Genomic DNA, 56922 nt, shown 5'->3' on the forward strand with positions numbered 1-56922 from the left:
GGTAACAGACGGGCATTGAGAACACTGGCGTGGAACGGTATCTTTCTGGCTCTTTTCACCGGGCTCCTTCTCACCGCGCTCACGATGTTTTCCGATGGTTTGCTGAACATCTTTCCGAATCTGGAAGATGAAATAAGAGACGCAGCAAAAGAGTATTTGAAGATCATCCTCTCTGGTTCAATGGGATTTTCCATCATGGCGGTGTTTTCGGCCATGTTGAGAGGTCTGAGTGACACGAGAACCCCCATGATCGTCACGGGTGTTACGAACCTTCTGAACATCTTTCTGGATTACGCTATGATCTTCGGTAAATTTGGTTTTCCTATGTGGGGTGTTCGCGGGGCTGCGATCGCGACTGTTCTTTCGAGATTCGTGGGAAGTGCCATTCTCACGTTCGTGATTTTCAAAAAAGAGGAGTTCCAGCTCAAAAGAGGCTATGTTTTTCCCACCTGGAGCGTTCAAAAGGAAATTCTCCGTGTTGGTTTCCCTACCGCCATCGAAAATTTCGTTTTTTCCACAGGTGTTCTTCTCTTTGCAAACGTTCTCTTGATGGCAGGAGCAGAGGCCTACGCAGGACACAGAATAGGTATAAACGTGGAGTCGCTTTCCTTCATGCCCGCTTTTGGTATCTCAGTTGCCATCACCACCCTGGCTGGAAGATACAACGGGATGGGAAACCGGGATCATGTTCTTGGAGTCATCCGCCAGGGATGGATTCTGAGTCTTCTCTTTCAGGTGACTGTGGGTGTTATCATATTTCTTTTTCCGGAACCGCTGATACGGATCTTCACCAGCGATCCTCAAATAGTAGAGATCGCAAAGCTTCCGGTGAAGATAATAGGACTCTTCCAGTTTTTTCTGGCGACGGAATTCACCATGAACGGAGCGTTGAGGGGAACGGGAAACACACTCCCACCCATGATCATCACCTTCATCTCCATCTGGGCCGTGAGACTTCCCGTTGCCTACGTAATGGTGAAGTACTTCGACCTGGGACTCCTCGGTGCATGGATCGGTATGATCTCAGACATCGTCTTCAGAAGCACGCTGAAACTCGCCTTTTTCCTTTCAGGAAAATGGGAAAAGAGGGCAGCCCTCACAAGAGAGAGGGTGAAAGAGTTAGGCTGAAAAGACCGTGTCTCCGCTTTTCACCGTCATGAGGACGTTAAGATCCTCATCAAGAAGAACAAGGTCCGCCTTCATTCCCTCTTTTATCCTTCCTCTGTCAGCAAGGCCAAACTCCAGACAAGCGTTGTAAGAGGACACGATGGCAAGTTCCTTGAGTGAAGCACCTGTGAACCTCTGAAAGTTCTTCACAGCATTTGAAAAGAAAAGGGTGCTTCCAGCGAGCGTGCCGTCTTCCAGACGTGGAACATCCTCCTTCACCTTCACAACAAGATCACCCAGAGTGGTTGTTCCCTCTTTGAAACCTGCTGTGGATATGGAATCGGTGATCAGAATAATTCCTCCTGCTCCTTTTACCCTGTAGACGAGCTTCACCATCTCTTTTGAAAGGTGTACTCCATCGCAGATGAGTTCGACTTTTACATCGTCCAGTAGAAGTCCCGCACCCATGATACCAACCTCTCTGTGATGCAAGGTCCTCAGTGCGTTGGGAAAGTGGGTGATTCTCTTCACTCCCTCTCTGTAGAACTTCATGAACTCTTCGAACGTGGCGTTCGAATGTCCTGCTGACAGAACGATGGCTTTTTCTAAGAGTTCTAGCAAGATCGCGGAGTTTTCTATCTCAGGTGCAAAGGTGAGCACTTTTGCAGGAAGATCGATCTCCTTCAATTCTTCTTTGGAGGGAGTTCTTATGTACTTTTCTGAGTGGGCTCCTTTCTTTTCCCTAGAAATGTACGGTCCTTCCAGATGGACACCGAAAAGTGAAGTCTCCGGATTTTTGAAGATGTAATCTCTTGCCTTCCCCAGAATCTCCTTCATCTTCTCAAGCGAGGTAGAGACGGTAGTGGCAAGAAACGTGGTGACCCCCTGAGAGTACAGAAACTCTTCCATCCTTTCAAAATCACAATTCATGGTGTCGGCTCCCATCACACCGTGAATGTGCGGATCAACAAATCCCGGCATGAGAATTCCTCTGGGAGTGCATTCTCTCTTTCTTATACGACAAATCTTTCCGTCGTCCACCTCCACATCACCCGTGAACTCTCCATCAACAGGATCCACGATCAGAACACGCTCTATCACCATGAAAAACACCTCACAGCGTTACCGTCTTTTCCAGATGAGGTGGTCTGTCCGGAGAAACACCCCTGGAAGATGCCTTCTGATATCCCAGAATCTGAGCGGGTATCGTCCTCAAAAAGGCAGATCTCCAGTCGTTGCTGAGAGGAATGTCCCCATCTTCTCCTATCTCTAAAACTGTGGCACCGAGTGATTCCAGTTCTCTTTTCAGGCGTTTCTCCTGTTCATCCATTCCGGCGACCTTTTGAACAAAAATGAGAGTGCCTCCGTCGACCAGCGCTTTAGGACCATGTCTGTACTCAAGGGTTGAGTAAGCCTCCGAAAAGGTGAGTGACATCTCCATGCACTTCAGAGCAGATTCCAGACTGACTCCGTAGAACTCGGCCACCCCGAGAAAGACGAAGTGTTCATATCTTTTCAGATCGATACCTTCAACGGCTTTCCAGGAAATATCGAAGAACCTCTCGGAGTACTCGACAAGTTCACCGTATGGACTGACGGATGAACCAGATATTCTATCCGCCATGAACATCAAGGAAAGCAGGATCATGTTGAAGGACTTCGTCATCACAACGGCTTCTTCTTTTATTGGAAAAACAAGTGGAATGTCGCTTTCTTTTGAGAGTTTCGAGTTTTCCTCTATTGTGATCCCCACGGTCTTGAAACCCTTCCTTCCCAAAACCTCGTTTGCCAGAAGAACCTCCGTGGTGTTTCCCGTTCTTGAGAAAAGAAAGGCGAGTTTTCCTTCAAGTTTTGGTGTCTTCTCAAAAGCCACCTCTCCAGCGGGGAAGACTTTTGTTCTCACTTTCAAAACTCTTTCGAAGTATCTAGAGGCCGTGAGGGCAAGGTTGTAGGAACTACCACAACCGACGAAGAGAACTTCATCTGTGAGTTTACCTTCTATCTCTCTGAAAACATCCATGTTCGGAAGCGCGAGAACAAAACTCTCAAAGAAACTCTTCAACTCATACTTTTGATCGGTGATTTCTTTCAGGGTAAGACTCATTTTCTTCCCTCCTTCGTCAGTATTTCACACCACCAGCAATAGCGTTTATTATGTACCTCTGTGCGACTAGGAACAGTATTATAACAGGCAGAATAGAGAGAACTATACCAGCTGCTGTGTATCTGAAGTTCACCTGGAAAGTGCTGTTCAAATACACCAGAGCCACAGCAAGTGGATATTTGTTCGAATCAGAAAGTACGATGAGGGGCCACAGAAAGTTGTCCCACCAGGTTATGACCTGAAACACAACTAGCGTGGCTATATCAGGTTTTATCAAAGGAGTTATTATTCGCCACCAAATGTAAAGTTCTCCCGCGCCATCTATTCTTGCAGCATCTTCAAAGCTTTTGGGAATGTTTAGATATGCCTGTCTCATCATGAAGATTCCAAAAATAGTGACGGCCTGGGGAAGAACAACTCCGAGATAGGTGTTCAGCATGCCAAGCTTTCTCAAGGTGAGGTAGTTGACTATCAGCGTGTTCTGAACAGGAATCATCATCGGTAAAAGTACCAGGAAGAGGACAAACTGCTTTCCTTTGAAATCGATTCTTGCAAGGGGATAAGCTACCATCAGGGAAAAGAGCACGTTCAGGAAGGTTCCAAGACCTGCTATTATCAAGGTATTCAGATAATAACCACCCAGATTCACCGTCTTCCAGGCTCCGACATAATTTGAGAAGGTTATCGGGTGTGGAAAAAGATTGGGTGGATACTTATAGACATTACCCCCTGCTTCCAGAGAAGTCTTCGTTATCCAGTAGAAAGGCCAAACAGATAGTAATGCAAAAAACACAAGAATCACGTAAGTTAAAAACTTTCTAAATTCAAGCATAATAGCTTTTAAGACCTCCTTCCCTGAAAATGTAGAAATTCAGAAGTGAGAAGGCGATAACAACAAAACTGAACAGTATCGCCGCCGCGTTTGAATACCCGAACTGAAGGTAACCAAATGCCTTGTTGTATATGAAAAGCCCCATCGTTTCCGTTGCGTGAGCTGGTCCTCCCTTTGTCATCGCATATATCTCACCGAATACGTTCAAAGCCGCTATAGAAGACATCGTTGAACAAAACAGTATGTACGGTTTCAGAAGGGGCATGGTCACTTTGAAAAACACCTGAGATGGCCGGGCTCCATCCACTTTTGCTGCTTCCAGCAACTCCCTGGGTATGCTCTGGAGCCCCGCCAGATATATCACCATGTAGTATCCAAATCCTTTCCACATGGTGACGAACATTATCGCAAAGAGCGCTATATTGGGATCTGAAAGAAAAGAGATTGACTTGTCAGTGATATGCAGGGATCGAAGCAAAAAGTTGATGAACCCTTTTTCTCTGTACATCCACTGCCAAGTGATGGCTGCAATGGTTATAGGCGTAACAACAGGAAGAAATATGAGCGTTCTGAACAGATTCCTTCCTTTTATGGCCTTATCCACCAGAACGGCAAGCAGCATCGAGATGATTTGAAGAGGCGGGACAACCAGTAGATACAATAGACTGTTTTTAAAAGCATTCCAGAAGAGGGGATCTTTCAAAAGTTCAATGTAGTTTCTCAGCCCGATGAATATGGACTCTCCCACCATGTCGTACTGGTAAAAGGATATCTTCACACCGAATATCAACGGGTAATATATAAATAGGATCATGAGAAACGTTGGGATGGTGATGAAGAAGAAAGCCAGAGTCAATTGTCTTTTTCTCAAACTCAGATGGTACTTCCTTCTGGACATCTTCTCTCTCCTTTCGAGATAGGGGGAGGGGGATTTTCCCCTCCCCACATTTTTATTTCGACTGCTGAGACTTCATAAGGTATCTCCAGTATTTTGCTGTTTGTTTCAAGGCTTCTTCAGGTGTTTTCTGGCCCAGGAACACCTGAACAATGGCATCCTTAAGTTTGTCAAAGGCCTCTTTTCTGAACGGTATATCATCGTTGTAGAACGTGATGTACTTGAGATACTTGGCTCCCATGATTCTTGCTTTGGCAGCCAGTGTTCCATCGTCCTCAGAGAACCAGGGATCGTTAACTGCTGCCTTGAGTGTCGGGAATATGGTCACGAGTTTACAGAAAGCGATCTGGTTCTCAAGGTTTGCAACAAAGGCGGCAAATTCCGCTGCTTCTTTCGGATTCTTGGAACCTCTGACAATGTTCAGCGTGGAATACCAGCCACTCATTCTCACACCTGGTTTTGGAGCTGGTACCGGTGCAACGTCGGATTTCTTGTATATCTCGGGAGCGTTCCATTTAACCCTGTCTGCAAACTGAGGCCCTGTGATCAGCATAGCAAGTTCGCCAGCCTGATAGAGTTCTGTTGCCCTGGTCCATTCTCCTCCCTGAACCAGTTCGCTCGGGATGTACTTCATTTTGTAGAGAGTCGCCCATTTGTTCAGAGTGTGTGCATACTCTGGCCTGTCGAAGAGGACTTCCTTTATTCTGTTGTTCTCATCCACGGTGTAGAGGTTCAGCCCGTCCCAGTTGAATATCGCCGATGGATCTTGGAGAATTGTCGGGAGCACACCGTACTTTCCAGTTTTTTCCTTTATCAGCACAGAGTAAAGAAGAATTTCATCCCAGGTCTTCGGTGGGTACTTGGGGTCAAGACCAGCTTTTTCGAATATCTCCTTGTTGTAAAGGATAACATCAACTGCTGTGTACCAGGGTATTCCGTAGATGTGTCCTTTCCACGTAAGACCCTTCATCATGTCGTCGAAGTACTGACTAAGAACTTCTTCAGGAAGCAGTTCGTCGATGGGGAACAGGACTCTTTTCTGGGCAAATTCGATTGTCCACTGGGCGTTCAGGTTAACAACGTCAGGTGGATTTCCGGAGGAGAAAGCCGCCAAGAGCTTCTGCTGTAGAACATCCCATGGAACATCTTCCCACACGATCTCAACATCAGGATGAAGCGCCTCGTACTTGTCAATGATCCCCTGAATGAAGTCTGTGAAGGTTGGCTTCAGTGACATGGTCCAGAAGACGATCTTCGTTTTCGGCAGAGCAATGGTTACAAGAAGGATGAGCAGAACAACCAGAAGCTTCCTCATGAAGAACACCTCCCCAAAAGATGTTGAAAGGATTTATAAACAGAGATGGGTTTTGTCGAATGGGTGATGACAACACTCCTTCCAGGGAAGAATTTCGCATCAAAGGGATTTCTGATGATGAAATAGATGGTTCTATCCGAAGGTAAGCTGAGATGAGCCTGCAACACCTGCTCATTTTTTGAAGCGTTCACCACAAAATCGAAGATCAGTTCCCCATCAACATCGTCAGGACCTGCTTCTATATCGTATCTGATGACGTCTCTCACCTTGAAAAACCTTTTCGCCACCTCCGGTATCAGATCGTAATCGTCACCGGTGGTATCGGCCGGGCTCAGATTTTTGTTCGATGGGACCAGGAGAACAACTTCTCTGCCAAGAAGTTCTTTTCTCATCCGTGTGCACTCTATGGCTCTTTCTGCAACTTCGGCGATCAGTCCAGAGTTGAACCTGTTTTCCAGCGCGCTCAAATACTCGTCAACGATCTTTATGGAGCGCTCCACTTTTTCCCTTTCGATACTTCCGTCCTCGATGAGTTTCTTCAGAGATTCGTAATAAACGGGAAGATCCCCTGAAGTTGTCAAGGAGTATCATGTTCCCTCCTGCTTCAATGAAAAACCTCACTGCCTCTTCGACGGAGAAGTTTTCAGATATCGCCTTCATCTCCATCGCATCACTGAGAACAAGGCCCTTGAAGTTCAACTTTTCTCGAAGCACTTCTGTTATCAGTTTTTTCGAAAGAGTCGCTGGAAGATCATCCACAGCAGGATACTTCACATGTGCCGTCATGACAGCCGTTTTCACTCTACTCTGGAAAATCCTTCTGAATGGCAAAAGATCTTCTCTCCACAGCTCCTCGAAAGATGCATTGACGGTCGGAAGAAGATAATGCGAATCATCCGCGGTTTTTCCGTGCCCTGGAAAATGCTTGATACAGGGAATCACTCCTCCTTTGAAATATCCCATGCATGCTTCCATTCCATGGGAAGCTACTACTTCCGGATCTGATCCAAAGCTTCTCAAGTCCACTACAGCAGAGCCTTTTTCTGAAAGCAGATCCAGAACCGGTGCAAAAACCATGTTGAAACCCAGCGTGTTCATAATCCTCCCGGCCATCTCACAGTATCTGCCTGTAAAGACTGGATCAACCTTTCCAGCTGCAAGATTCCCAGGAAAAGAGGGAACGTACTTCAAAACTTCAAGTTGTCCACCTTCGTGATCCGAACTCACGATGAATCTTCCATTTCTGGACAGAAAGTTCATGAAATCAAGGAACAGATACTCCTTTGAAAGAACTCCAGGGTAGATCAGAACGCCGGCCGGTCTGTATTTTTGTATTACCTCCCTTGCTTCCTCGTTGAAGTCATCAAAACCACAGAAAAACAGCTTTCCAAGATCCACATCGATCACTCCCTGTTTACAGTATTTTCCGGGCGAATTCATAGTCTTCCAGTATCTTCTTCCAGAAAGCCCTCGCCGCTCCGACCGCGATTGTCCAGAGCCCTCTGTCATCGAAGAGAATCTCAACGTTGGGAACGTGCCTTTTCTCCAGCCGATTTAGAAGTTTCCCCTTCAGTTCTTCACGAAAAACCGGGGAAAAAAGAACGATGTCTCCCCCGAAAACAACTGTTTCTGGATCGATCAGATATATCACAAAAGAAGCGACTTCTGAAAGCCGAAGGATGAGATGTGAAAGCGATTCGAGAGACATCGTTTCGAGATTGACTTCATCGAGAGTTGAAGAATCGTTCAGAATAGATGGAAGAGTGTTCATTTCAAACTCTCCAGAGGCGCCAGTGCCCCCCTGGTACAATCTTCCTTCCAACCACAGCCCCGCTCCCACACCCACAGATAAATTCAGATAGTATGGAACGGAGAGCAGAAAATAAACCACATTCCTTCTCTGGAGTCCATATCCAACCACCGCCGCATTGGCATCGTTCAAAATGAGAACTTCCAGATTCAGTCTTCTGGAGAGTTCCTCTCCCAGATCGAAGTTTTCTATGTCGAGTGCTGAAGAGAAAATCACCCTGTTGTCTTTTATAATTCCCGGCATTCCAACCGAAACACCAACGACGTTTGAGAATTTCTTTTGAAGAGGCTTCACACAGTTGATCAGAACCGAAGCGATCTCTTCACCACGAAATTCCTCGTGCTTCTCTATCTCCTCAACGACGTTCCCCCTGGCATCCAGCACTGTCACGATCAGCCTGTTCTGTTCCATTCCCACACCGAGGATGAAGAACTTGTTTGGATTTACCGTGTACAGCGTTGTTTTTCTTCCACCCTGAATTCCCGGAGAGACTTCTTCTTTTTTCAGGGCAAAGCCCGACTTCAAAAGGGGTCTGAAGTTTCTGGATACGGTAGAGAGATTGACGGAGAGCTCTTTACTCATTTCTTTCATGGAGATTTTTTCGTTTTCTATCAAAAGTCTGAGGATTCTGTGCTGGGTTGGAGATAGGTTCAAAGATGATCCCTCCCGTAATGCTAGTTGCGTGTTGCAAGCAACTACATAATGTATTTTTAAACAAAACGATATCTTGTGTCAAGTTCCAATTCCATTTTTTTAATATCAGAAAGAAATAACAGGCGGGAAAAACAAAAAAGTGGCTCCCGAAGGAGCCACGCTATTTTATTGAACTTTCCTGTAGCAGAACCACCAATCGTAACACTCGTATTCCTTCGATTCCAGTCTTTTTCTTGCCTCTTCCACACTGGTGGCGGGTGGTACTATCACCGCGTCCTTTATGATGTCGTTCTCTGGCCAGTTGGCAGGTATGGCGACCTTTTTCTCATCAGACACCTGGAATGCCCTTATCACCCTCAGGATCTCGTCGATGTTTCTTCCAACCTCGGGAGGATAGTAAATGATGGCCCTTATGACTCCGTTCGGGTCCACCACGAAGACAGCGCGCACGGTGTTCGTTCCCTTCTTGGGATGGATCAGACCGAGTTTTCTAGAGAGCTCTCCGAGATCGTCTGCTATGATCGGGAACTCGATCTCAACTCCGAGTTTCTCCTTTATCCACTCGACCCACTTGATGTGTGAGAACACCTGATCGATACTGAGCCCTATGAGTTCCGTGTTCAACTTTCTGAACTCGTTGTACCTCTTCTGGAACGCAAAGAACTCAGTGGTACAAACCGGTGTGAAATCCGCTGGATGGCTGAAGAGAACGAACCACTTTCCCCTGTAATCGTCTGGAAGGGTCTTCTTTCCGTGTGTGGTCCTCACTTCCACTCTGGGAAACTCCTCACCGAGCAAAGGAATCCTGCCTTCCATGTTAAGCACCTCCCTGTAAATTTTTAAAATGATTTCAAATTGTCATCCAGATAGTATAATAACCGATCCGTGTTTCCAATAAATTGCGAAAATGTATCAAAAAAGAATGAGTATCAATAAGGTGTGGTGTGAACTTCTTCATTACAGGAGGGCTTTAAAAAAACGAGGAGGTTTCCCTCCCCGGTTTCAGATGGTGTTTTCCAGATCCTTGAGATACTCTTTGAACCTCTCCAGCCATTCAAGGATTTGCTCTTTCGTTTCGAATTTTTCGTCGCTCAAAAGGTTCACACTCCAGTCCTCCAGTATCATCTTCCACTGTTCATCACTAGTTGCACTGTACGCCTTTTCGATGCTTTCAAGGAAGTTTTTCGCATCGTTCAGGATCAGCCTGTAGTGTGCAAGAAATCTCAGGTATCTTTCAAGAACAAGAACCTCCTTGAGACCAATTAGATCGTTGTAGATTCTTGAGATGACTTCATTGATTCTGGAAGATTCCAGATTTCTCTGTTTTAAGTAGTCTCCAAATTCATTCAGCCGTTTCAAAAGGAGTTCTCGCCATGGATTCAGTTTGTAAGTGTAGTTTTTCTCGGTTATGAATTTTCTCATCTCCTCTGCGTTTATAGAGAGCCAGTTCTGGTTCTTGAAGTCTTCGAACAGGTCTTTGAAGATTTCTTCGAAACGAGATGAATACTCCTCTCCAAAGTCGCTTCTGAGGTATTCCTTCAGATCGTTCAATACGCTTTCAAACCTTCTTTCAGCGGCCTTTTCGTACTCTGGAAGTGATTCTTTTGTCCTTCTGTAACTTTCTTCGTAGAGTCTCAGGACATCTTCAAAGACAAAGAGGGCTTCCTGGTGTTCTTTTGAAGACATGTATTCAAACGGCATCGCATGGAGAAAATCCAGCACTCCATCGGGCACTCCCCAGACACCAACTCGGTTCATGTTTTCAACGGCCCAGATCTCTTTTCTTGCAAGGTAAAATAGAAACTCTCTGTTCTTTTCTACGGTCAGAGGCTGCGCTTCAGAGGCCTTCATGGCGAAATACCTGTAGATATCCTGCCCCGCAACGGCCTGTCTGAGATCGTAATGCTTCCAGTCGGAGAACCTGTTCCATGCACCGGGAAGATAATGAATGGTGATCCTGGCGTAGTTTATGAACTCATCGAAGTATCTTACAGCCAATTCGGAAAAGGCTTTTTTCATCAGATCATCCTGAGCCTTTGTAAGTAGAATCTTCATGACCTGATGAAGTCCCACATACCTTGTCGCAAGACCCCTGTAAGTATTTCTTTCGTTGAAGGATTTCAGTGAGGAAAGATACAGAGAAACAGAATCGAGGAAAGCCTGGGCGGTGATCAGGTTGTCTTTTCCCAGAGAATCGATCACGGAAAGATCTTGATCCTTCAGGAACGAAAGATCAGTTTTCCGAGAATCAGAAAAAATCACCTTCTGGTACTCATCGAAGTTCTGGTTGAAAAACCTTTCATAATCTTCCTTTGTGTTCAGCTGGTTTTTCAACTCATCGACTCTGAATTCACCCACCGCAAGGGCAGCAAGATAAAAATAGGACCTTCCGTAAGCCCTGTTGATGTGAACAGACCTCAGAAAGTTCTCCTTCGCCTTTCTATAAAGTTCCACTCTCTGGTTCAGAAGCTGAGTTCGATAGGATGCGATCTTCTGGATGGTGCTCTGTATGTTCTGTCTTTCCTTCTGTATGGTTTCGAGTCTGAGTTTTTCTATCTCCATGTCAGATGGTATCACTGGAAGGTTTTGTTTCATCACGAACTTTTTGAACTCATCCGGCCTCAGGTAACTGTAGCGGCCCGTGAGTGAATTCAGTTCCTCCAGAGCGTTCTTTGCCTGTTGCTCGTAGCTGTCCAATCTGGAGAGGTCTTCTTCGATTTTTCTGATGGCAAGGTATGCAGCGTTTCCCTGTTTGAAGTACACTTCTGATACGAAGTGGTTCCACTTCAGATACGAAGAAACCACACCGATCAGGATCACAATAGTTCCCAGTGTAACCGCCCATCTTCTCTCAAATCTCATGACCCTTCCACCGTAGAAATAACCACCAACTGCCATTGAGGCTGCAGCGACCACGAGAAATCCGTTCGGGAGAAGATGTGCTGGAAAACTGAAAGCACTGTGCATCATGAAGGTGATAAAAGAACTGGAGAGGGCGAGAAAGAGAAAAAGATCGTCCCTCGTTTCAACTCTCCTCAGTATCCTGAAGAACAGAACACCAAGTGAGAGCGCCAGAAAGACCAGAGAAGCAATTCCCACGATCCCCATCTCTCCTAGAACCTGAAGGTAGTCGTTGTGTGTTCTTTTGAAATTGTTCCAGCCGTACATCAGTTCTGGATGATCCTCTATCACGTCACCCATGTAGTTTATCGTGAGAAGCTGGTACGTTCCGATCCCACTGCCGAATATCCTGTGATCCTTCCACTGATACACGGAAGAAAGCCAGGAAAGAAGACGCTCGTGCCAGGAACTCACTTCCGCTACAGCCTGTATCCTCTCGGCAGGAGAAACCCTTCCGTAGCCGTTCAGAGGAGTCGGTACGTTGTAGAGAACAACAAGAGCGATCACGGCGATCACAACGAACACCGTAAGGGTTCGACTCATATCGGCAACTTCCCTGTCTGCTTTTTCCTGACTCTTTTTTCTTCTAAAAACCATATAGAAGGAAAGGAAGATACCAAAAGACACGATGTTCGCAACATAGAGAGAACGTGTCTGCCCGACAAGAATACCAGAGACCATGAGAAGCGCAGAAACAGAAGCGATCACCTTCACAGCGGATGCTTCTTTCTTTCTGAAATCGTTCGACGCTATGAGGTACAGGGCGAGCGGGAGGTTCAGAGAAAGAAAGTTCGAAACGAAGTTCACGTTTCCTATGGTTGCCTTCACACTCGCCCTTGAAAAGGGATCACCGATCTTTCCAAGGAAGATATCAACGCCACCGTAGAAATTCAAAAGAGCGTCGAAGGCAACAAAACCAGCCAGAGCCACGCTGACTGTGAGAAACCTTTTTATCCTCTCTTTTGTGACGAAGAAGTTCGAAATGAAAATGGAAGTGAAGAACATGAGAAGAACATAAATCGCTATATCGAAGGAATAACGGAAGTAGACAGGATTTTCACGATAGACGTTTATCGTGGAAAGAAGGGCTGAAACCGAGAAGGCAAAGAAAGCCACATGAGCCATATTGAACCTGATCTCCAGTTTCTCTCTTCTCAGGATCTTCAGAAGGCTCATGAAAAAGATGACACTCAAAAACACCGTGATGATGGCGTATTTTGGAACACTGAATTCGTACGTCAACTTTTTCGAAGAAAAAAGAGCCACAACGATGTACATTATGTAGAACAGCACTTCCATGCGCTTTCCCTCCCAATCAGTCGTAATCGAACAGTCTCAAACCCTTTATGATGAGGTAAGAGAAAACACCGGCAATGACAAGAGTCAAGACTCCTGTGAATGCGTTTCCCATCGCCCCAAAACTGAACCCGCACAACAGAGAGTGTATCAAACACATGACAAGCAGTGCTTTTCTGACTCCCAGTCTCCGTGAAAGTTTGTCGTACATGTGGTCTCTGTCTCCGGAAACGATCGATCTTCTGTTTCTGAACCGTCTTATCACACTGGCGAAAAAATCAAGCAGAAATATCCAGAGAGGAAACACGAGTGGTACAAAAGAGTTGAACGAGACGACACGGTTTTGAGAGATGATCATCGTGGAGAGTAGAACGGCCAGGAGATAACTTCCAGCATCTCCCATGAAGACCCTTGCCGGTGGAAAGTTGAAGACAAGATATCCCAGCGAAACACCAAGAAGCGCCAGCGAGAGATCCTGAAAGAAAGTCCCCTTGACCAGAAAGAAGAAAAAGAGAGAAGAAATGGCCACAAGACTTCCACAGAGCCCATCCATTCCATCCATCATGTTCACAGCGTTCATCAGGATCACAACGAAAAAAACCCAGAGGATCGGATACCAGACGTTGTGGAATCCCACGTACCTCCAGACCAGAATCAGAGAAATTCCAAACTCCACAACGAGTCTGAAAAAAGGAGACAGCGAAAACAGGTCATCCAGCAAACCAAGTGTGAGAGCAAGAGACGATGTTAAAAGAACAGCCGTATCTTTCCACAAAAACGGCAGAACACCGGCGAATATACCGAGCCCCCCAAGATAGGGAATCTCTCTTCCGTGGGGTTTCAACAACCCATCTGGTCTGTCCACGATGTTGAGTTTCTTTGCGAGTTTTCCGAAAAACCAGACCCCAAACATCCCCAGAAGAAAACTCAGAACAAAGGGCATTCCTTCACCTCAGTTTTTTGGTGAAAAGTTTTTTCCCTTCAACGACAACGTATTCGAAGTTGAACCTTCTCAATTTTGACATGACCTCCTCGATTCCCCGGCCTATGTGCTGTACTTCATGGGCATCCGAACCGATCGTGATGAATCTTCCCCCAAGATCCCAGTACATCTCCAGTATCCAGTAGTCAGGATTGGGCTTTCCGTGTTTGAAAAGCCCCGCGGTGTTCACCTCGAGGATCTTTTCACGGGCTACAAGAAACCTCAGGATCTTCTCTATCAGATCTCTGTTTGCTTTGAAATCGGCATTTGCATACCTTGCAGGATAGTCAAGGTGTGCCAGCGTGTGAAATTCCACCCTTTCCATAACGTAAAGCGTTCTTTCGAGGTAGTCCCTTGCCAGTTCATCTGGCGGAAGGTTCTCATCGTACCTGTGCACTCCAAGAAGCAGGTAATCGAATCCTTCCGGAAAGATTGCTTCTTTCACACCGTCCCAGCTGATCTCTGCTCCTCTTGGAAGATCGAATTTGTCCATGGTGAGGAAGTACTCTTCCACGTTGAAATCGTGAACGAGTTTTCCGTTTTCGTACTCGTAGTGATCTGTGATGCAGAAATGATTTATTCCGAGCTTTTGCACCTGAGCGATGATGTCTTCCACTTCTGCCTTTCCATCGTAGGAGAACGTGGAGTGAAGGTGCATATCTATCATTGCAATCCCTCCAGGACCTTCTTAAGGTGAACAAAGATCGGATGAGGTGCTCCCACCTTGCTCTTGTACTCCGGATGGTACTGAACACCTATGAAGAAGGGGTGATCCTCTATTTCCACGGCTTCGATGAACTCCGACTTTGCAGAAACAACGAGTCTGTATCCCTCCTCACCGGGTTTCTTGAAGATTTCTGGAAAGGCCTCTTCGTTTGCTTCGTATCTGTGTCTGTGCCTTTCGTAAACTTCTTCTGCTCCACCGTATATCTCATGCAGTTTTGTACCTGGAAAGATCTTCACCTTCTGTGCGCCAAGCCTCATCGTACCACCGAGTTTCAGAATTCTTTTTTGTTCCTCCATCAAGTCCACGACAGGATATGGGGTTTTTGGATCGAACTCTGTGGAATTCGCCTCTTTGTATCCGAGAACGTTTCTTGCGAACTCAATGATCATGAGTTGCATGCCAAGGCATATGCCGAGGATGGGTTTCTTATTTTCTCTGGCGTACTTTATGGCCTTTATCTTCCCCTCGATTCCTCTTCTCCCAAACCCTCCTGGAATGATCAGGGCATCGTACTCGTCCAGAACTTTTGCTACCTCTTCTTCACTCATCTCCTCCAGCATCTGACTGTCCACCACGGTTGGCTTTTCCACACCCGTCAAGAACACAGATTCTATGATGCTCTTGTAGGCATCGTCTGTTCCAAGGTATTTCCCCACCAGTGCTATCCTGTAAGGTTTGAAAGCCTTCGGATAGGACCAGTTGAACCCAGTGTCCTTCAGATCGAGTTTCAACTTGGAAGAGATCTTTTCATGCAGTCCCATGTCTCTCAGTATCTCCGGGACTTCGTAAACGTTCTTCGTGTCGGGAAGGTTTATCACGAATTCTCTGGGAACACCCGAAAAGAGGGCAACCTTGTTCATACTGGGAACGTCGAGGGGGAACTCACTCCTCACGATGATCATGTCAGGAGTGATTCCGATCCTTCTGAGAAGTTGAACCGACTGCTGCGTTGGTTTGGTTTTGAACTCGTTCGTGGTTCGAAGGTAAGGAACGTACGTAACATGGGCAAAGAGGAAGTTTTCTCTTCCTTCTTCCATCTGCAGCTCTCTGACTGCTTCCAGAAAGACCTCACCTTCGATGTCACCGACGGTACCTCCGATCTCAACCACAAGGAGTTCTGCCTCGAGAGACCTTATTCTGTCCTTTATCTCCTCTGTGAGATGGGGAACGATCTGGACGGTGTTTCCGAGGTATTTTCCCTGCCTTTCCTTTTCTATAACCCGAAGGTAGACCTGACCTGCCGTCATGTTGTTGTGGCGGGTCATGTCTCTTCCGAGGAAACGCTCGTAGTGACCGAGATCCAGATCCGCTTCGTAACCGTCTTCGGTGACGAAGACCTCACCATGCTGGTTCGGGTTCATGGTTCCTGCGTCCACGTTCAGGTATGGATCGATTTTCAGCACGTTCACATCGACACCGTATTCTTTCATGAGTCTTGCCAGAGAAGCGGAGAATATACCCTTTCCTATACCACTGAGAACTCCTCCGGTCACAATAACGTACTTCTTCATCCCATTCCCTCCTTCTTCAGATATGTTATCACCTGAGAAGTAAATTTATTGTTTCTTTCTCATGATCGAGGCCAGAGATTGAAACTTCCTGTGAGATTATGATATAATCATGCCAGATTTTTTGTCGGGAGGTGGTATTTTGAGACGGGTGGTCATAACGGGAATGGGCATCGTAAGTCCTTTTGGTGTTGGGAAAGAAAAGAATCTGGAAGGTCTTAGAGAAACCAAAGTAACGATAGATCGAATATCTTCTTTTGATGCTTCTAACTTACCTGTTCAAATCGCAGCAGAGGTTAGAGATTTCAAACCGGAAGAGTACATAAATCCAAAACTCGTGAAGAGAACAGATCGGTTCGTTCACTTCGCTCTCGTCAGCACCAAAGAAGCGGTGGAAGAGGCAGGGATAAATTTCGAGCAGTTTTCGGAAAGAACAGCAACGATCATAGGATCCGGAATGGGAGGATTCCTGACACTCGACAGCGAAAACAACAAGTTCCTCTCTCAGGGGCCCAACAGGGTGAGTCCGTTTCTGATTCCAATGATCCTCATCGATATGGCGTCCGGTGTCGTTGCAATGGAGTACGGTCTGAAAGGACCGAACTTTTCTTCTGTGAGTGCCTGTGCTTCTTCTCTGCACGCGGTGGCACTCGGTACTCTTCTGATAAGGCATGGATACGCAGACGTGGCCGTCGTTGGGGGAACGGAAGCAACGATAGCACCCCTGCCGATCACCGGGTTTGCGAACATGAGGGCGCTCTCAAGAAGAAATGACGACCCCAAACGAGCTTCCCGTCCGTTCGACAGAGACAGAGACGGCTTTGTCATGGGAGAGGGTGGAGCGATCCTCGTTCTTGAAGCGGAAGAGGTCGCAAAATCAAGGGGTGCGAAGATCATAGCAGAGATAAAGGGAGTTGGCATGACGGACGATGCATACCACTTCAGCGCACCGGATCCAGAGGGCAGAGGAGCGGCAGAAGCGATGAAACTGGCTCTGAAAGAGTCCGGTCTTTCTGTTGAGGACATAGATTACGTGAACTGCCACGCCACAAGCACACCCGCCGGCGATGAGGCAGAACTCAAGGCTATAAAGAAGGTGCTGGGAGAACACGCAAAGAACGTGGCCATAAACTCCTCTAAGGCCCTGATAGGACATCTTCTCGGTGCCGCTGGTGCCGCAGAACTCGTCCTTTCGATTCTTCAGATGCAGCATTCCTTTGTGCACGGAATGCCAAACCTCGACAACCCAACGGAAGAGGCAGAAGGAACAGGTCTTGTTGGAAAAGAGCCGATCCAGAAAGAGATCAGAAACTTCATTAAGAACTCCTTCGGATTCGGTGGGCACAACGTTTCGGTCGTTGTGGGGAGGTATGAGCCATGAACATAGATTACGTGAGGTCGATCCTTCCACACAGGTATCCTTTCCTTCTGGTGGACGGTGTGATAGAAGAATCCGAAGACAGGATCGTCGCTTTCAAGAACATCAGCATTTCTGATCCCGTCTTTCAGGGTCATTTCCCGGAGTATCCCATATACCCGGGTGTGCTCATCATCGAGGGGCTCGCCCAGACTGCCGGTATTCTTCTTTTGAAAGATCTTGAGGGAATACCTCTCTTTCTCGGAATAGACGAGGCACGTTTTAAAAAGGAAGTGCGACCAGGAGACAAACTGATCTACGAGGTGAAAAAGATAGGTGAAAAACTCGGCACGGTTCAGGTGGAAGGTGTGGCAAAGGTTGAAAACACCATCGTGGCGAAGGCCAAACTTTTGCTGGGGGTGAAGAAGAAATGAATCTGAAAACCAGAGTCACAGAGCTTCTTGGAATAGAGTATCCCATACTCATGGGAGGAATGGCCTGGGCGGGAACCCCTGTTCTCGCCGCCGCCGTCTCTGAAGCGGGAGGGCTCGGAATCATTGGATCTGGTGCCATGAAACCCGACGATCTGAGAAGGGCCATCTTCGATCTCAGAAAGAGAACGAGCAAACCGTTCGGTGTGAACGTTATCCTTGTTTCACCATGGGCAGACGATCTTGTCAGGGTTTGCGTGGAAGAGAAGGTGCCTGTGATCACCTTCGGGGCAGGAAATCCCACAAAGTACATAAAGGAATTGAAGGAAAATGGCATAAAAGTCATTCCCGTTGTGGCTTCAGATTCCCTCGCGAGAATGGTTGAAAGGGCAGGAGCAGACGCCGTAATAGCAGAAGGGATGGAATCCGGTGGCCACATAGGAGAGGTCACCACCTTCGTTCTTGTGAACAAAGTTTCAAGAAGTGTGGATATTCCCGTGATCGCTGCGGGTGGAATAGCGGATGGTAGGGGTATGGCTGCTGCCTTTGCCCTCGGAGCAGAAGCGATACAGATGGGAACGAGGTTCGTGGCGAGTGTGGAAAGCGATGTTCACCCCGTCTATAAAGAAAAGATCGTCAAGGCCTCTATAAGAGACACCATTGTGACCGGTGCCAAACTTGGGCATCCCGCACGCGTTCTCAGAACTCCATTTGCGAGGAAGATTCAGGAAATGGAGTTCGAAAATCCGATGCAGGCAGAGGAGATGCTGGTGGGAAGTCTGAGGAGAGCCGTTGTGGAGGGAGACCTTGAGAGAGGTTCTTTCATGATGGGACAGAGTGCCGGACTGATCGACGAAATAAAACCTGTGAAGCAGATCATAGAAGACATCATGAACGAGTTCGTGGAGACGGTGAAGAAACTGAGGAGGTACGTCGAAGAATGAAACAGCTTGTGAAGGCCGGTACTTTCACAGCCCTCATCGTGGTGGGAGCATGGATTTCGATTCCGATCGGTCCTGTTCCCTTCACTCTTCAGGTGTTCTTCGTTTTCCTAGCCGCTTACATGCTCGGGAAAAAATACGGTACACTATCGATTGCAACGTATGTGTTACTCGGTGCCATTGGCCTTCCTGTCTTTGCGAACTTCAAAGGTGGAGCGCATGTTCTCATCGGTCCCACCGGTGGGTACCTCTTCGGTTTTATTCTGGGAGGGTTTGTGATCGGACTTCTTTCTGAGAAGAGAGAAAACTTCGTGTGGTATCTCGTTTCTGGTCTTTCGGGTCTTGGAATCATATACTTGCTTGGTGTGTTCGTTTTGAACTTTTACGTTCACGATATCAAAAAAACAGTGGCACTCGGCTTTGCTCCGTTCATCTGGTTCGATCTGATAAAACTGATCGTTGCCGCCGCCATAGCCCTCAGGTTGAAAAAACTGGAGGTGAAACGGTGAGGGCGTTCGTCTTTCCCGGACAGGGATCTCAGTACTCTGGAATGGCAAAGGACTTTTCCGTGTACGAATCTTCAAAGGACATATTCGAAAGGGCGAGAAAGGTTCTGGGATTCGACATCACAGAGATCATGAACGGTGATGAAGAGACCCTGAAACTCACGGAGAACGCTCAACCCTCCATCTACATAACGAGTTACATCGCTTACCTCGAACTGGAAAAAAAGGGTATTCTCCCGGACATCGTGGCGGGTCATAGTCTTGGGGAATACACGGCACTGGCGGTGGCTGGTGTGTACGATTTCGAGACAGGGCTTTACCTTGTGAGAAAAAGAGGAGAGTACATGTCGAAAGCCCTCGAACCTGGGAAGGGGACCATGGCAGCCGTTATAGGACTCGACATCGAACAGATAGAGGAAGTGGTAAATTCGATAGATGGAGTGTACATAGCAAACTACAACTCGCACGATCAAGTGGTGATCAGCGGTCTGAAAGAATCCGTTGAAAAGGCAATGGACATCCTGAAAGAAAAGGGTGCGCGCCGCGTTGTGGAACTGATGGTTTCAAGTCCTTTCCACACACCGTTTCTGGAGTACGCCAGAGAGAAAATGAAGGAAGAGGTGGAAAAGATAGAATTCAAAAAACCGAAATGGCCCATAGTGATGAACTCCACTGCAAAACCGACAGAAAACCCGGAAGAGATAAAAAAGAACGTGATCGAGCAGATCACAGGGCCTGTCCTCTGGAAACAATCGGTGGACACGATGAAAAAAATGGGTGTGGAAGAATTCGTGGAAGTGGGTCCAAAGACCGTTCTGAAAAACCTCTGCAGGAAGATGGGAGTGAAAGCGCTCCACTTTACCGAGCTTCTTTCAGAGTGAAAGCACCGTTTACAAGAACGGGAACTTCATGGAAAAGGTCCTCTGTCGTGCAGAAATCAACATCCTTTTCAAATCCAAGAGATATCAACCTTTTCGCATGGGAGGAGAATCTCTTGATCTCCTCCCTTATGTTCTGCACAGATTCGAAGTATCTCATCACCACGAGTGCACCGTCCAGAAGATCTTCCCTTTTCATTCTTTTCACGATCATTCCAGCAAGTAAAAAGTCTTCCAGGGAAAAATCTCCACTGGTTCCGGCACAGACGATGGTGATGTTCTCTTTCTCCTTCAGATATTCAACGACCGCAGAAACGTTCAGAAAAGAGGCTGCGATGACGCTGTCACCCTCTACCCTCTCGATCACCTGAGTGCCGTTCGTCGTTGTGAGAACGATCGTTTTCCCAAGGACCAGTTCGCTTTTGTACTCAAGAGGAGAGTTTCCAAGGTCGAAACCTTCTATCTTCTTCGCATTTCTTTCTCCACACACAAGAACATCCCTTTCTTTCCTCTTCAGCGCTTCCTCCACTGTTTTTACAGGGATAACTTCCTTTGCACCGTTCGCAAGCGCTGTGACAATGGTACTGGTGGCCCTCAGAACGTCCACAACGACCACCGTTTCATCTTTCACTACAGAGCATGGAACCATTACAACGTTCACCATTCGACCACCCTCTTCAACATCTCGTCGAGATCTTCCGGATAGAACGGGTTGTAGACTGGAAGGCTTGTTTCGAAGGTCCCGTTCAGGCACACTCCACCGATCACCTTTGCATCTGAGAGTGTTTCGATGAGTCTTCTTTCCTCTTCAAAATCGGGTTTCTTTGGTATCTTCGGGAAAGATTCAAAGTGTTTTCTGGATGGATCGTGCACCAGAAAGACAACATCGGGGTTGCAACCATACAGGAGTCCCAGGGTGACCTGACCGTACGCGGGATGCCTCAGTGCTCCCTGCCCTTCAACAAACACAATCTCCTTCCCAATCTTTTCGAGCTCCAGGATGGTCTTCTCCACCACACCAGAGACAAAATCGGCGGGAATAGCGTCTACAACGTACCCCGCGTCCGCGCCTATCAAAATACCGGTCTGACCTGTGGCCATGAAGGCCGCTTTTATTCCTTTCTGAAGCGCCCTCTCCCACAGCTGAACGGCAGTTGTCCTCTTCCCTACAACACAGTCCGTTCCGAAGACACCGGCGACCTTTATTCCCTTCCGATATACGTCACCGGAGAAGACTCTCAGATCTGCCGGTGGAACACGAACGTCCACGATTTTCGCTCCGCTTTCCTGGGCCAGTTTCAGAAACTCTGTTTGCTGGGAGATCTTGAAATGAAGCCCGGATATAACGTCAAAACCGTTCGATAGAGCATCTTTCACAAGCTGGGCTATCTTTTCTTCAAGGTAACCTCCCGGGTTGGACACTCCGACGATCACAACCTTTGTACCGAACTCTTTGATCTTTTCTATCGAAGAAACCACGGGAACATCGAAGCGAACTGGCTGAACAAAGTCGCTTGCCTTCTTTCCTTCGTGCTCTGCGACGACACACACCGGTTTGAAGAGCCTGCTGTGTCTGAGAAGGCCATACGTGGTTTTTGCATGGGGTGTTCCCAGCTGTCCCCAAGCTATTATCGCGGCGGGTGTTCCCGGCTGATATAATTTCCAGAGATTCATCGTTTTCCCTCCGTTTTTTTGAAATTCTATCATGGGAGGGATTTTCATTGAAGATAGCGATCTTTGGCGGGACTTTCTGGGACATCTTCCTGTTCGGCGAAGATCCACACAAGACAATCATCAGGGAATCTCCAGGTGGGTCAGGCCTTAACGTGGCGTACGGCCTTTTCCTTCTTGGACACAGAGTCGATTTCTACTCCAACGTTGGAGAGGACTTTCGAGGAAAACACCTGATGGACGAACTTAAAAGATCGGGCTTCGATGTTTCTCATATGTCGATTCTTCATGGAAAAACAGGACTGTTCATAGCCCGTAACGGAAGACCTCTTGCCGTTGAGATCGGTGTGAACAGAGAAAACATCGCCGTTCCACCCACGATGGACGATTATGATCTTGTCTTCGCAACGGGCGAAGTCCCAAAGAAAACTCTGAAAACCGTGTGTGAGAGAGGACACAACGTAGTAATTGACATCGGTCCCAGAGCAAAGATCGACACCAGTGGTTTGAAGGCACTCATCATAGGAAACGAGAAAGAATGTTCAAGAACCAGATGTGATGTGGTGAAAATGGGGCCAGAGGGTGCAAGATGGGGCGATATCCATGTTCCAGGAAACGGGAAGTCGTTTTTTTATCCGATCGGTCTTGGAGATCTGTTCGATGTTGTGCTGATTCACGAGCTTCTGAAAGGAAGATCTCGCAGAGAAGCCCTAGAAAAAGCGGTGGAATGTTCACAGATTCTTGGTCAGGAAGGTCCGGTGACACCCTTTGAAAGGATCTCACGTCTCAAATTTTTCTACACGAGCCACAAAACGCTTGAAAATTGCGGCAAATCCACCGATACTTCCCACAACAACGGATATTAAAGCCAGTGCGAAGAGAAGATGCGCCCCGAGTGAAAGAACGTATCCGAGAGCGGCCACCACCCCGAGGGCAAGAAGCTGTACCAGAAGAACCACCGGCGTGGAAAAGACCTTCGCAGGGTTTGCAAGTTGGCCCGCTTCCTCCCACTTTGAGAGAAAAAGCCCAACTACTGAGACAAAAAAGTAAAGACTCAAACACACGGGAATGAAAGAAAGGTAGAGAAATTGCCTCTGGTAGAAGACCAGAAAGATCACGTAACCTGAAACAACCGCGGTGTTCAGAAAGGATGGAACGAGCACCTTTGAAAGAACGACATCTTTCAACCTGACGGGAAAGATCCTGGGAAGTGGCCAGACTTCCAGTTCTTTCCTCCAGAGCATCGCCGTCATCGTCGCGTTGTAGAGAGCAGAGATACCAACTGCAAAGATCAATCCGAAATCTGCACTTCCCACGATCGTCATCAGAACTCCAAAGCCCACCGGATAGAAAAGAAAATAAACCATCCTTTCTTCACGAAAAAGGGTGATGAAGTCCTTCTTGAAAAATCCTCTCCCCGGAAACCTTTTTTTCCCCTGTTCTTCTCTTTTCCCATACGCAACGGGTTCAAAGGCAGCTTTCTGTGATACTAGATAAAAGGCCAGAAAAGAAAGGACTACAAGAAGAGCTTCGTGGATTAAAAAAATGGACCTGACGTGTGAAAGAACGGGATACGCCAGAATATTCCACTTCGAAACGATGAACCTTCCTGCCACGGTGGCAAAGTCTGGAACGTTCACGATCGCGAGGAACCCGAAAACGGCAAGAAGCTGTACCACCGAAGAAAGCCGGCGTGCCATCGATCGATTCAAGATCCTCCCAAGAGCTATCGACAGAGCAGATCCCAGAAAAACAAGGAAGAAAAGATGCAAAATCCCAGACAGTACCGGAACGGGATCTCTGGTGAGAAAAGAGAGCATCAGAAGGTTCAGAAACATCGTTATCAAAACAAAGGCCTGGTAAAAGAGAGACATCAACATCTGATAGATGACCACCGTACTTCTTCTGATCGGCAGGGTGAGGAGAAATTCGATCTCTTCCTCCAGAACAAGAGAATGAGAAAGATAGAAAGAAATCCCAAGTAGAAACATCATAGAAAACAGGGTGGTCGAAAACGTCAGAGAAGCAACAAAAACTTCCTCTCCGAACCTGTTCAGCAGTTCTTCAAAGGTCTTTCCCATGAGAGAGTAAAAGAGCACACCCATCATCAGTGCGGTGAAGAGCACCGCGTACAGTCCTTTCTTTCCCTGTGGATTTGCGTACTTCATGAGCACAAAGAGTTCTCTCATACCTCACAACTCCCTGATGATCTCTTCTATTTCCTCGTTTTCCGCCGTGAGTTGAAGGAAGAGGTCCTCCAGTGAAGCTTTCTCCTGACCGGAGAGTTTTCTGAGCTCTTCCATGGTTCCCTCCGCTATGAGTCTTCCTTTATTTATGATGCCGATCCTGTCGCACATCTTCTCCGCGATCTCCAGGATGTGCGTGGTGAGGAATATCGTGGCACCTTCGTCTGCGTACTTTCTCAGGAGAAGTTTCAGAATTTTGGCACTCTTTGCATCGAGACCCACCGTGGGTTCATCCAGAAAGATCACCCTGGGCCTTCTCATGAAGACACTGACCAGCATGAGCTTCTGTTTCATTCCGTGCGACATCTCACCCACTCTCTTTCCCAGGTAATCCACCTTGAAAGCCTCGCAGAGCTCCGCTATCCTTTTGCTCACCTCTTTTTCGTTGAGGCCGTATATTTCCACGATGAAATCCAGAAATTCCTTCCCCGTCAGGTGAGTGTAGATCTTCGGCTCATCCGGAACGACTCCGATGTTCTTTTTTATCTCCATCTCGTGTGTCTTCATGTTCATTCCGAGGATTTCTATCTCACCCTCAGTTGGCTTCAAAACACCTGTGAGCATCCTTATGGTGGTCGTTTTCCCGGCACCGTTTGGTCCCAGAAAGCCGTATATCTCACCAGGTCTCACCACAAGATCAACATGATCGACAGCGACAAAATCTCCGAACTTTCTCGTCAGTCCCCTCGCGACTATCAAAGGTATCAGCTCCCTTCCTTCACAACCCATCTACCACTCACGAGTTTCACTCCCAGATAGACGAAGGGAGTGTCGATCGCGGCGATGATCAGTTTCACTGCGTACTGAGAGAAGACCATCTGGGAGAGTGCAGTTCCCGGAACCGTTCCGGCGAAGGCCACGGTGATGAACACGAGGGTATCTATGAACTGGGAGACCATCGTGGAAAGATTGTTTCTGAGCCACAGATGTGATCCCCCTGTGATCCTCTTCCAAAAGTGAAAGGCCCAGACATCGTGGGACTGAGAGAGAACGTATGCGAGGATACTCGCAAGAACGATCCTCGGCGTGGCACCGAACACCTTCATGAACGCTTCGTTCCCTTCAAAGATGGAGGCGGGAGGGTAGAGAGCGGCGATCTGCGAGTAGATTACGAGTATGAGAGAGGTGAAAAAGCCGGTCCACACCACCTTCTGCGCGGTTCTTTTCCCGTAAACCTCCGACACGATGTCCGTTACAGCAAACGTGATGGGATAACACAGAACCGCCACAGGAACAAGGAATGGACCTATGTTCACAAGTTTTCCCGCGATCACGTTCGAAATGGTCAGAGCAGAAACGAATATTCCTGTCAGGAGTATCAGTCTCTCATTCAGCTTTTCCATTTTCTCTTCCCTCCAGTGAACCTATCTGCGTTGTTGTCTTTATCCCGCCTCTTATGTTGTATATCACGGTGACTCTCAGACGGTCCGTTTTCAAGAGGTTCTTCAGGTCTTCGTATATTCTCTTCGTTGCCTCTTCCTGGTATATTCCCACGTTCCTGAAACTGACGAAGTAGTACTTCAGGGACTTCAACTCAACTATCTTTCCACCGTCGGGATAGTATTCTATGATCACCTTGCCTATGTCTGGAAGTCCAGAAAAAGGACAGACGGCAGAGAACTCTTCGGTTTCGATTCTGATGTACTCTTCTTTTCCATCGAAATCTATGGCCTCCAGAAAGTCCGTTCTTATCGCATCGTGCCCTTTGAAATCGAAGATTCTGCCTTCTGCCTTCGGCATGCTCTCACTCCTTCAGCATGAGTTTTATCTTCTCCAGAACCTCCTTTGGATTTCTCCCAAACACCCTTATCATCGCTTCTTTCCCCCACCACCCTTCATTATATATCAAGTCTGGAGGCGATTTCAACTCCGAGATCGCCCGCTCTATCATCCACACCATGGACTGGCCCTCCTTTTCTCTGATCTCCTCTGGTTCTTTCGATCTGTCGTAATGATAGACTTTCAATCCCTTTTTCCTTGCCCTCTCCACGTACTCTTTTCTGTATCTCACGTTCACCGTGCATCTCATGTACGGATAAAAACGCATCATGGTGATCGTCATCCGTGCGGTGTGGGATCTGTCTCTGAAGGAAGCGCAGGATACAGCCACCGCCTTTCCCTCTTTGAGCCTGATCCTTCCTGGAAACTTTCCCACCTCGTACTCACTCTGTGCCCAGGGCAAAGCGTAAGAAACGTTCTGTCCAACCTCCGGCACCGTGAGGGGTCCTATCTCAAGAAACTCCGGGAGGATCTCGTCCAGTGTGTTGAGGACGTCGTACTTGTGCCAGTCACGAAGAAGTTTTTCTGTCTCCACCACACTCGAGGACCTTTCGAGGATCTTTCTGAGAAGTTCCATGGCGGCTCTGATCGCCTCCTCCACAGGGTAATTCAGCGCCAGAAAACCAGCAATTGCACTGGAGAAGGCGCACCCTGTTCCGTGAAACTCTCCGGGCACCCTGGAGATTTCGATGACGAGTTCCCTGTACCTCACCCTTATCCTGTCATCTTTTTCATGTCCGCCGGTGACGATGAAATTTTCATGTTCTCCCACCCTTTTTGCTTCCTCGTTGTTCAGTACAACGTAGTCGGCGTAACTGGTGAACTCTCTCACTTCGCCCAGATCCTGAAACCTGAAACCCGAAGAAGACTCAAGCACAACGTTCCACACGATCGTTGAATCTGGAAACATCTCTCTCAAATTCTTCACCACTTCGGGACGGGCAAGACCCACCTTTATCACCCGTGGTGGAGTGAGCACCTCGATCTCCCTTTTCATTTCTTCCCAGTCTCTGAAACTCACAGAGAAAACCTTTTCCTCGTTCTGAACGGTCAGGGCAGATATCACACCGTGGGCCCTTATCCCGAGTGCAGACAGAATTTTCACGTCCTGAAGCATTCCCGCCCCTCCAGAAGGGTCAAAGCCCGATAACACAAGTACCATCACAGATCCCTCCAGTACTCGAGGAGTTTTTCCAGGCCCTCACTACACTCTGGAGTTGGTTCTATAACGAAATCCACATCCATACCTCTTATGAACTCCAGAATCTCGAAGAAGTCCTTCAACTCACCCCAGGGAGCATGGTGACACCTTCTGTAAGTTTCAAAGTCAGCGTAGTATACGTGGAACTCTTCGATCAGGTCTGAAAGCTCTTCGATGAACTTCACAGGAGAAAGGTGGTAGATCTCAGCGTCGAGAAGAAGGTGCCCTACATCAACACACATCTTGCAACCTGTGTTCTCAAGGAAGATTCTGTAGTCCTTCGCAGAGTGAAAATGATCGTTTCCGTAGACGTTCTCCACCCGGACCCTGGCGAGGGTGGCAAGTTCGGAGAATTCTCTTTCCACTTCTTCGTAAATGAAAAGCCAGTTTTCCTTCTGAACGGCGTTTGGAAAGTGAACAACGACGTAATCGGCTCCGATCTTTTTTGAGAGATCAGCACACCTTCTGTTCACGGAGAACGTGTCCCATCTTTTTTCTTCGTTCAACGAGGTGGGGTTTGGGTGGCGATCGACGTATCTGTAAACGAAAGGAGCATGAACCCCAAAGTGTCTGCCTGAAAAGAAGTGGAGGACGCGTTCCAGGTCCTCCATTTTGAAAAAACCCAGTTCGTACACATCGGCCTGTGGAAGTGTTTCAAGGAGATCCGGTCTGCTCCTTATGATGCTTGTGGAAACGCCTTTCCTCAAGAGAACTCCTCCGCTATCTTTATTGCACAGAAGGGTCCACACATGGAACAACCCTTGTCGGGATATGGCCTTTCCTCGTACTTTTTCTTTGCAATGTCTCTTCCCAGTGAAAGATCGAACATCGTTTCCCAGTCGAAGTTCTTCCGGGCGAGAGCCATGCGCTTTTCCAGTTCCCAGGCTTTTCTGTTTCCACGTGCAACATCCGCCACAACCGCCGCTATTTTAGATGCTATCACACCTTCTCTCACATCCTCAACATCTGGAAGGGAAATGTGTTCCGATGGTGTCACATAACAGAGAAAGTCCGCACCGTAGTAGCCGGCAAGAGCCCCTCCGATCGCACAGGCTATGTGGTCGTATCCCATTGCTCTGTCGGTGGGAAGAGGACCCAGTAGAAAGATGGGAACACCTTTTCCTACCTTCTTCATGAGTTTCACGTTCATCTCCACTTCGTTCAGTGGAACGTGGCCGGGTCCTTCCAGCATCACCTGGACTTCCTTTTCTCTTGCTCTCTCCACGAGTTCTCCCATCACGAAGAGCTCTTCAAACTGCTGGGAGTCACTCGCATCCACTACCGCTCCCGGTCTCATTCCATCTCCAAGGCTCAGGGTGATATCGTACTCCTTTGCTATGTCCAGAAGTTCATCGAAGTGTTCGTAGAACGGGTTTTCTCTATTGTTCTTTATCATCCAGCCGGCGATGATCGCTCCTCCCCTGCTCACGATCTTCAGAATTCTCTTTGAGTTCTTCACTCTTTCGAGAACCCTTCTTGTCACACCCACGTGTATCGTCATAAAATCGATGCCGTCTTCGGCGTGTGCGATCACCATGTCGAAAAAGTCCTTCTCCGAGAAATCCACCACGTTCTTTTTCATCTGATAGCTCTTCACGGCAGAATCGTAGATGGGTACAGAACCAACGGGGACGGGAGACATTTCCACGATCGTCCTTCTGATCTCTCTCAGGTCCCCCCATGTGGAGAGAACCATGAGGGAATCCGCTCCGTACTCTATCGCTACTCTGGCTTTCTCCTTTTCCTCTTCGATCGAGGAGAACCCCTGAGATGTTCCTATGTTGGCGTTCACCTTCACACTGAAGCCTTCACCAACGATCATGGGTTTACTCACTCTGTGGAGTTTGTTCTTTGGAAGAACGGCTCTTCCCTCTGCTATCTTTTGCCGAACCTCTTCCACATCCACACCTTCGTACTCGGCAACCTTTTTCATCTCTTCGGAAACGATACCTTTCCGTGCCATCTCCATCTGAGTCATGATCTCACCCCAGCTTTTCACTTATCAACTTCGCAACCTTCTGACCGGACAGAACCATGCCTCCGAAGATCGGACCCATTCTGGGGCCACCGTGGACGGCACACACAGCCATTCCGGAAACGAGAAGTCCCGGGAAGATCTCACCGGTGTTTTCCACAACGAACTTCTCCGCTTCATCGGCATCCATGGGAAATTCCGTTTTCATCTCAACGAGTCCACGCTTTGCAAGAAGCGATACCACGTTCGCAGGATGCCCCGTTCCATCCACGGTGAAGGAAGCCTTTATCGTGATGGGATCAACGTGGAGTCCCAGCCTCACCGTGGGTCCCCAGTTCACCACAACGCCGCACACCCTTCCGTTCTGGACGGCAACATCCTCTACAGAGACGTTGTTGAAGAGTAAGGCCCCTACCTTCGTTGCCCTGTAAAGGAGTCCGGAAGCAAAGTGCACGGAATCCACCACGATGTGATCTTCTCTAAGAGTGTATTCGATCTCCAGTTCTTTCAGAAAGTCTTCCAGTTCCTTCTCCAGCACGATCTCGTTGAACATCATTCCGCCGCCCCATATACCACCACCAGGCACGTTTCTTTCTTCAAAAACTGCTACTCTGAAACCCTTCTTCGCCAGCTCGTACGCCGCTGTGAGTCCACTTGGCCCTGCTCCAACGATCGCAACATCCAGTTCCAGACTGTCTCTGAGTTTTTCGAAGTACCTCTCGACGATGAGTCTGGAGATCAGAACATCCCTCATGAAAGCACCTCCCTATAAAAATAAATTCCTCCGCACAGGGCGGAGGGTTTTTTCTTTTCCCTTCCCCATTCCCTCCGCCGGTATTACCCGGATCAGGTTCTAGGGGTCGAGGACTTCCGTCCTCCTCTCAGCCCCGGAATAGGAGCTCCCCCTGGGGAAGGGTTGTATCTGGATTTCCACAGTGAGATTCTAATACATACTTTTGTGGTAAAATTTAAATGGATGTTTCATTTTCAAAAGAATTCAATGGAGGTGAGAGAAAATGGCAGATCAGTACCATGAACCGGTTTCTGAACTCACAGGAAAGGACAGAGATTTCGTCAGGGCCCTCAACAGTCTGAAGGAAGAGATAGAAGCGGTTGCCTGGTATCACCAGAGAGTCGCAACCACCCAGGATGAAACCGTAAGGAAGATCCTGGAGCACAACAGAAACGAGGAGATGGAACACGCTGCGATGCTTCTTGAGTGGTTGAGAAGGAACATGCCGGGCTGGGACGAAGCCCTCAGAACATATCTGTTCACAGACAGGCCGATCACAGAGATAGAAGAGGAAGAGACCTCCGGTGATTCCTCTGCAGGTGGAGACCTCGGTATAAGGAAGATCTGAAAGGGGTGAAAAACATGGAATTTCTGAAAAGATCGTTTGCTCCTTTGACAGAGAAACAGTGGCAGGAGATAGACAACAGGGCAAGGGAGATATTCAAAACACAACTTTATGGAAGAAGGTTCGTAGACGTGGTAGGCCCCTACGGCTGGGAATACGCCGCCCATCCACTCGGAGAAGTCGAGGTGCTCTCGGATGAGAATGAAACTGTGAAATGGGGATTGAGAAAATCCCTTCCTTTGATCGAACTGAGAGCGACGTTCACACTTGGACTGTGGGAACTCGACAACCTCGAAAGGGGAAAAGAAAACGTGGATCTTTCCAGTCTTGAAGAGACCGTGAGAAAAGTGGCTGAATTCGAGGATGAAGTGATATTCGAAGGGTGCGAAAAATCTGGTGTGAAGGGCCTTCTTTCCTTCAATGAAGAGCGAAAGATCCAGTGTGGAAACTCTCCAGGAGATCTTCTCGAGTCTCTGATGAGGGCTCTTTCGACGTTCTCAAAAGAGGGTATAGATGGTCCCTACACCCTCGTCATAAACACGGACAGATGGATCAACCTCCTGAAAGAAGGGACCGGGCATTATCCCCTCGAAAAAAGAGTGACGGAACTTCTTGGAGGTAGAGTCATCACCACACCCAGAATTGAAGACGCTCTTGTTGTGTCCGAGCGAGGAGGAGACTTCAAACTGATCCTTGGACAGGATCTGTCGATAGGCTACGAAGACAGGGAAAAAGACAGTGTGAGGCTCTTTGTGACGGAGACGTTCACCTTCTATGTCGTTAACCCAGAAGCGATGGTGTATCTGGCATTCTGAACTGAAAGATCGGTGGGGAAAATGCCGGACGTTTTGCTGGTGTATCCCCCCATGAAAAAGGTGGGGATAGCGGATCATCTGGGACTACCTTATATCGCTGCCTACCTGAGAGAGAAAGGAATGAGTGTCCAGATTGTGGACACGAAACTCGAGGGCTGGTCTCCAAGACGGGCCGTCGAAGAGATCTCAAAAATACCAGCAAAGGTGATAGGAGTAACTCTTCCCTTTCAGATTTACGCTGTGGAGGTGTTGAACTTCATCTCAGCTCTGAGAAAAAAAAACCGATGCGCACATATCTGTGGGTGGCATTTTCCCCACCTTTGCTTATCGTGAGATACTGGAAAAGTACCACTGCATCGATTCTGTGGTTCTCGGTGAAGGAGAGATCACTTTCTACGAACTGGTGAAAGCCATCTTTGGAGATAAAGACTGGAGGAGGATCCATGGCGTTGCCTACAGAGAGGAAGGAGAAATAAAAACCACTCCCTCGCGCTCTCTCGTGAAAGATCTGAACAGTCTGCCCTTTCCTGTACGGGACAACCTCCCAAGGATATACGAAAAGACGGGAGCAGCGTCGGTGATAACTTCCCGTGGGTGTTACGCTTCGTGCTCTTTTTGCAGCGTTGTTCCGTTCTACGAAAAGTTCGGGCCGAAGATTCGTCTGAGAGATCCAGAAAACGTGGTGGATGAACTGGAAGTGCTGGTGAAGGAGTACAAAATCGAAAACGTCATCTTCTGCGATGCGAACTTTACGATCTCTAAAGAGAGAGCAGCAAAGATAGCAACCGAAATAATCAGAAGAAAGCTGAAACTGAGGTACGCAATAGAAAGCAGAGTTACAGAGGTAGATGAAAGGTTGTTCAGGCTGTTGAAAGAAAGTGGTCTGAGAAGAGTCTTCCTCGGGCTGGAGTCGGGATCTCAATCCATGCTGGACAGGTTCAGAAAAGGAGTCACAGTTGAACAGAATCTGAAAGCTCTGGAGATTCTCTCTAAACTCGATCTTTACGTTTCTCCGGGTTTCATTATGTTCGACGATCGCACAAGTCTTGAAGAACTGCAGGAGAATGCAAAGTTTCTGAAAATTGTTCGCCGGATCATGAGAGATAAGATCCGCCCGATCGATATCACCACAAAACTTCTGCCCCTTTCTGGTACAGAGTTCGAAAGATACCTTAAGGAAAGAGGAAAATATCGTGGAGACGTGTTTCGTTTCAACTACAAAATCGAAGATCCATCGGTACGTTTCATCTACTACTTTCTGAAAGTCTCTGGAACCATCGTTTCATCCCTGAAAAAACTCTTTCCCCGAAAAGATTGGGACAGAAAGTGGCTGGAGAGCTAGATTACCACGATGCTTCCTCTCGTCCATATTCCCGTCACCTTTCCAACGTTTCCCACCACTCCAAGTACCTGATCGTTCTTCTTCACTGTCTTCAGAAAGCCTGGAAAGTCTTCTGGCCATTTCACCGTTTCGTCGAATTTTTTGATCAAGTCTTCTGCCGTCTCTTCGGTTCTTGCCATCACAACGCATCCTCTGCCATCTTCAAAATCTTCGAAGATGAGGAAGGCAGGTGTCAGGAACGGATCTATCCTGATCGTCAGATCCCTCGAGTAACGAAGTGTGAGAGGTCTGGCCAGTTTCAAAAACACCTTTCCGTCTCTTTCCAGGATGAATTCGTCCAGAGCGTTCATCAGGTCTTTTCCGATTTCCTGAACGCTCTTTGCGGAGAAATCAATATCTGGTAGTTTTCCCGTGTGTTTCCTTCCGATCATCAGGGAGCATCCTCCAAGATCGTACCTTCTGAATCGTGACGTTCCCAGGATGGGTCCTCCGATCTGAACTCTCATTCTTTCACCTCCTTCTGAAAAACAAAAGGGGCCGACCTTTCGGCCGGCCCCTCGATTTTCTGCTCAGCGGTCACGCAAAAACCCCCGGTCCGCTGAGGGGCCGGCTCTTCGATGTAGTGCACATTATCATATCGCTGAGAATTCCCTGTTCAAAAAGTACGAAACTGCACACGCTCTCACCTCATGAGAAAACCATACCACTCTGTTGTTAAAATCATGTTGCTTCTTTCATTAAATTCATGATCTCACCTTCGTCAGCCTCGAACACACCTATAGCCCAGTCGGAGACACCACCTATCCATATCACCTTTCCTTCGTATACCACAAGTCCACAACCAAAGATCACTCTGATCCTGTCACCGTACTCTTCGATCACGCCCTTTGGTGAGAGAACGTAGTTTGTCGTTCCAAGAAGTTTTCCTCTACCATCCACGAGCGCCAGACCGTTTTTGTAGGTGAGATCCTTGAGAACCGCGTGCCAACCTATGAGGTACCCTCTCTTAACCCTGACGGCGTTGGTGGACCATCCAACTTTTGTTTCCCATTTTTCCGGGAAGAAAACCGGATCTAGGCTGTAGAGATCTATGGAGTCTCCTTCCATTCTTCCACGCCAGCAGACTTTGGTATCTCCCACCGTTATCCTGGTCAGTATCACGTTCGATTCTACAAAAGAGCTATCCTTCATCGAAACGGGGATGAAATCACCGAGCGTGCTCTTTATGGAGACGTATTTCTTTTCCAGAAGATTCAGGTCTTCGTCCAGAACAGCGTAAGCAAGAAAGTCCGTGTGCGGCTTTCCTTCCTGTGACCAGTCTTTGTACCCTTTTGCTGTGTACAGTATCTCGAACCGAGAGTCTCTGAAAAAGACCCTTGGATCTTCGCACCCGAGGAACTCCTGGATGTCGCGTGGCCAGAAGACGATTTCCATTTCTATGGGTTTTTTCACTTTCCCATTGAACAGATCATCGATGTCCACCACGAAGTGACCTATCGACGACACGTACTTGTAGTAATCGAATATCACCCTTGGGAACACATGAAGACTCTTTCCCACGAGGACCGCTCCCGGGTTGAAGACAGCAACGGGTTGTCTGGGATAATTCGTGAGAACAAAATCTTTGGGAAAGAAATAGGTCACCCTTCTAAAAATGTCGATCGTTTCGTCTTTTCTCAGCGATCTTTTATGGAAAAGGAGTTTTCTTAAAATTTCCTCTGCCATGCCCCACTCCCCCATGAGTGAAGGGGCATCTCGCCCCTTCACACAAGTTGATCCATTGTCTTTCCAGAGTAAAGCTCTCCTGCGATCCTCACCAGTTTCAAGTTCAAACCTGTTTGCTGATAGAGGGAGAAGAAAAGGATCTGCTCCATCTGTTCCTTGCTCATAACGGGAGTGTTACCAGTGGACAGAGAGCGCTGTACTGCATAGTTCGGATATACTGGATTGTATCCGACACTCTCTACTCTCAAACTATCACCTCCCCTGTTCTTTTATCGGAAGAATCGTCCGGTCTTTTACCCTGAAAGACGTTCAAGTTCCATCTCTATCTCTTCGTAGACGGGCTCTTTCCCTGGATCGTCGGACACCCAGGAGTAGACGATCGTTCCGCTACTGTCCACGATGAAGACCGCCCTCTTTGCAACGGTGTAGCCAGGAATACCCAGGAAGTTCTCGTGCACTCCTCCGTACTGGGATGCCACTTTTCCAGCGAAGTCAGAGAGAAGGTCGAACGTGATGTGATTCTTCTCTGCAAACGCTTTGTTCGCAAAGGGACTATCCACACTGATACCAAGAACAACTGCGTTGAATCTGTTAAACTTGGAGAGGGAATCTCTGAACGTGCACAGTTCCTTTTCACAGACACTCGTGAACGCACCAGGATAGAAAACGAGAACCACGTTTTTTCCTGAATAGTCCGAAAGTTTCACTCTTTTCAGTTCTGTGTTCACCAGTTCAAAATCGATCGCCTTATCGCCGGATTTCAACATGAAGATCACCTCCACTTAGGTAAAACTTATACACTGATATTCTATCACAAGAGGGATACAGAATGAAATATGAAAAAGTCGCCTTTTTCAGATTCTTCGGCAGGTTGAACGATTTTTTCAAGGACAACGAAAGGGTGAAAGTCCATCGCTTCACAGGCTTTCAGACGGTGAAGGACAGAATAGAGGCACTTGGAGTGCCACACGTTGAAGTGAGTTTTATCATACTGAATGGAAAACCTGTGAGTTTCGATCACATGGTGAACGATGGTGAATTTTTCTGCGTTTATCCTGAGTTTCAGACCATAGAGATTCCCTCAGAATGGCTCGTCACCCCCAGATACGAAGGTGAGCCCCGGTTCGTACTCGACATCCATCTTGGAAAACTCGCCAGGTTTCTCAGAATGCTTGGCTTTTACGCCTTCTTCGGCGAAGAAGAAGACGAAAAACTCTGCAGGATGGCAGTTAAAGAAAATGCCATACTCCTGTCCCGCGATGTGGGTCTGTTGAAGAGAAAAGAGCTTGTCTTCGGCTACTACGTGAGAAACACCGCCCCGAAAAAACAGCTGGTGGAAGTGGTGGAAAGATACGATTTGAAAAGGTGGATGAAGCCGTTCACAAGATGCATCGAGTGCAACACAGAATTCGAAGAAGTACCTAAAGAAAGTGTGAAAGACAGAGTTCCTCCAAAAGTTTACAGAATCTTCAATGAGTTTGTACGCTGCCCGAGCTGTGGGAGAGTCTACTGGAAAGGTTCACACTACGATCACATGGTGGAGTTCATAGAGAAAAATTTGAACTGATACTCAATTTGTTACAAATTCTTGCTTTAAAGAAAATGTGATACAATCTTACTTAAGATTTTTCAAGGGGGTGTTTTTATGAAAAGATTGCTTTTACTCCTTGTGGCTCTGGGTTCACTGATTCTTTTTGTGGGAACAAGCTGTGAATCGAGAGTACAGGTTCCCGTTCCTCTTCCCGAAGTGAATGTGGAAGTACCGAAGGTGGATCTCGGTTTCAAGGTGGTAAAGCCAACTGGAACAGAAGATTTCTTCGAAGATTTCGAATCGTACGGTCAGGGAGAAGTGGCACCCTTTGGACCATGGAGGGTGCTTGGGAGAGCTCCCCACGTCGAAGAGGGAGTCCAGGCAGACAAAACCATCGGAAAGATTCTCAGAATGGACATAGACCGGGGAATTTTCACTCCGGGTGAGTGGACAAACTTCACACTCGAGTGCAACTTGAAAAGAGAAGGCTCAGCAGAAGGAAGAGTATACTTCAGACTCTCCGAAGATGGAAAGAAAGGATTCTACGTATCTTTCTCAGAGTACGGTGTGGCCCTTCACAAGTTCGCCGGGAGCATAGATATGAAAATAGCAGAGAACAAAAGTTTCAAACTGAGCGACGACTGGATGTACTTGAAGGTCATTGCAGACGGAGAGAAGATTCAGATCTTTATGAACGGAAGAAAGGTCATCGATGTCACTGACTCCGACGTGTTCTCAGGAGGAATAGGAATGGCAACAACCTTCCAGACTGTTTTCTTCGACAACGTGAGGGTCGAAACGATCGAATAAAAAAGAAGGGGCTCTGCCCCTTCATTTCTGTTCCTGAGCCATCTGCTCCTCTACAAAGGTGGGCTTCCTCTTCACTTTCTTTATCACGTAGAACTCGAGTTCATCCCCTTCCTGTATGTCATCGAAACCTGCAAATTTTATACCGCATTCCTGTGGTGCCTCGACGACTTTCACGTCTTCTTTGTAATGCTTCAGACTCTCTATTTTTCCTTCAAAGATGAGCTGGCCGTTCCTGTAGATTCTCACAAAACCATCTTTGTCTGCCTTTCCATCCAGCATCTGCACGCCGGCAACTTTTCCAACCTTTGAGATCTTGAAGACCTTCTTTATCTCTCCATGTCCGATCACTTCCTCCACTTCTTCGGGCTCCAGCATTCCCTCCAGGGCGAGTTTCAGATCGTCAACGAGTTTGTAGATGATGGAGTACGTCCTCACGTCGACCCCTTCCTGTTCTGCGAGTTTTCTGGCTTTGTTGTTCACCTTCACCCTGAAACCAAGTATCACACCGTCCACGGCTGCAGCCAGCATGACGTCACTGGTGCTGATCTCACCAACTCCGGCGTGGACGATGTTCAGCTCTATTTCCTTGGACTGGAGTTTGTTTATGGCGTTTCTCAGTGCCGCAACCGAACCGTAGGTGTCTGCCTTCAGAATGAGGTTCAGGATCTTTTTGTCTTTTTCCTGCATCATCTTCATGAGTTCTTCCAGGTTCACGTGCTTTTTCGTCTGTTTTTGGGACTCCAGCCTTTCCAGTCTTTTTTCAACGATGTTTCTTGCCTTCTCCACGCTTTCCACCGCGTAGACGTTCGAGTGAACGTCCGGCACATCCTCGAACCCGAGAATCATAACGGGTTGAGACGGAAGTGCCTCCTTTATAGGTCTCATCCTGTCATCGAACAGGTTCCTCACCTTTCCATAAGTGTTGGCGGCCACGACGGCGTCTCCTACTCTCAGAACACCGTCTTTCACTATCACACTCGCGACGGGTCCCATCTTTTTGTCCAGTTTGGACTCTATGATCACGCCTCTAGCGGGTCCTTCAGGATAACACTTGATCTCGTTCATTTCTGCAACGAGGAGAATCATCTCGAGGAGCTCATCCACTCCCTGTCCGGTCCTCGCTGAGATGGGAACAACGATCGTATCGCCACCCCATTCTTCCGGGATGAGACCGAGTTTTTCCACGAGCTCCTGTTTTGTCTTCTCCACATTCGCATTCGGTTTGTCTATCTTGTTTATCGCGACTATGATGGGAACGTTCGCCGCCTTTGCGTGGTTGTACGCCTCTATCGTCTGGGGCATCACCCCGTCGTCTGCAGCGACAACGAGAACAACGATATCCGTCGCCTGGGCACCCCTTGCTCTCATCTCGGTGAAGAGTTCGTGCCCCGGTGTATCTATGAAAGTGATCTTCTTTCCGTTCACTTCCACCTGATAGGCACCTATGGACTGGGTTATGCCACCTTCCTCTTTTTCGGCAACCCTTGTAGATCTGATCCTGTCAAGGAGCGTTGTCTTTCCATGATCGACGTGTCCCATCACCGTCACAACAGGAGGTCTTGGCACCAATTTGTCCTTCTCTTTCTCATAGAGCTCCTGGTATTTCTTCTCCAGAAGCTCAAATTCATCGATCTCCTCTTCGGGTGCCTGTTCTTCTTCCAGTTCCACTTCCACTTTGTATTCTTTCAGGATCTGATCTACTTCTTCGAGTTTCAGGATCTGCCCCGGCCTCAGTGCGATGCCTCTTTTCACGAACATGTCCTGTATGATCTTGTTCTGAGGGACACCTATTTTTTCAGCGATTATGTCGAGTTTTAACTCGTCCGGTTTTAATGTGATTTTTCTCCTCTTTTTCTTTTCAACGACTTCCTTTTCTATCTCTTCGTCACTTTCTCTCTTTGATTTTGAAGGCTGCTTTGATTTCTTTCCTCTGTCTTCTTCAAGCAGATCTATGATGATGTTCGCGATCTCTTCGTCCACGAAACTCATGTGGCTTTTCACACTGACGCCGAGTTCTTCCAGTTCCTGAAGGAGTTCCTTTGGAGACATGTTGAGTTTTTTTGCCAGCTCGTAGACTCTCAATCTGGCCACTTCTATCACCTCGCCTCGTCTATTTTACCACCTTTTCTATAGCCTCAATCAGACTGTCCTCCTCCAGACCTACCACAGAAACACCGGGTTTGTCCAGAAGCCTCCCTAACTCTTCCTTGGTGAACATGACAATGTACGGAACGTTCTTGTTTTCACACCGTATTATAGTGTCCCTCTTTGTCCTCTCGCTGGCATCTTTCGCTATGATGATGAGTTTCTTCTTTCTCGGGGCCCTTATATACGCCCTGATACGTTCTTTTCCGAATACGATCTTTCTTGCCTTAACAGCGAATCCAATGTAACTGTAAACTTTCCTTTTTATCTGATCGTCCATACCATCACCTCATTCGGGATATCAGGTACAGAATGAGAGATATCACCACGCTGATGATCAAGCTCGTCATCAAAGGAAAGTAAAAAACGAAGTTTTTTCGCCTTATCACTATATCTCCGGGAAGTTTCCCAAGAAACGGGATCTTTTCGAACAGTACAAGCAGAACCCCGAAAGCCACGAGGATGAGTCCCATGAGGATCAGAAACTTTCCAATCCCCTGGAACATCTTCATTCCCCCTTCCTGAAACGATCGAACGGGACCTTTATCATCTCTCCCTCCTGATCCGAGAAAAGGGTCACTGTTTTCAGAAACACGTTCACGTTGACCACCCTGTAACGTTTCCCTTCGTACGTTATGGTGCTTCCCTCGTCGGGAATTCCCTTCAGCTCTTTTTCGTAGAAGTCGTACTCATAAGTGAGGCAACAGAGAAGTCTTCGACAGGGCCCGGATATCTTGGCCGGATTGATCATCATCTGCTGTTTTTTGGCGTGTTTCAGCGTGACACTGGAAAACTCCCTGAGGAAAGTGGAACAACACGTTGGAAGCCCGCACAACCCAAGTCCTCCGAAGAACTTCATCTCGTCTCTTACACCAACCTGGCGCAGTTCTATCCTGGTTTTGAATATCTTCGCAAGGTCCCTCACGAGTTCTCTGAAGTCGACCCTTCCTTCCGCACTGAAGAAGAATATGAGTCTTGATCTGTCGAAGGTGTACCTCGCATGGAGGAGCTTCATCGGAAGACCGTGTTCCTTTATCTTCTGTTTACAGATCTGAAAGGCCTTCCATGCGTCTTCCACGTTCTTTTTGTACTGCTCCATATCTTCCTCCGTTAGCTTTCTGATCACAGCTTTCAACTCGTAGCCGACCTCGTCTATGCTCACTTCACGAACGGGAATGAGAACCCTCCCGACCTCAAGACCGAAGTCTCCCATCACAAGGACCAGATCTCCTTTTGAGTAATCCTCACCGTTGGGAACGGAGTAGTATATTATCTTACCCTTTGGAATTATCTCCACACCCACCGCTTTTGCTTTCAGCTCCAAGCGTGAACACCTCTCTTTCTTTTTCTGTGAATGATCAGAACGTTCATCAAAGTGATCCTGGTGTTCAGGTTCGCCGTCTTCACTCTGAGAATGGAATCAAGGAAAGACACGTTCCTCTGGGCATCCGCTCCTTCCCATCCATTTTCGTGAAGCACGATTCTCACCATTTTCTGAATCAAAAGGAACGCATCCCTTCCTGTGATGGTGTTCACCACCTGATCGAAAAGATCAAAGAATCCCTTTGGTTCTGCTTTGGAAAGTCTCTCCAGAAGCTCTCTACAGGCAAGATAACCCTCCAGATCCTTTGCCATCACCTTCTTCAAAAGCTGGTTGGATCCCAGAGATTTCACGTTTTCCAGAAGAGAAAGGATCTTTTCCCGACCAGATCTGTAAGATTCCAGAGCCATTGAGAAATCCCTTTCAAGAAGCGGAAGTTCCTCCCACAGGTTTCCGAGTTTCTCCTTCACCGCTTCCCAGAATTCTCTGGGAACCCTCACACTCACCCTGAAGACCCTACTCCTTATCGTGGGAAGCAGATAATGCCAGTGTCTGGTGTTCAAAACGATCACAGCGTACTCGGGAGGTTCCTCAAGGGTCTTCAAGAAAGCGTTTGCCGCCTGCTGAGTCATCCTCTCACAATCGTGGACAATCACGTACTTTCTGCTGTAAAGTTCCGGACTGTAATTCAAAAAGTCCTTTATCGATCGAATCTCGTCTATTCCGATGTTTTCACCCTTTGGATCGATTTCCAGCACGTCCGATGCCTTCGGTGGAAACTTCTCCACGTACTCGGGCAGTGCCAGGGAGATTTCCCTCTGATAAGAGAGATCCTCACCATCTATGAGGAGAGAGACTCCTTTTGATCTTTCCACGATTCTCTTCAAAAGTTCCAGTTGGTCTTTTGCATATTTCACGATCAATTCATCCATTTTCCCACCTCGCCATTCAATTATATAATGATAAAATCGAAACTGAGGTGAAAGAATGATCCTGAAATTCCTGAACGAAACTCTACCATGGGTCAAAAAACCGAGCAGGTACATAGGTAAAGAAATAAACAGCGTTGTAAAAGATCCGAAAGAAGTTTCACTTCGGATCGCCCTGGTTTTCCCCGACACTTACGAAATAGGTACATCTAACTACGGCCTCGAAATACTCTACCACATCCTGAACAGCCAGCCCGATATCTGGGCAGAAAGAAGTTATCTTCCATGGGTTGATATGATAGAGAAGATGAAGGAAAGGGATATCCCACTCTACACGATGGAGTCCTACACACCGCTCTATCAGATGGACGCAGTTGGAATCTCTCTGGAGTACGAACTTTCCTACACCAACGTCGTCGAAGTTTTGAAACTCTCGAAGATCCCACTGTTCTTCTGGGAAAGAAAGAAGGATCCCATCGTCCTTGGGGGAGGACCCTGTTCTTCCAATCCAGAGCCCGTTTACGGGTTTTTCGATGCGATCCTCGTGGGTGACGGAGAAGAAGCCATCCTGGAGATCGCAAAAGTGTTGAAAGAAACAAAGGGGGAAAACAGGGAAACCATCTGGAGAGAACTCTCAAAGATCGAAGGAGTGTACGTTCCCGCCTTTTATGAACAGCGAGGAAAAAAGGTCGTTCCCGTATCAGGTGAGTTTCCAGCATCGATAAAAAGAAGGATCGTGAAGGATCTGAACGCCCAGCCGGTTCCTGTAAAAAAGATTCTTCCAAACACAGAATCCGTCCACGATAGGGCGGTAGTTGAAGTTGCGCGCGGGTGCACAAGGGGATGCAGGTTCTGTCATGCGAGTATTTACTACCGACCAGTGAGGGAAAGATCGCTCGAAAACATCATCGAAAACGCTGAAAAAATGCTGAAAAACACCGGATACGAAGAGATCTCGCTTCTTTCGCTCTCAACGATGGATCACACACAGATCGAAAAAGTTGTGGAAGAACTGCTGAGGAGATTTTCCGAAAGAAAGATCGCCATTTCCATTCCATCAACGAGAATGGACAGGTTCGGTGTGGAGATCGCTTCCAGGATAGCGTCGGTCAGGAAAACAGGGCTCACGTTCGCTCCGGAAGCCGCCACACAGCGCCTGAGAAACATCATAAACAAGAACATAGAAGAACAGGACATCTTCTCGACACTGGAAGCGGCAAGGAAATCGGGATGGAGGCGGGTAAAACTCTACTTCATGGTTGGTCTTCCCGGTGAAACGGAAGAAGACCTGAAGGAACTGGTCGACCTTCTGGGAAGGGTCAAAGCCATCGGATTCAGGGAGGTTTCAGCGTCCGTGGCCGTTTTCGTTCCAAAACCGCACACACCGTTTCAGTTTGCCCGACAGATCACTCCAGAGGAAGCAAACGAAAAATTCAAAATCCTCACCAGAGCAAAAAGAGTTGCAAAGGTCTCGTACCACAATCCAGAGATGAGCCTTCTGGAGGGGATCTTCTCGAGGGGTGATAGAAAACTTCTGGATCTCATAGTGAAGGCAAAGGAACTTGGAGCGCTTTTTGACGAGTGGAGCGAGATGTTTGACTTCAACGTATGGAAAAAGGCCTTCGACCTGACAGGAATAGATCCAGAGGAGCACCTGAGAGAAAGAAAAACGGAAGAGGAATTTCCTTGGGATCACATAGACATGGGTGTCACGAAGGAGTTTTTGGTGAGAGAATACCAGAGGGCACTCGAGGGGAAAACCACAGAGGATTGCAGATGGAAGGGTTGCTATCTCTGTGGTGTCTGTCCCAGATTCAAGGTGCAGAATATTCTCTCCGGAGGTGAAAAGGGATGATCCTGTTTGGAACGGGTGGAATTCGAGGTGTGATGAGAAAGGGAGAGTTCGATGAGGACACGGTGAAGAGGGCTTCACTGAGCGTCGCCTTCTGGATGAAACAGAGAAAACTGAAAAGCGTTGTGATCGCCTACGACACGAGAAAAAACTCCAGAGAGTTCGCAGAGCTTGCCGGAAGGGTCTTCGCAGGTGAAGGAATAGAAGCCTACGTGTTTCCAGAACCAACGCCAACACCGGTTCTCTCTTTCGCAGTGAGGCACATGAAGGCCGGTGCCGGTGTTGTCATAACAGCGAGTCACAATCCTCCAGAATACAACGGATACAAGGTTTACACCTGGGATGGCGTTCAGGCAATACCAGAGTACACGGACGAGATCACCGAAATATACAAAAAGGTCGATATCTCCGGAGTGAGGGAGGGAGGTTTCAAACACGTACCTTCCGAGGTGAAGGAGAGTTACATAGAGAAAGTGGTTGAGATAGTCTCGAACCTTCCAAGAAGAACGGACCTTGACGTTGCCTACTCTCCACTCCATGGAACGGGAGCAAACTATGTTCCGGAGGTTTTGAGAAGACTCGGTTTCAAAGTGAGACCTGTGGAAGAACAGATGAAACCCGATCCAAACTTCTCCACAGTCCCAACTCCAAATCCCGAAGAAGATGAAGCGCTCGTTTTGCTGAACAAAAAGGAAGCGACCCTTGGACTTGCAACCGACCCGGACTGCGACAGGGTGGGAGTGGTGTACAGAGGAAGAAGGCTCACAGGAAACCAGGTTGGAGTGCTCCTTACGGACTTTCTCCTCGAACACGTGAAGGTAGAAAACCCTCTCGTGATAAAAACGATCGTCACCACGGACATGGTGAGGCCCATCTGTGAGGAAAGGGGTGCCTATCTCGAAGAAACACCAACAGGTTTCAAATTCATCGGTCATTTGATAGAAGAACACACAAAGAAAGGTGACAGAAACTTCGTCTTTGGTTTCGAGGAAAGCTGTGGATACCTCGCAGGAGACCACGCAAGGGACAAAGATGGTGTTGTGGGAAGTGTCCTCTCTGCGATAGCCTTCAGCAACTACGACCCGTACGAAAAACTCGAAGAACTCTACAGAAAGTACGGTTACTACATGGAAAAACTCATCAACTTCAAGTTCGAAGACGTCAGCAAAGCGATAGAAATATACAACTCCCTGAAAGAGTACGATGGAATAATCGATTACTCCAGAGGTTACAAAGGAATAATTCCAAACGAAACCATAGCCTTCGTGTTCGAAAAATCCAGAATCTTCGTCAGACCATCTGGAACAGAACCGAAGCTCAAGGTGTACATCCACGTGAGAGGGGACACAAGGGAAGAGTCAGAGAATCTGATGAAGGAAAGTGAAAGAAAGATCAGGGAGATCCTGAAACTGTGAACTGGTATCCTGGTCACATAGAAAAGACAAAGCGTCAGATCAGAGATCTTCTGAAACTGGTCAACACGGTTCTGGAGGTCCGGGACGCCCGGGCCCCTTTTGCCACATCGGCGTACGGAATGGATTTTTCATCGAAAAACACGATCATCGTTCTGAACAAAGTGGACATAGCGGACGAAAAGACAACGAAGGAGTGGGTGGAATACTTCAGAGAACAGGGAAAAAGGGTGATCACCACCTTCAAAGATGAACCGAGGAAGACGTTTTTGAAGAAACTGTCCTTCGACAGACTTGCCCGTGTGCTGGTTGTGGGTGTTCCAAATACGGGCAAATCAACGATCATAAACAAACTGAAAGGAAAAAGAGCAAGTTCGGTAGGGGCTCAACCCGGTATAACAAGGGGCATACAGTGGTTTTCTCTGGAAAACGGCGTAAAGATCCTCGACACGCCGGGCATCCTCTACAAAAACATCTTCAGCAAAGACCTCGCCGCAAAGCTTCTTCTGGTTGGTAGCCTTCCCGTGGAGAAAATTGACGATCACGAGGTTTTCGAGAAAGCGTTCGAGATCTTCAAACGCCATCAGGAAATCGAAGAAGATTTCACCACGTTCTTCGAAAACTTTGCAAAAAGAAGGGGACTCCTCAAAAAAGGCGGAGTCCCGGATCTGGATCGTGCCATCAGAGTGTTTTTCACAGAACTGTCTCAGGGAAAACTGGGACGTGTTTCTTTCGAGCGCCCCGACGAGATCAATCCTGAAGAACAAGGGCAAACTCGAACGGTTTGAGAATCACCCTTTCTTTCTCTTCCCACTCTCTTCCGTCCCAGACCCTGCCACCGGAAAGTTCTTTCGTCTCTTTTCCAACGTTTGCAGCAATGACAAGTTTTTTCCCGTCTTTTTCGTAAGAGTACAGAACCAGATCCTCATTCGAGAGGTTTTTGAAGGTTCCTTCGAGGATGAAACCGAGGAACTCCTCTCTTATCTTCAACAACCTTCGTATGAAGGAAAGAACTCCCCTGTCAGGCCTGTCCCAGTGGAGAGCGTAGTGGTCGAAGAAAGCGAGTTTGCCAAAAAATTCATCCGTTGGTGGTAACACTTTTCTCAGATTCGGATCCGTGTCCAGACCCAAGTTCATTGGTTGTTTCTCGCCTATCTCCTGTCCCGTGTTCACGTACGGGATCGCATTCGGCAGAAAGTAGGTCACAAAAGGTGCCAGTTTTTTCATTCTGGAAGCGTGCTTTCTTGTGGCTATACGGGGTGTGTCCGGTGTTTCAACGGATGCCAGAAATGGAAGAACGAGTTTTTCTGCAATTTCTGGTAGTTTTCCTATTTCTTCTGTTCTTCCCGCGAAATACCAGCTGCTCCCAAGTATCACGTCGTAGCCTGCCTCTTTTGCCGCCCTGTCCCTGTTCATGTCGAGTTCTTCGGCTATAATCACAAAGGCCGGATCGTACTCTTTCACGTTCCTTATTATGAGATCGAGGAGTTCCTTTGGAAGGGCGTGCCCCATGTCGAGCCTTGCCCCATCGATTCCGTACTTCTTCTGATAGTGTGGTATCACGTTTGCAAGGTATTCCCAGAGTTCCCTGTTGGGCACTCTTCCCGGGAACTTGCTCGCCTTTATCACGTCGTAGAGAACGTAGGGAGGTTGATCTGGTTCGAGGAACCTTTTCGATGCCTCCGGATGGTCAAGGTACAGTCTCAAGAACGTGACATCGTCCCAAGTAGGCTGAGGATCGTTTATCAGATCGGAAAAACCAGGAGGTGTGATGACTCCAAATTCTTTCACGATAAGCTCCAGGATATTGCCCTCTTCTTTCTTTATCCTTTCCCACTTTTCTGAATCGATCCGATCCGGGGAGAGAGTGAACTTCTTGAGGTGTCTTTTCACGCTTTCTTTTCCGTAAATGATCTCCAGTTCATCCTCATCGGGCACTTTGAAGGGAATCTCCTCTGCCCTCGGTGGAGTGTAGTCTGCAAGTTCTTCAACCTTTATCCAGTAGAACCAGTCCGGGTGTTCTTTTATGAGATCCGAGTCCCTCGAGGCCGTTCTCGGTATGAAATCGAGTATCACCCTGATCCCGAGGATGTGACACGCTTCAACGAAGGCTTTGAACTCTTCTTCCACGTTGAAGGACTCAAGAAGTGGATCGTGGTATCTTTCATCGAGCATCATGGGATTCTTCACAGAGTACGGAGACGGTGCCCCACCCTTTTTGAAAAGATCGCTCATCTTGCTCACAGGAAGAAGGTAGATGGCATCCACCCCGAGCGATTTGATGAACGGAAGAAGAAGGATCATCTTGAAGAACGTTCCCGCCTCACGAAAGCCGAGGGCATCGTCCTCCTCGAAGTAGCCAGAACCCTTGTGATTGTACGAAGTTGTTGTTCTCGGAAGAGAACCGTAGACGACAGAGCGTTTTATCCAGTCAGGAGAACTTTCACCCTTCAGGAACGAAAGAGGCTGTGAATAATCGAGATCCCTTGAGTGCTTTAAGACCCAGTCCGTAACGGCCGCAGCGAATTCGTACGGATCGACGAAGTACTTTCCAGACTTCTCCTCGAAGTTCTTGAAAAACCTTGGTATCCAGAGCTTTGGAACTGCGTACAACTTTTTTCCGGTGATTTTCTCTCTGCAGAAACGGTTTATCTCTTTGAGGATCAACGCCATCCCTCCTGATTTAATTGATGTCATCATCTATTTTAACAAAACGAAACAAAGAACGCAAGATGAAAATTGACAGGAATCATTGTGTAATAGTACAATATTACAGTGAGGTGATAGCGTTGTGGTTCAGGATCGATTTCCACTCTTCAAAACCGATCTACGAGCAGATAAAAGAGAAGATCAAACTGCTCATTCTGTCCGGAAAGTTGAAGGAAGGTGATTTCGTGCCCTCCATACGATCGCTCGCAGAGGACCTTGGGGTGAACCTGAACACCGTTGCCCGTGCGTACAGAGAACTCGTCCAGGAAGGCGTTCTGGAGGTGAAAAGAGGAGAAGGCTACATCGTATCGAGGGTGAACAGAGGAAAGTTCCAAGCGCAACTTGAGGAGAAACTCAAAAAGATGCTGGAAGACTGCAAAAAAGCGAAAATTCCTTTAGAGAGGGTGTTGAAACTGGCAGAAGAGGTTTACAGGGGTGATGAGTGATGTTGAAGGTGGAGAACCTGAAAAAGTTCTATGGAGAAAAACCGGCGGTGGACGGTATCAGTTTCGAGGTAGAAAAAGGAGAAGTTTTCGCCATTCTTGGTCCCAACGGTGCAGGAAAGACCACCACTTTGAAATGCATAGTCGGCCTCAGGAAGATATCCTCTGGAAAGATCGAACTGGAAGGTACGTTCACATATCTTCCAGAAGAAAAGAAACTCTACCCTTATCTTAAAGTTAGAGAGATCGTATCTCTCTTCAAAAGAATCGGAAAGAACTTCCATGAGGAAAGATCCCTCAAGATGCTCGAAAGATACGGTATAGACCCCAACGAAAAGATCGTAAACCTTTCACACGGTATGAGAACGATCCTTTACCTTTCGCTTGTCCTTGCAGAGGACGTGGACCTCTACATACTCGATGAACCTACATGGGGACTCGATCCCATCGTGAGAAGTGAGATCCTCGAGCACATAAGATCCCTCACTTACAGAAAACTTGCCAGAAAGCACATCCCATTTATGGGATCGTGATGAATGGCAAGAAGTGTTAATATAGCACCAGAGGTGCAGAACATGGCAAAACATATGAAAACATACAAATTCCCTGCACCACCTGAGTACCACACAAAATGCAAAGAACTATCAAAACTTGCTGGACGAGTATACAGCAAGACAGTTTCTCTTGTCAGAAAAATCCACAAGAAAAAAGGCTTCTGGCTTTCTATGAACACGGTACAAAAGTACATCCTTCGATGGGCACAAAACATTCCCCTTCACTCTCAGACCAAACAAGCCCTGGTGCAAAGATACTTTGAAGCCCTCAAATCCTACTTCAAGGCAAGTAAAACAAACCAAGGCCTCAAACCACCCTTTAGAACACCAAAGTACACAAACGTTGTCTGGAAAAACCAGGCAGTAAAACTTCTTGAAGATGGAACCCTAAGACTTGCGATGGGAAATGGAAACGATCCTCTCTACATACCAACAACCCTCCCAAAGGAAGTGGACATAAGACGTGTCGAACTTGTCTACGACAAAAGACAAGACAAATACTTCTTCCATGTGACAGTTTCATTCGAAAGCCAGACGAACATTTCTGGTAGTAAAGTAGTCGGCGTCGACCTTGGCGTTGTGCACCCAATCGTTGCCTCAACAGAGGACAAGGCAGTTATCTACAACGGCGGAGTGCTCAACTCAAAGCTTCGCTACCGAAACAAAAAGCTCGCTGAGCTCCAAAAGAAGCTGGCAAAGAAGAAACCTGGCTCAAGACGCTACAGGAAACTTGTTCGGGCAAAAAGAAGGCTTCTTGCAAAGCTCTATAACCAGATCAAAGACATTCTCCACAAGTACACAACACACTTTGTCGGGTGGTGCCTGACAGAAGGAGTAGGCACCATCGCAATCGGAGACCTTCGAGGTATACGAGACAGGGTCGACTACAACTCTACTGCCAACCAGAAGATCCATCAGTGGCTGTTCAGAAAAATTTCTGATCTCATCAAGACCAAAGCAGAAGCACTCGGTATTGAAGTGGTCTTCGTTGACGAGTCCTACACATCACAGACGTGTCCTGTCTGTGGTGCAAAACACAAAACATCGACGAGGAACTTCAGGTGCTTGGGTTGTGGTTTTGAATGGCACAGGGATGCGGTAGGGGCATTGAACATCAGGAAAAAGTATACAGGCGAGAGCCTGGTAGTAGGGGCTTTGGCGTCCCCCGTGGGTGTGAGGTACAACTCACACCTTCGTTGCCCGGTGATCATGTGGTCACCGTGGAAGCCCACCTTCGAGTGGGCAAAAACCTCCTGACCCTAAAGGGAATCCTATCCCCTTTAGGGGATTGGGAGGACGTCAAGACGGAAAATCCGTACTTTACACCAGCCATGTGCTCGCGGAGGTGGAAAAGATAGCAGATAGGGTCGTCATCATGAAAGAAGGAAAGGTGGTTCTTTCAGGGAATCTGGACGATATAAAGTCTTCCTATAAACTCGTCGTTTCAAAGGATGAACTGCGTGGCTATCTTCTGAAAACACTCAGAAGTGGAGAAAGGATCTATCTGATGAAAAAAGAAGAGATACCAGAGAACGTTCAGGTGGAAGATGCTTCGTTCGAGGACATCTTTGAGGCGATCGTCAGGGGTGAGAGAGATGTTCAATAAAGAGTTCAGGGATATGAGGGTGCGCTTTCTTGTGATGTTCTTCATCCTTCTTGGAACGTTCGTTCTACTTGTGGTGGTGAAGGACTACACGCAAAATCTCTCTGAGATCATCAGAAGTGCACCGAAGAACATTCTGGAAAAGTTCGGTGTCACAGATGAGTTCATGAAGAAACTCTCCAGATGGGACTTTTACATCATCACACAGTGGTACGGAAAAAATCTTGGTCAGTTCGTTCCAATACTCGCAATCATAATGGCTTTTCCGGTTTTTGCAAGAGAGATAGAGAACGAAACGATGGAACTTTTACTTGTGAGAGTCAAAAGAAGAAGGCTCTTCATGGTGAAGTTTTTCATTCCCCTTGTTTTCACCCTTCTGGCCCTTGTGGTGCTCGCCGTTCTTCCACTGCCCGTCAGCTGGATCATCGGTGAGTCACTGGATGCGAGTTCTGTGTTTCGCTATCTTCTGGTGGAAACGATAGGGATCTTTCTGTGGTTTTCCATCACCATCTTCTTTTCCTTGCTGTTTTCCGATCAGGTCAAGCCCCTCATCGTTTCGATCGCTCTTCTTGCAGGAACAACGGCACTTGGAAGTTTTATCAAACTCCTTTCCATTTTGAACACCTACCTTTACATACTGAAGGGAGATCTTGTCTTGTGGCCGTCTCTGGCTTACACCCTGGCTGGTGTGGTGTTTACTTATCTTTCCTATAAAGTTCTTGAAACAAAAGACTTCTGAGGAGGTGTGGAGTGTGATCGTCACCACCGTTGAGCAGATACCGGGATACAGGGTGAAAGAGATCCTTGGGGTGGTTTCAGGAAATGTGGTGATGTCGAAACATCTGGGAAGGGACATAGCCGCCGCATTGAAAACCCTTGCTGGAGGGGAAATCAAAGGCTATACGGAGATGCTTACGGAGGCAAGAAACATCGCTTTCGAAAGGATGGTGAAAGAGGCAGAAAAACTCGGTGCAGACGCAGTGATAGGATTCAGGTACTCTTCTTCCATGATCATGAGCGGTGCGGCAGAGATCCTCGCGTACGGAACAGCGGTGAAACTGGAAAAAATTTGAAGGGGCGAGATCGCCCCTTTCACACCTCTTCCTCTTCTTCAAGTTCTTCCAGGTCGACCTCTTCAATCGTCCCCTCAACGGTTTCTTCTACCTTCGATTCTTCCTCCGTCGTAAGAGGAGCTCCCTCTCTTCCTTCAAGGTACGCATCCGCTATAACGGAAGTGATGAGTTTTATAGATCTGATCGCATCGTCGTTTCCGGGTATCACGTAATCGATCGGATCAGGATCGCAGTTCGTATCAACTATGGCCACGATGGGAATACCCAGTTTGTTCGCCTCGGCAACGGCTATCTTTTCTTTTCTCGGATCCACTATGTAGACGATGTCAGGGAGTTTCCTCATCTCCTTGAGCCCACCAAGGTTCTTTCTGAGTTTTTCCAGCACTCTTCTTATTCTGCTCTGCTCTTTCTTTGGTAGTTCATCGAGTTTTCCGCTCTGTTCCATTTCCTCGAGTTCGATGAGTTTGTCTATTCTTGATCTGATCGTCTTGAAATTCGTGAGGAGTCCACCGAGCCATCTGTTGTTCACGTAGAAAGCACCACATCTTTCCGCTTCAGCCTTTATAACACCCTGGGCCTGTTTCTTCGTTCCTACAAAGAGGATCGTCGCACCTTCACTGGCCTTTTCCCTCACAAAATAGTAGGCTTCTTCTAGAAGTTGCTGGGTCTTTTGAAGGTCGATGATGTAGATGCCCTTTCTTTCCGTGTAGATGTAGGGGGCCATCTTCGGGTTCCATCTTCTCGTTCTGTGTCCAAAGTGCACTCCCGCTTCCAGAAGCTGTTTCATGGTGACAACCGCCACAGACAACACCTCCATCCTTTTGGTTTTAAACCTCCGCTCCCTTCACACCCACGCCGGCCTTTTTACAGGCACCGAGGGTGGGATCCAGGAGCGTGTGTGATAGGCACCTTGAGAATTTTATCATTGGAGTGGGGAAATTTCAATCTTCCAGACGATTTCCTCTGAATCTCATGCCCGATCGTAATCTTCGCAAACTAATCCCTCTTCACCCTCGGGTCCACGATGAATTTCACAACGTAGAAACAGGCAAGCGTTCCGATCAGTCCTGTGGCGACCATGAGAAACCCGTATCCAAAGGCATCCGCTATCTTCCCACCGATGAGTGGTGCTATGAAGGAAAACGGTGCGATGGAAAAGTACAGAGATCCCATGTACAGTTCCTTTCTTTTTCCAGAAACAAAATCCAGTGTGATCGCCATGTTACCCACGTTGTTGGTCGTGTTGACAAGTCCCATCAGAGCGAAGACGAAATAAGCATGAAACGGATCCGTTGAGAAGAAGGCGATCAAAACGGCAAGGGAGTAGAAGATCTTGCTGAAAAGAAGATTCAACTTGTGTCCTTTCTTATCGCCCAGCGGTCCGAACACAAACGATGAAACACCCTGAGATGTAAGAACTATCGCTGTGAACGCCGCAGCGGCATCGTCTGGAAGAGAGAACTTTTCCAGAAGATAGACCGTGATGAAACCACTGGAGGCGAACATGAAACTGGTGATGATTCTCTCTATCAAAAAGTTTCTGAAGTTTCCGTCCAGAAACACGTGTTTCATGTTTTTTATGTAGTTCCATATGGGTTCATCATCCGGAGTGACCTGATCGGGCACCTCCCTGGTGAGTGCAAGAAAGACAAAAGACACCATGAAAAAGACAAACGCGGTGAGAAAAACATAACCGAAGTTCTCAGGAAACGGGTATTCTGAAAGAAGTCTTTTTGCGATGATCGATCCTCCCACACCGAGGATCGCTCCCAGGCCGTTTCCCATGGCAAAGAAAGTGCCTCTTCTTTTCGGGTCGATCACCTTCTCTATCATGCTCATCCACGGTGGCCCCAGAAACCCCATGGAGAACGTGGCGATTCCCATCATCAGAATGGAAAGGTACAGAGCCAGTTTGGGAGAAGGCACGGCAAGATAGAAACTGATCAGGACCATGAAGAGATAAGGAAGCCTCTCTCCGAGTGTCACTTCCAGGACCAGTTTCAGTTTCCTGGGGGACCTTTCGGCGTATTTTGCGCCCCATATTGCCGGAATACCCCAGCCGAGGTTCGCAATGGCCGGGATGAGACCGAGTTCCACGTTCGACGCCCCAAGATTTTTCGCAAAAACGGGAAAGAGCGTGAAAATGGAACCGAGTGTCATTCCAAGGCTGAAAAAGGCATAATCCATGGAGTTGACGAAAAAGTTCCAGCGGTAGTCTTTCTCGGTCAGCTGTCTCATAGTTCACTCTCCTGATCTAAAAATATGCAGCATAAGATATTCTATCCTAACCTTTTGTTTCAGGAGAAGATGAACTCTTTTAACTTTTCGTAAAGACGGCTCCAGTCTCTTTCACGCTCAACGTACTCTCGGTTTTTCAGCCCAAGATGTGAATAATCTTTTTTGAGAAGATCCTCCAGAACTTCTTCGAGGTTTCTTTCGTTGAAGAAAATCGCACCGTTTGTTTCTTTGAACAAAATTCCCTCAACGTCGATGCACAGAACGGGTTTTCCAGACGCCATGTAGTCAAGCACCTTGTAGGAACTCACCGCGGGATGGGCCATCTTGGTGGGAGAAAGGGTGAAGAGAAGAAAATCCACTTTCTGAAAGAGAGATGGAACACACTTTTTGGGAACAGGATCGAAGAAAAAGACGTTCCTGAGATTTCTGAAGGTCTTCTTCAACTCCTCAAGATAGTCTGGCTGGGAAGGCCCCACAAAGATGAAGACAAATTTCTCTCTTGTATCTTCTTTCACACCTGAGAGCATCTCAAGGAACTCTTTCACTCCGTTGTGCGGAACGATCGATCCTGCATAGAGAACCTTCATTTTGTTCTGCGGCACTCTGGAGAGAATTTCTTCTACCCTGGGACAGTGTTCATAATTTTCGAATCGGCTCAGATCCACGCCGTTTGGCACAAAGACGAACCTTTCAGGATGAACCCTCAGTCTCTCAAAGTGCCTTGAAAGATCCGGAACAAGAGAGATAATCCCATCGGCCTTCGGATAGTATTTTTTGCACATGAAGTCAAAGAGTTTTGAGACAGGGTGAGAGTACGAGATTGAGCCGAGTTCCACAAGGTCGTCTGGCCAGACGTCTCTGATCTCAAGAAAGAGTTTTCCTTTCTTTTTTTTCACGTAGTACCAGCCAAGACTCCAGGAGAAGGGATGTGGTGAAGAGGCGATGATCACGTCGTATTCTCTTTGAACGACCAATTTTTTCCCGTTTTTGTAGTAATCATAAGAGGAGAGAAGCCTGGAGAGTGAGTTTCCAGAGTACTCTCTTGTTTTCACAACTATGAAGTTCACTCCCTCTTTTGAAAAACGCCATCCGAACGTTTCACTCCACCTTTTTCCTGAAAGGTGCGAAAAGTCCCCAACGTAGACGTCCACGCTGTGGCCGTCCTTCACAAACCTTTTTGCGAGTTCAAAATGCCTCGTCTCCGAACTTCCCATCTCCGGAATGCTGGCATAGTGGTTGAGTATGGCGATGTTCAAGGTTATTCCTCCTTCTTTTACAGTCCTCCCTCGTTATTATAGAATGAGATTGAAAAGAAGGAGGTGGAGATGGTGAAAATTCTAATAGGTTCATGCGGTGGTCTTACAGGTCTTTATTTAGCGAAAGTTCTGCGAAAAATGGATATTGGAGAGAGGTTCGAGATATATGGTTTCGATATAACAACGAAGGTTCCTACAAAATTCTTTCTGGATAAATTGTTTGTAATAAGCAGATCCAGTGAAGAGAAGGAGTTTATCGATCAACTCATTGAAATCCTGAACAAAGAAAGGATAGATATCTATATCCCGGTGCACTCTGAAGAATGCAGAGTTGTTTCAAAATACCAGACTGAAATACTCAAACGAAGTCGTTCGAAATTCATGATATCACCTTATGAAACATTCAAAATGCTGGATAATAAAGCAAATGCTTATAAAATTCTGAAGGGGATAGGACTTAAAACGCCAAAAATATACACCTCTTACCACGACGTAGATGAATTTCCCGTGGTTGTCAAACCAGCAGTGGGAAGCGGCAGCAGAGGATTTTTCATTTGTAGAAACAGGGAGGAATTAGAACTTGCAACAACGATTTATAGAGACGCTCTAATAATGGAATATATCGATGGAAAAGAATACACAGTCGATGCTTTCTTCAACAAAAAAGGTGAGCTGGTCACATACAATCAGAGAATCAGAATCAAAACGTTGGGAGGCGCTGCTGTTATCTCAGAAAACGACTTTTCGATTGATGTTCGTGATCAAATTGAAAAAATTGCGGCGAAGTGTAAAATATTTGGGCCTGCAAATTTTCAGTTTTTTCTGACTCCAGAAAATGAAGTAATATTTACAGATATAAATCTGAGATTCGCTTCCGGAGGGCTTCCTTTGAGCGTAGAATCAGGTTCCAACATTGTAAAATTGTTAATACTGGAACTTCTGGGAAAACCTTACAATCCATCTGAGTTTCAGAGTGATAGGAAAAAGCGAATTATGTACAGATATTTTGAGGAGATGTTCGAGGTGACCGAGGGGTGATAATTTTTGACCTCGATGGAACGTTGTTAGATGTTTGGGAAAGATATTTCTTTGTGTTCAATTCATGGTGGAAAATTGAAAACCTCGATCTTGAAACGTTCAAAACACTGAAGAGAAGGTTCGAACAGGATTCGATGATAGTCAACCTTTTCCGCAATGTCTCCGAACAGGAATACGAGTCATACAGAGAATACAAAAGAGAAAAACTGGAAGATCCATCTGTTTTAGAACTTGATAGAGACATTGTTGATTGGAGTTTATTAGACAGGTTGAAGGAAAAATACATCATACTGACATTGAGGCGAAATCACAAAGCCCTCCTTGAAGATCTGAAAAAGAGAAACGAAAGTATAGTAGACAATGTTGTGGCTTTGAAACCAAACGGAGATCTGTTGATTAAGTACAACTGGGTAAAAAACAATGTACCATCAGACGAAGAGATTACAGTTGTTGGAGATTCAGAAACAGATCTTCTCATAGGGAAACAGAAACAAGTACATGTTTTTCTTGTAAAAACCGGCCTGAGGGATCCAGATATGCTGATAAAAAAATTCTCTGAGCAATTATTCGGGAAAGTGTTCATCGTGAATTCTGTAAACGATTTCTTGTACCTGTACCTTCAAAATCCATATTGAAATCTTCAGAAGAACATTTCGTTACAAACATTTAACATTAAAATCCCCTGAAGGACTTCCGATTAAAAATAATGGAAAACCCGGCGCCGGGTACAGGGAAGTAAAGACTTTCACACGGAGGTGAGTGGTTCATGAGGATCAATCACAACATCAGTGCGTTGAACGCCTGGAGGAACATCAGTCAGACACAGTACAGCATGAGCAAAACCCTTGAAAGACTCTCCTCTGGTTTGAGGATCAACAGAGCCGGTGACGATGCAGCGGGTCTTGCCATCAGCGAAAAGATGAGAGGCCAGATCAAGGGTCTGAACATGGCAATCAAAAACGCCCAGGATGCCATCTCCCTGATCCAGACAGCAGAAGGAGCGCTCACAGAAGTACACTCAATCCTTCAGAGAATGAGAGAACTCGCAGTCCAGGCAGCATCCGACACCAACACCGACGTTGATAGAGAACAGATCCAGAAAGAAATCGATCAGCTCAGAGAAGAGATCGACAGGATAGCAAGAACAACCGAGTTCAACACAAAGAAACTCCTCGATGGAAAACTGGAAAGTTTCAGAAGCCAGGTCGACGCAAAGGTCGTGACGGGTGGAAACATAAACGTTCAGCTGGGAACTGTGTCCTCGGCTGCTGTTGAAGGAACATACGTTATCGAAGTTGGACAATTCTCTGGAACGGTCACATCCGAGCTTGATGTCAAGATCACCCTGTTCAGCGTTGGAGGTTCTACCTCTAAGATCGCTACCATAACAGCAGGTACAGCTGCACTTGGAAATATCACCTTTACATGGGATACAAACGTTCTCAGCATAAGTGATTTTGGAGGAGCCCTGCCATCCAACGAAGTGGTCGACAGTGCCGTTGTGAGGGTGGAAGCTGTTTACACAGCGGCATCTCAGCTCATCTTCCAGATCGGAGCCAACGAAGGTCACAACATGGTTGCCGGTATCGATGACATGAGTGCAGCAGCACTTGGATTGACAACAGCTTCTCTCAAGGTCACCGATCAGGACA

The 56922-nt window shown here is 47.3% G+C and carries 61 protein-coding genes and 1 riboswitch (2 of these 62 only partly in view); of the genes, 25 read left to right on the forward strand and 36 right to left on the reverse strand.

Going from position 1 to position 56922, the window contains the following annotated elements; genetic code table 11:
- Positions 1-1128 carry the 3' portion of an MATE family efflux transporter gene (locus CTN_RS08795; protein ID WP_041437815.1) on the forward strand. Its footprint begins 267 nt before the window's first position, so 1128 of the gene's 1395 nt are visible here — the last part of the coding sequence; its start codon lies beyond the left edge, outside the window; it ends in the stop codon at positions 1126-1128.
- On the opposite strand, the gene nagA is transcribed toward CTN_RS08795, so the two are convergent.
- From nagA to CTN_RS08855, 13 genes are all read right to left on the reverse strand, one after another.
- Positions 1120-2211 carry an N-acetylglucosamine-6-phosphate deacetylase gene (gene nagA / locus CTN_RS08800; RefSeq protein ID WP_038068068.1) on the reverse strand — a complete coding sequence of 364 codons (1092 nt, stop codon included), beginning with the start codon at positions 2209-2211 and terminating at the stop codon, positions 1120-1122. The genes CTN_RS08795 and nagA overlap by 9 nt on opposite strands.
- Positions 2212-2221: 10 nt before the next feature.
- Entirely contained in the window at positions 2222-3211 is a 990-nt protein-coding gene (locus CTN_RS08805; RefSeq protein WP_015920178.1) for an SIS domain-containing protein, read from the reverse strand.
- A gap of 16 nt (positions 3212-3227) precedes the next feature.
- A complete protein-coding gene (locus CTN_RS08810; protein WP_015920179.1) occupies positions 3228-4043 on the reverse strand; it encodes a carbohydrate ABC transporter permease in 816 nt (271 codons plus the stop codon).
- Complete coding sequence (locus CTN_RS08815; protein WP_038068084.1) at positions 4036-4941, reverse strand: carbohydrate ABC transporter permease; 906 nt, start codon at positions 4939-4941, stop codon at positions 4036-4038. Before CTN_RS08815 ends, CTN_RS08810 begins: the two co-directional genes overlap by 8 nt.
- A 52-nt stretch (positions 4942-4993) precedes the next feature.
- The gene (locus CTN_RS08820; RefSeq protein WP_041437817.1) at positions 4994-6253 is read right to left on the reverse strand and encodes an ABC transporter substrate-binding protein; all 1260 of its coding nucleotides are present in this window, start codon (positions 6251-6253) and stop codon (positions 4994-4996) included.
- Entirely contained in the window at positions 6250-6753 is a 504-nt protein-coding gene (locus tag CTN_RS10225) for a hypothetical protein (protein ID WP_015920182.1), read from the reverse strand. The genes CTN_RS08820 and CTN_RS10225 overlap by 4 nt, the downstream gene beginning before the upstream one ends.
- Entirely contained in the window at positions 6728-7651 is a 924-nt protein-coding gene (locus CTN_RS10230; protein WP_280381581.1) for a glycoside hydrolase family 3 N-terminal domain-containing protein, read from the reverse strand. The genes CTN_RS10225 and CTN_RS10230 overlap by 26 nt, the downstream gene beginning before the upstream one ends.
- A gap of 16 nt (positions 7652-7667) precedes the next feature.
- A complete protein-coding gene (locus tag CTN_RS08830) occupies positions 7668-8717 on the reverse strand; it encodes an ROK family transcriptional regulator (RefSeq protein WP_015920184.1) in 1050 nt (349 codons plus the stop codon).
- A 165-nt stretch (positions 8718-8882) separates the two neighbouring features.
- On the reverse strand, positions 8883-9533 hold the full coding sequence (locus CTN_RS08835; RefSeq protein ID WP_038068072.1) for a peroxiredoxin: 651 nt from the start codon (positions 9531-9533) through the stop codon (positions 8883-8885).
- A 186-nt stretch (positions 9534-9719) separates the two neighbouring features.
- Positions 9720-12917, reverse strand: a complete 3198-nt coding sequence (locus CTN_RS08840) for an O-antigen ligase family protein (protein WP_015920186.1) — start codon at positions 12915-12917, stop codon at positions 9720-9722.
- A 16-nt stretch (positions 12918-12933) separates the two neighbouring features.
- A complete protein-coding gene (locus CTN_RS08845) occupies positions 12934-13857 on the reverse strand; it encodes a glycosyltransferase family 4 protein (protein WP_015920187.1) in 924 nt (307 codons plus the stop codon).
- A 4-nt stretch (positions 13858-13861) separates the two neighbouring features.
- A complete protein-coding gene (locus CTN_RS08850) occupies positions 13862-14563 on the reverse strand; it encodes a PHP domain-containing protein (protein WP_015920188.1) in 702 nt (233 codons plus the stop codon).
- Positions 14560-16134, reverse strand: a complete 1575-nt coding sequence (locus CTN_RS08855) for a CTP synthase (RefSeq protein WP_015920189.1) — start codon at positions 16132-16134, stop codon at positions 14560-14562. The genes CTN_RS08850 and CTN_RS08855 overlap by 4 nt, the downstream gene beginning before the upstream one ends.
- A 139-nt stretch (positions 16135-16273) precedes the next feature.
- On the opposite strand from CTN_RS08855, the gene fabF reads away from it, so the two are divergent.
- The 5 genes from fabF to fabD are packed head-to-tail and all read left to right on the forward strand — an operon-like array spanning position 16274 to position 20247.
- Positions 16274-17512 carry a beta-ketoacyl-ACP synthase II gene (gene fabF / locus CTN_RS08860; RefSeq protein ID WP_038068074.1) on the forward strand — a complete coding sequence of 413 codons (1239 nt, stop codon included), beginning with the start codon at positions 16274-16276 and terminating at the stop codon, positions 17510-17512.
- On the forward strand, positions 17509-17922 hold the full coding sequence (fabZ, locus tag CTN_RS08865; protein WP_015920191.1) for a 3-hydroxyacyl-ACP dehydratase FabZ: 414 nt from the start codon (positions 17509-17511) through the stop codon (positions 17920-17922). Before fabF ends, fabZ begins: the two co-directional genes overlap by 4 nt.
- On the forward strand, positions 17919-18863 hold the full coding sequence (fabK, locus tag CTN_RS08870; protein WP_015920192.1) for an enoyl-[acyl-carrier-protein] reductase FabK: 945 nt from the start codon (positions 17919-17921) through the stop codon (positions 18861-18863). The genes fabZ and fabK overlap by 4 nt, the downstream gene beginning before the upstream one ends.
- The gene (locus CTN_RS08875; protein ID WP_015920193.1) at positions 18860-19369 is read left to right on the forward strand and encodes a biotin transporter BioY; all 510 of its coding nucleotides are present in this window, start codon (positions 18860-18862) and stop codon (positions 19367-19369) included. Before fabK ends, CTN_RS08875 begins: the two co-directional genes overlap by 4 nt.
- Positions 19366-20247 carry an ACP S-malonyltransferase gene (gene fabD / locus CTN_RS08880; RefSeq protein ID WP_015920194.1) on the forward strand — a complete coding sequence of 294 codons (882 nt, stop codon included), beginning with the start codon at positions 19366-19368 and terminating at the stop codon, positions 20245-20247. The genes CTN_RS08875 and fabD overlap by 4 nt, the downstream gene beginning before the upstream one ends.
- Here fabD and CTN_RS08885 read toward each other — a convergent pair.
- Together CTN_RS08885 and CTN_RS08890 are read right to left on the reverse strand one after the other, a co-directional pair.
- Positions 20225-20908, reverse strand: coding sequence for a 2-phosphosulfolactate phosphatase family protein (locus CTN_RS08885; protein ID WP_015920195.1), 684 nt, complete (start codon positions 20906-20908; stop codon positions 20225-20227). The two genes, fabD and CTN_RS08885, sit on opposite strands and share 23 nt — an antisense overlap.
- Positions 20902-21918, reverse strand: a complete 1017-nt coding sequence (locus CTN_RS08890; protein WP_038068077.1) for a DUF1611 domain-containing protein — start codon at positions 21916-21918, stop codon at positions 20902-20904. The genes CTN_RS08885 and CTN_RS08890 overlap by 7 nt, the downstream gene beginning before the upstream one ends.
- 47 nt (positions 21919-21965) lie before the next feature.
- Here CTN_RS08890 and CTN_RS08895 point away from each other — a divergent pair, with 47 nt between their 5' ends.
- The gene (locus tag CTN_RS08895; RefSeq protein WP_015920196.1) at positions 21966-22781 is read left to right on the forward strand and encodes a PfkB family carbohydrate kinase; all 816 of its coding nucleotides are present in this window, start codon (positions 21966-21968) and stop codon (positions 22779-22781) included.
- On the opposite strand, the gene CTN_RS08900 is transcribed toward CTN_RS08895, so the two are convergent.
- Genes CTN_RS08900 through CTN_RS08935 form a run of 8 tightly spaced genes read right to left on the reverse strand, consistent with a single transcriptional unit; the run spans position 22695 to position 29870 of the window.
- Entirely contained in the window at positions 22695-24104 is a 1410-nt protein-coding gene (locus CTN_RS08900) for a hypothetical protein (protein WP_015920198.1), read from the reverse strand. The two genes, CTN_RS08895 and CTN_RS08900, sit on opposite strands and share 87 nt — an antisense overlap.
- 3 nt (positions 24105-24107) lie before the next feature.
- Positions 24108-24860 carry an ABC transporter ATP-binding protein gene (locus CTN_RS08905; protein WP_038068085.1) on the reverse strand — a complete coding sequence of 251 codons (753 nt, stop codon included), beginning with the start codon at positions 24858-24860 and terminating at the stop codon, positions 24108-24110.
- 5 nt (positions 24861-24865) lie between these two features.
- The gene (locus CTN_RS08910) at positions 24866-25504 is read right to left on the reverse strand and encodes a queuosine precursor transporter (protein ID WP_015920200.1); all 639 of its coding nucleotides are present in this window, start codon (positions 25502-25504) and stop codon (positions 24866-24868) included.
- A complete protein-coding gene (queF, locus tag CTN_RS08915) occupies positions 25488-25901 on the reverse strand; it encodes a preQ(1) synthase (protein WP_015920201.1) in 414 nt (137 codons plus the stop codon). The genes CTN_RS08910 and queF overlap by 17 nt, the downstream gene beginning before the upstream one ends.
- Positions 25902-25905: 4 nt before the next feature.
- A complete protein-coding gene (locus CTN_RS08920; RefSeq protein WP_041437822.1) occupies positions 25906-27102 on the reverse strand; it encodes a thiamine-phosphate synthase family protein in 1197 nt (398 codons plus the stop codon).
- Positions 27102-27848, reverse strand: a complete 747-nt coding sequence (locus tag CTN_RS08925; RefSeq protein ID WP_015920203.1) for a sugar phosphate isomerase/epimerase family protein — start codon at positions 27846-27848, stop codon at positions 27102-27104. The genes CTN_RS08920 and CTN_RS08925 overlap by 1 nt, the downstream gene beginning before the upstream one ends.
- A complete protein-coding gene (gene thiC, locus CTN_RS08930; protein ID WP_015920204.1) occupies positions 27845-29119 on the reverse strand; it encodes a phosphomethylpyrimidine synthase ThiC in 1275 nt (424 codons plus the stop codon). Before thiC ends, CTN_RS08925 begins: the two co-directional genes overlap by 4 nt.
- Positions 29120-29123: 4 nt before the next feature.
- Positions 29124-29870 carry a sulfide-dependent adenosine diphosphate thiazole synthase gene (locus CTN_RS08935; RefSeq protein WP_015920205.1) on the reverse strand — a complete coding sequence of 249 codons (747 nt, stop codon included), beginning with the start codon at positions 29868-29870 and terminating at the stop codon, positions 29124-29126.
- Positions 29871-29921: 51 nt separating this feature from the next.
- Positions 29922-30032, reverse strand: a riboswitch (TPP riboswitch).
- A 100-nt stretch (positions 30033-30132) separates the two neighbouring features.
- On the opposite strand from CTN_RS08935, the gene CTN_RS08940 reads away from it, so the two are divergent.
- From CTN_RS08940 to CTN_RS08950, 4 genes are read left to right on the forward strand one after another with little or no spacing between them, the layout of a single operon-like run.
- A complete protein-coding gene (locus tag CTN_RS08940; RefSeq protein ID WP_015920206.1) occupies positions 30133-30477 on the forward strand; it encodes an encapsulin-associated ferritin-like protein in 345 nt (114 codons plus the stop codon).
- A gap of 14 nt (positions 30478-30491) precedes the next feature.
- A complete protein-coding gene (locus CTN_RS08945; protein WP_038068092.1) occupies positions 30492-31289 on the forward strand; it encodes a family 1 encapsulin nanocompartment shell protein in 798 nt (265 codons plus the stop codon).
- 51 nt (positions 31290-31340) lie between these two features.
- Positions 31341-31622 carry a cobalamin B12-binding domain-containing protein gene (locus tag CTN_RS09665; protein ID WP_161595592.1) on the forward strand — a complete coding sequence of 94 codons (282 nt, stop codon included), beginning with the start codon at positions 31341-31343 and terminating at the stop codon, positions 31620-31622.
- Positions 31588-32631 (forward strand): B12-binding domain-containing radical SAM protein, encoded by a 1044-nt coding sequence (locus tag CTN_RS08950; RefSeq protein ID WP_161595593.1) that lies wholly within the window; start codon positions 31588-31590, stop codon positions 32629-32631. Before CTN_RS09665 ends, CTN_RS08950 begins: the two co-directional genes overlap by 35 nt.
- Here the strand turns inward: CTN_RS08950 and CTN_RS08955 are convergent.
- The 4 genes from CTN_RS08955 to CTN_RS08970 form a co-directional block, all read right to left on the reverse strand.
- Positions 32628-33137 (reverse strand): hypothetical protein, encoded by a 510-nt coding sequence (locus CTN_RS08955; RefSeq protein ID WP_015920210.1) that lies wholly within the window; start codon positions 33135-33137, stop codon positions 32628-32630. The genes CTN_RS08950 and CTN_RS08955 overlap by 4 nt on opposite strands.
- A 214-nt stretch (positions 33138-33351) precedes the next feature.
- On the reverse strand, positions 33352-34356 hold the full coding sequence (locus CTN_RS08960) for a glycoside hydrolase family 130 protein (RefSeq protein WP_041437825.1): 1005 nt from the start codon (positions 34354-34356) through the stop codon (positions 33352-33354).
- 38 nt (positions 34357-34394) lie between these two features.
- Complete coding sequence (locus tag CTN_RS08965; protein ID WP_015920212.1) at positions 34395-34604, reverse strand: hypothetical protein; 210 nt, start codon at positions 34602-34604, stop codon at positions 34395-34397.
- Positions 34605-34649: 45 nt separating this feature from the next.
- A complete protein-coding gene (locus CTN_RS08970) occupies positions 34650-35123 on the reverse strand; it encodes a peroxiredoxin (RefSeq protein ID WP_038068095.1) in 474 nt (157 codons plus the stop codon).
- A gap of 62 nt (positions 35124-35185) precedes the next feature.
- Between CTN_RS08970 and CTN_RS08975 the strand changes: the two genes are divergently transcribed.
- Positions 35186-35923 carry a Mut7-C RNAse domain-containing protein gene (locus CTN_RS08975; RefSeq protein WP_015920214.1) on the forward strand — a complete coding sequence of 246 codons (738 nt, stop codon included), beginning with the start codon at positions 35186-35188 and terminating at the stop codon, positions 35921-35923.
- Between the two features lie 78 nt (positions 35924-36001).
- Positions 36002-36697, forward strand: coding sequence for a 3-keto-alpha-glucoside-1,2-lyase-like domain-containing protein (locus CTN_RS08980; protein WP_015920215.1), 696 nt, complete (start codon positions 36002-36004; stop codon positions 36695-36697).
- Between the two features lie 21 nt (positions 36698-36718).
- On the opposite strand, the gene infB is transcribed toward CTN_RS08980, so the two are convergent.
- Genes infB through CTN_RS09005 form a run of 5 tightly spaced genes read right to left on the reverse strand, consistent with a single transcriptional unit; the run spans position 36719 to position 41095 of the window.
- On the reverse strand, positions 36719-38788 hold the full coding sequence (gene infB / locus CTN_RS08985; protein ID WP_038068097.1) for a translation initiation factor IF-2: 2070 nt from the start codon (positions 38786-38788) through the stop codon (positions 36719-36721).
- A 19-nt stretch (positions 38789-38807) separates the two neighbouring features.
- Positions 38808-39122, reverse strand: a complete 315-nt coding sequence (locus CTN_RS08990; RefSeq protein ID WP_012310349.1) for a L7Ae/L30e/S12e/Gadd45 family ribosomal protein — start codon at positions 39120-39122, stop codon at positions 38808-38810.
- Between the two features lie 4 nt (positions 39123-39126).
- Positions 39127-39348: a DUF2905 domain-containing protein gene (locus CTN_RS08995; protein WP_038068099.1), complete on the reverse strand. Its 222-nt coding sequence runs from the start codon at positions 39346-39348 to the stop codon at positions 39127-39129.
- Positions 39349-39350: 2 nt separating this feature from the next.
- Positions 39351-40166, reverse strand: a complete 816-nt coding sequence (locus CTN_RS09000; RefSeq protein ID WP_015920218.1) for a PSP1 domain-containing protein — start codon at positions 40164-40166, stop codon at positions 39351-39353.
- Entirely contained in the window at positions 40157-41095 is a 939-nt protein-coding gene (locus CTN_RS09005; RefSeq protein ID WP_038068100.1) for a DNA polymerase III subunit gamma, read from the reverse strand. Before CTN_RS09005 ends, CTN_RS09000 begins: the two co-directional genes overlap by 10 nt.
- Before the next feature lie 55 nt (positions 41096-41150).
- Here CTN_RS09005 and CTN_RS09010 point away from each other — a divergent pair, with 55 nt between their 5' ends.
- Genes CTN_RS09010 through ylqF form a run of 3 tightly spaced genes read left to right on the forward strand, consistent with a single transcriptional unit; the run spans position 41151 to position 45144 of the window.
- Positions 41151-42947: a TIGR03960 family B12-binding radical SAM protein gene (locus CTN_RS09010; RefSeq protein ID WP_015920219.1), complete on the forward strand. Its 1797-nt coding sequence runs from the start codon at positions 41151-41153 to the stop codon at positions 42945-42947.
- Positions 42944-44359: a phospho-sugar mutase gene (locus CTN_RS09015; RefSeq protein ID WP_015920221.1), complete on the forward strand. Its 1416-nt coding sequence runs from the start codon at positions 42944-42946 to the stop codon at positions 44357-44359. The genes CTN_RS09010 and CTN_RS09015 overlap by 4 nt, the downstream gene beginning before the upstream one ends.
- The gene (ylqF, locus tag CTN_RS09020; RefSeq protein ID WP_015920222.1) at positions 44356-45144 is read left to right on the forward strand and encodes a ribosome biogenesis GTPase YlqF; all 789 of its coding nucleotides are present in this window, start codon (positions 44356-44358) and stop codon (positions 45142-45144) included. The genes CTN_RS09015 and ylqF overlap by 4 nt, the downstream gene beginning before the upstream one ends.
- Here the strand turns inward: ylqF and CTN_RS09025 are convergent.
- Entirely contained in the window at positions 45107-47023 is a 1917-nt protein-coding gene (locus CTN_RS09025) for a DUF1923 family maltosyltransferase (protein ID WP_038068102.1), read from the reverse strand. The two genes, ylqF and CTN_RS09025, sit on opposite strands and share 38 nt — an antisense overlap.
- 122 nt (positions 47024-47145) lie before the next feature.
- On the opposite strand from CTN_RS09025, the gene CTN_RS09030 reads away from it, so the two are divergent.
- The 6 genes from CTN_RS09030 to CTN_RS09055 all read left to right on the forward strand — a co-directional run bounded on the left by CTN_RS09030 (position 47146) and on the right by CTN_RS09055 (position 50738).
- Positions 47146-47511, forward strand: a complete 366-nt coding sequence (locus tag CTN_RS09030) for a GntR family transcriptional regulator (RefSeq protein ID WP_038068104.1) — start codon at positions 47146-47148, stop codon at positions 47509-47511.
- The gene (locus tag CTN_RS09035; RefSeq protein ID WP_231556113.1) at positions 47511-48041 is read left to right on the forward strand and encodes an ATP-binding cassette domain-containing protein; all 531 of its coding nucleotides are present in this window, start codon (positions 47511-47513) and stop codon (positions 48039-48041) included. The genes CTN_RS09030 and CTN_RS09035 overlap by 1 nt, the downstream gene beginning before the upstream one ends.
- A 3-nt stretch (positions 48042-48044) precedes the next feature.
- Positions 48045-49319, forward strand: a complete 1275-nt coding sequence (locus tag CTN_RS09040) for an RNA-guided endonuclease InsQ/TnpB family protein (RefSeq protein WP_015920226.1) — start codon at positions 48045-48047, stop codon at positions 49317-49319.
- A 118-nt stretch (positions 49320-49437) separates the two neighbouring features.
- Positions 49438-49668, forward strand: a complete 231-nt coding sequence (locus tag CTN_RS09045; RefSeq protein WP_244857346.1) for a hypothetical protein — start codon at positions 49438-49440, stop codon at positions 49666-49668.
- A 13-nt stretch (positions 49669-49681) separates the two neighbouring features.
- Positions 49682-50404, forward strand: a complete 723-nt coding sequence (locus tag CTN_RS09050; protein WP_244857348.1) for an ABC transporter permease subunit — start codon at positions 49682-49684, stop codon at positions 50402-50404.
- 13 nt (positions 50405-50417) lie between these two features.
- Positions 50418-50738: a YbjQ family protein gene (locus CTN_RS09055; protein WP_038068108.1), complete on the forward strand. Its 321-nt coding sequence runs from the start codon at positions 50418-50420 to the stop codon at positions 50736-50738.
- Between the two features lie 19 nt (positions 50739-50757).
- Here CTN_RS09055 and rpsB read toward each other — a convergent pair whose 3' ends face one another.
- From rpsB to CTN_RS09070, 3 genes are all read right to left on the reverse strand, one after another.
- Entirely contained in the window at positions 50758-51540 is a 783-nt protein-coding gene (gene rpsB / locus CTN_RS09060; RefSeq protein WP_038068110.1) for a 30S ribosomal protein S2, read from the reverse strand.
- A gap of 194 nt (positions 51541-51734) precedes the next feature.
- Positions 51735-52976 (reverse strand): MFS transporter, encoded by a 1242-nt coding sequence (locus tag CTN_RS09065; RefSeq protein WP_015920231.1) that lies wholly within the window; start codon positions 52974-52976, stop codon positions 51735-51737.
- 59 nt (positions 52977-53035) lie between these two features.
- A complete protein-coding gene (locus CTN_RS09070; RefSeq protein WP_015920232.1) occupies positions 53036-54232 on the reverse strand; it encodes a glycosyltransferase family 4 protein in 1197 nt (398 codons plus the stop codon).
- Between the two features lie 69 nt (positions 54233-54301).
- Between CTN_RS09070 and CTN_RS09075 the strand changes: the two genes are divergently transcribed.
- The 3 genes from CTN_RS09075 to flgL all read left to right on the forward strand — a co-directional run.
- Positions 54302-55270, forward strand: a complete 969-nt coding sequence (locus CTN_RS09075; RefSeq protein WP_156106812.1) for an ATP-grasp domain-containing protein — start codon at positions 54302-54304, stop codon at positions 55268-55270.
- Entirely contained in the window at positions 55267-55905 is a 639-nt protein-coding gene (locus CTN_RS09080) for an HAD family hydrolase (protein ID WP_008192840.1), read from the forward strand. Before CTN_RS09075 ends, CTN_RS09080 begins: the two co-directional genes overlap by 4 nt.
- A 131-nt stretch (positions 55906-56036) precedes the next feature.
- Positions 56037-56922: the 5' portion of a flagellar hook-associated protein FlgL gene (flgL, locus tag CTN_RS09085; protein ID WP_015920234.1), read on the forward strand. 278 nt of this gene lie beyond the right edge of the window; the window shows 886 of its 1164 coding nt (coding positions 1-886); its start codon is at positions 56037-56039; the stop codon falls past the right edge of the window.

Source organism: Thermotoga neapolitana DSM 4359, assembly GCF_000018945.1.
In the GTDB taxonomy this organism is placed as follows: Bacteria; Thermotogota; Thermotogae; order Thermotogales; family Thermotogaceae; genus Thermotoga; species Thermotoga neapolitana.

Bases quoted from the DNA above. Each gene is read 5' to 3' on its own strand.
- nagA (WP_038068068.1), bottom strand. From the start codon at position 2,211: ATGGTGATAGAGCGTGTTCTGATCGTGGATCCTGTTGATGGAGAGTTC.
- CTN_RS08805 (WP_015920178.1), bottom strand. From the start codon at position 3,211: ATGAGTCTTACCCTGAAAGAAATCACCGATCAAAAGTATGAGTTGAAG.
- CTN_RS08810 (WP_015920179.1), bottom strand. From the start codon at position 4,043: ATGCTTGAATTTAGAAAGTTTTTAACTTACGTGATTCTTGTGTTTTTT.
- CTN_RS08815 (WP_038068084.1), bottom strand. From the start codon at position 4,941: ATGTCCAGAAGGAAGTACCATCTGAGTTTGAGAAAAAGACAATTGACT.
- CTN_RS08820 (WP_041437817.1), bottom strand. From the start codon at position 6,253: ATGAGGAAGCTTCTGGTTGTTCTGCTCATCCTTCTTGTAACCATTGCT.
- CTN_RS08835 (WP_038068072.1), bottom strand. From the start codon at position 9,533: ATGGAAGGCAGGATTCCTTTGCTCGGTGAGGAGTTTCCCAGAGTGGAA.
- CTN_RS08840 (WP_015920186.1), bottom strand. From the start codon at position 12,917: ATGGAAGTGCTGTTCTACATAATGTACATCGTTGTGGCTCTTTTTTCT.
- CTN_RS08845 (WP_015920187.1), bottom strand. From the start codon at position 13,857: ATGCCCTTTGTTCTGAGTTTTCTTCTGGGGATGTTTGGGGTCTGGTTT.
- CTN_RS08850 (WP_015920188.1), bottom strand. From the start codon at position 14,563: ATGATAGATATGCACCTTCACTCCACGTTCTCCTACGATGGAAAGGCA.
- CTN_RS08855 (WP_015920189.1), bottom strand. From the start codon at position 16,134: ATGAAGAAGTACGTTATTGTGACCGGAGGAGTTCTCAGTGGTATAGGA.
- fabZ (WP_015920191.1), top strand. From the start codon at position 17,509: ATGAACATAGATTACGTGAGGTCGATCCTTCCACACAGGTATCCTTTC.
- fabK (WP_015920192.1), top strand. From the start codon at position 17,919: ATGAATCTGAAAACCAGAGTCACAGAGCTTCTTGGAATAGAGTATCCC.
- CTN_RS08875 (WP_015920193.1), top strand. From the start codon at position 18,860: ATGAAACAGCTTGTGAAGGCCGGTACTTTCACAGCCCTCATCGTGGTG.
- CTN_RS08885 (WP_015920195.1), bottom strand. From the start codon at position 20,908: ATGGTGAACGTTGTAATGGTTCCATGCTCTGTAGTGAAAGATGAAACG.
- CTN_RS08890 (WP_038068077.1), bottom strand. From the start codon at position 21,918: ATGAATCTCTGGAAATTATATCAGCCGGGAACACCCGCCGCGATAATA.
- CTN_RS08900 (WP_015920198.1), bottom strand. From the start codon at position 24,104: ATGAGAGAACTCTTTGTGCTCATGAAGTACGCAAATCCACAGGGAAAG.
- CTN_RS08910 (WP_015920200.1), bottom strand. From the start codon at position 25,504: ATGGAAAAGCTGAATGAGAGACTGATACTCCTGACAGGAATATTCGTT.
- queF (WP_015920201.1), bottom strand. From the start codon at position 25,901: ATGCCGAAGGCAGAAGGCAGAATCTTCGATTTCAAAGGGCACGATGCG.
- CTN_RS08920 (WP_041437822.1), bottom strand. From the start codon at position 27,102: ATGGTACTTGTGTTATCGGGCTTTGACCCTTCTGGAGGGGCGGGAATG.
- thiC (WP_015920204.1), bottom strand. From the start codon at position 29,119: ATGACTCAGATGGAGATGGCACGGAAAGGTATCGTTTCCGAAGAGATG.
- CTN_RS08935 (WP_015920205.1), bottom strand. From the start codon at position 29,870: ATGAGGGATGTTCTGATCTCCAGACTCATCGTCGAGAGGTACTTCGAA.
- CTN_RS08940 (WP_015920206.1), top strand. From the start codon at position 30,133: ATGGCAGATCAGTACCATGAACCGGTTTCTGAACTCACAGGAAAGGAC.
- CTN_RS08945 (WP_038068092.1), top strand. From the start codon at position 30,492: ATGGAATTTCTGAAAAGATCGTTTGCTCCTTTGACAGAGAAACAGTGG.
- CTN_RS09665 (WP_161595592.1), top strand. From the start codon at position 31,341: ATGAAAAAGGTGGGGATAGCGGATCATCTGGGACTACCTTATATCGCT.
- CTN_RS08955 (WP_015920210.1), bottom strand. From the start codon at position 33,137: ATGAGAGTTCAGATCGGAGGACCCATCCTGGGAACGTCACGATTCAGA.
- CTN_RS08960 (WP_041437825.1), bottom strand. From the start codon at position 34,356: ATGGCAGAGGAAATTTTAAGAAAACTCCTTTTCCATAAAAGATCGCTG.
- CTN_RS08970 (WP_038068095.1), bottom strand. From the start codon at position 35,123: ATGTTGAAATCCGGCGATAAGGCGATCGATTTTGAACTGGTGAACACA.
- CTN_RS08975 (WP_015920214.1), top strand. From the start codon at position 35,186: ATGAAATATGAAAAAGTCGCCTTTTTCAGATTCTTCGGCAGGTTGAAC.
- CTN_RS08980 (WP_015920215.1), top strand. From the start codon at position 36,002: ATGAAAAGATTGCTTTTACTCCTTGTGGCTCTGGGTTCACTGATTCTT.
- CTN_RS08990 (WP_012310349.1), bottom strand. From the start codon at position 39,122: ATGGACGATCAGATAAAAAGGAAAGTTTACAGTTACATTGGATTCGCT.
- CTN_RS08995 (WP_038068099.1), bottom strand. From the start codon at position 39,348: ATGTTCCAGGGGATTGGAAAGTTTCTGATCCTCATGGGACTCATCCTC.
- CTN_RS09005 (WP_038068100.1), bottom strand. From the start codon at position 41,095: ATGGATGAATTGATCGTGAAATATGCAAAAGACCAACTGGAACTTTTG.
- CTN_RS09010 (WP_015920219.1), top strand. From the start codon at position 41,151: ATGATCCTGAAATTCCTGAACGAAACTCTACCATGGGTCAAAAAACCG.
- CTN_RS09015 (WP_015920221.1), top strand. From the start codon at position 42,944: ATGATCCTGTTTGGAACGGGTGGAATTCGAGGTGTGATGAGAAAGGGA.
- CTN_RS09035 (WP_231556113.1), top strand. From the start codon at position 47,511: ATGTTGAAGGTGGAGAACCTGAAAAAGTTCTATGGAGAAAAACCGGCG.
- CTN_RS09040 (WP_015920226.1), top strand. From the start codon at position 48,045: ATGGCAAGAAGTGTTAATATAGCACCAGAGGTGCAGAACATGGCAAAA.
- CTN_RS09045 (WP_244857346.1), top strand. From the start codon at position 49,438: ATGAAAGAAGGAAAGGTGGTTCTTTCAGGGAATCTGGACGATATAAAG.
- CTN_RS09050 (WP_244857348.1), top strand. From the start codon at position 49,682: ATGAGGGTGCGCTTTCTTGTGATGTTCTTCATCCTTCTTGGAACGTTC.
- CTN_RS09065 (WP_015920231.1), bottom strand. From the start codon at position 52,976: ATGAGACAGCTGACCGAGAAAGACTACCGCTGGAACTTTTTCGTCAAC.
- CTN_RS09075 (WP_156106812.1), top strand. From the start codon at position 54,302: ATGGTGAAAATTCTAATAGGTTCATGCGGTGGTCTTACAGGTCTTTAT.